Source organism: Pseudomonas tremae (genome assembly GCF_023278125.1).
Lineage (GTDB): Bacteria > Pseudomonadota > Gammaproteobacteria > Pseudomonadales > Pseudomonadaceae > Aquipseudomonas > Aquipseudomonas tremae.
On the sequence record NZ_CP066270.1, the window covers coordinates 5668901 to 5717648 of the forward strand.

The 48748-nt window shown below is 59.0% G+C and carries 48 protein-coding genes (1 of these 48 only partly in view); 17 read left to right on the forward strand and 31 right to left on the reverse strand.

All coding sequences use genetic code 11. From position 1 onward, the window contains the following. Positions 1–43, reverse strand: the start of a protein-coding gene (gene trpB / locus I9H09_RS25710; protein WP_024669997.1) for a tryptophan synthase subunit beta. 1187 nt of this gene lie to the left of the window's left edge; 43 of the gene's 1230 nt are visible here — the first part of the coding sequence; the start codon lies at positions 41–43; its stop codon lies off the left edge, out of view. Between the two features lie 127 nt (positions 44–170). Here trpB and I9H09_RS25715 point away from each other — a divergent pair, with 127 nt between their 5' ends. Further along, entirely contained in the window at positions 171–1079 is a 909-nt protein-coding gene (locus tag I9H09_RS25715) for a LysR family transcriptional regulator (RefSeq protein ID WP_024669998.1), read from the forward strand. Here I9H09_RS25715 and I9H09_RS25720 read toward each other — a convergent pair whose 3' ends face one another. Then, the gene (locus I9H09_RS25720; protein ID WP_005894735.1) at positions 1080–1406 is read right to left on the reverse strand and encodes an ElaB/YgaM/YqjD family protein; all 327 of its coding nucleotides are present in this window, start codon (positions 1404–1406) and stop codon (positions 1080–1082) included. It lies immediately after the preceding gene. Between the two features lie 165 nt (positions 1407–1571). On the opposite strand from I9H09_RS25720, the gene I9H09_RS25725 reads away from it, so the two are divergent. Further along, complete coding sequence (locus tag I9H09_RS25725; RefSeq protein ID WP_005894732.1) at positions 1572–1787, forward strand: dodecin; 216 nt, start codon at positions 1572–1574, stop codon at positions 1785–1787. 145 nt (positions 1788–1932) lie between these two features. Next, positions 1933–2160: a DUF1161 domain-containing protein gene (locus tag I9H09_RS25730; protein WP_005894730.1), complete on the forward strand. Its 228-nt coding sequence runs from the start codon at positions 1933–1935 to the stop codon at positions 2158–2160. A gap of 152 nt (positions 2161–2312) precedes the next feature. Here the strand turns inward: I9H09_RS25730 and I9H09_RS25735 are convergent, their stop codons facing one another. Further along, a complete protein-coding gene (locus tag I9H09_RS25735) occupies positions 2313–3314 on the reverse strand; it encodes an LLM class flavin-dependent oxidoreductase (protein ID WP_053479931.1) in 1002 nt (333 codons plus the stop codon). Between the two features lie 211 nt (positions 3315–3525). Between I9H09_RS25735 and I9H09_RS25740 the strand changes: the two genes are divergently transcribed. Together I9H09_RS25740 and I9H09_RS25745 are read left to right on the forward strand one after the other, a co-directional pair. Further along, on the forward strand, positions 3526–3957 hold the full coding sequence (locus I9H09_RS25740) for an OsmC family protein (protein WP_005894726.1): 432 nt from the start codon (positions 3526–3528) through the stop codon (positions 3955–3957). Between the two features lie 118 nt (positions 3958–4075). After that, positions 4076–4309: a DUF1161 domain-containing protein gene (locus I9H09_RS25745; protein ID WP_005894724.1), complete on the forward strand. Its 234-nt coding sequence runs from the start codon at positions 4076–4078 to the stop codon at positions 4307–4309. A 13-nt stretch (positions 4310–4322) separates the two neighbouring features. On the opposite strand, the gene I9H09_RS25750 is transcribed toward I9H09_RS25745, so the two are convergent. The 3 genes from I9H09_RS25750 to I9H09_RS25760 form a co-directional block, all read right to left on the reverse strand. Beyond that, complete coding sequence (locus I9H09_RS25750) at positions 4323–4751, reverse strand: PA0061/PA0062 family lipoprotein (RefSeq protein ID WP_122347426.1); 429 nt, start codon at positions 4749–4751, stop codon at positions 4323–4325. An 82-nt stretch (positions 4752–4833) separates the two neighbouring features. Beyond that, the gene (locus I9H09_RS25755) at positions 4834–6570 is read right to left on the reverse strand and encodes an OPT family oligopeptide transporter (RefSeq protein WP_122347425.1); all 1737 of its coding nucleotides are present in this window, start codon (positions 6568–6570) and stop codon (positions 4834–4836) included. Positions 6571–6588: 18 nt separating this feature from the next. Then, on the reverse strand, positions 6589–7506 hold the full coding sequence (locus I9H09_RS25760; RefSeq protein ID WP_122312372.1) for an Abi family protein: 918 nt from the start codon (positions 7504–7506) through the stop codon (positions 6589–6591). Between the two features lie 238 nt (positions 7507–7744). On the opposite strand from I9H09_RS25760, the gene I9H09_RS25765 reads away from it, so the two are divergent. Continuing rightward, positions 7745–8800, forward strand: coding sequence for an aminopeptidase (locus tag I9H09_RS25765; RefSeq protein ID WP_054997175.1), 1056 nt, complete (start codon positions 7745–7747; stop codon positions 8798–8800). Between the two features lie 131 nt (positions 8801–8931). Here I9H09_RS25765 and I9H09_RS25770 read toward each other — a convergent pair whose 3' ends face one another. After that, complete coding sequence (locus I9H09_RS25770; protein ID WP_005894708.1) at positions 8932–9477, reverse strand: gamma carbonic anhydrase family protein; 546 nt, start codon at positions 9475–9477, stop codon at positions 8932–8934. Between the two features lie 76 nt (positions 9478–9553). On the opposite strand from I9H09_RS25770, the gene prlC reads away from it, so the two are divergent. Together prlC and I9H09_RS25780 are read left to right on the forward strand one after the other, a co-directional pair. Next, the gene (gene prlC / locus I9H09_RS25775; RefSeq protein WP_162010115.1) at positions 9554–11641 is read left to right on the forward strand and encodes an oligopeptidase A; all 2088 of its coding nucleotides are present in this window, start codon (positions 9554–9556) and stop codon (positions 11639–11641) included. After that, positions 11638–11925, forward strand: coding sequence for a YheV family putative zinc ribbon protein (locus I9H09_RS25780; RefSeq protein ID WP_005894703.1), 288 nt, complete (start codon positions 11638–11640; stop codon positions 11923–11925). Before prlC ends, I9H09_RS25780 begins: the two co-directional genes overlap by 4 nt. Before the next feature lie 56 nt (positions 11926–11981). Here I9H09_RS25780 and I9H09_RS25785 read toward each other — a convergent pair whose 3' ends face one another. The 3 genes from I9H09_RS25785 to I9H09_RS25795 all read right to left on the reverse strand — a co-directional run bounded on the left by I9H09_RS25785 (position 11982) and on the right by I9H09_RS25795 (position 14711). Beyond that, the gene (locus I9H09_RS25785; RefSeq protein ID WP_005894700.1) at positions 11982–12278 is read right to left on the reverse strand and encodes a hypothetical protein; all 297 of its coding nucleotides are present in this window, start codon (positions 12276–12278) and stop codon (positions 11982–11984) included. A 94-nt stretch (positions 12279–12372) separates the two neighbouring features. Further along, entirely contained in the window at positions 12373–12600 is a 228-nt protein-coding gene (locus I9H09_RS25790; RefSeq protein WP_005894697.1) for a hypothetical protein, read from the reverse strand. A gap of 212 nt (positions 12601–12812) precedes the next feature. After that, a complete protein-coding gene (locus tag I9H09_RS25795) occupies positions 12813–14711 on the reverse strand; it encodes a cytochrome c/FTR1 family iron permease (RefSeq protein WP_122324363.1) in 1899 nt (632 codons plus the stop codon). 338 nt (positions 14712–15049) lie between these two features. On the opposite strand from I9H09_RS25795, the gene I9H09_RS25800 reads away from it, so the two are divergent. From I9H09_RS25800 to I9H09_RS25815, 4 genes are read left to right on the forward strand one after another with little or no spacing between them, the layout of a single operon-like run. Beyond that, entirely contained in the window at positions 15050–16444 is a 1395-nt protein-coding gene (locus I9H09_RS25800; protein WP_122324364.1) for a COG3014 family protein, read from the forward strand. 32 nt (positions 16445–16476) lie between these two features. After that, the gene (locus I9H09_RS25805; protein WP_413038582.1) at positions 16477–16839 is read left to right on the forward strand and encodes a YcfL family putative periplasmic lipoprotein; all 363 of its coding nucleotides are present in this window, start codon (positions 16477–16479) and stop codon (positions 16837–16839) included. 37 nt (positions 16840–16876) lie between these two features. Further along, entirely contained in the window at positions 16877–17467 is a 591-nt protein-coding gene (gene lpoB / locus I9H09_RS25810; protein ID WP_032618530.1) for a penicillin-binding protein activator LpoB, read from the forward strand. A 3-nt stretch (positions 17468–17470) separates the two neighbouring features. Next, entirely contained in the window at positions 17471–18211 is a 741-nt protein-coding gene (locus tag I9H09_RS25815) for a penicillin-binding protein activator LpoB (RefSeq protein WP_122324365.1), read from the forward strand. A 20-nt stretch (positions 18212–18231) separates the two neighbouring features. Here the strand turns inward: I9H09_RS25815 and I9H09_RS25820 are convergent, their stop codons facing one another. The 5 genes from I9H09_RS25820 to I9H09_RS25840 all read right to left on the reverse strand — a co-directional run bounded on the left by I9H09_RS25820 (position 18232) and on the right by I9H09_RS25840 (position 23349). After that, entirely contained in the window at positions 18232–19125 is an 894-nt protein-coding gene (locus I9H09_RS25820) for a LysR family transcriptional regulator (RefSeq protein ID WP_122324366.1), read from the reverse strand. A gap of 19 nt (positions 19126–19144) precedes the next feature. Beyond that, complete coding sequence (locus tag I9H09_RS25825) at positions 19145–19885, reverse strand: cysteine hydrolase family protein (RefSeq protein ID WP_122324367.1); 741 nt, start codon at positions 19883–19885, stop codon at positions 19145–19147. Between the two features lie 243 nt (positions 19886–20128). Next, positions 20129–20761 carry a LysE family transporter gene (locus tag I9H09_RS25830; protein WP_053931705.1) on the reverse strand — a complete coding sequence of 211 codons (633 nt, stop codon included), beginning with the start codon at positions 20759–20761 and terminating at the stop codon, positions 20129–20131. Positions 20762–20828: 67 nt separating this feature from the next. Then, positions 20829–21422 (reverse strand): mechanosensitive ion channel family protein, encoded by a 594-nt coding sequence (locus I9H09_RS25835; protein ID WP_005894672.1) that lies wholly within the window; start codon positions 21420–21422, stop codon positions 20829–20831. A gap of 16 nt (positions 21423–21438) precedes the next feature. Beyond that, on the reverse strand, positions 21439–23349 hold the full coding sequence (locus I9H09_RS25840) for an ATP-binding cassette domain-containing protein (RefSeq protein ID WP_122347432.1): 1911 nt from the start codon (positions 23347–23349) through the stop codon (positions 21439–21441). Positions 23350–23395: 46 nt separating this feature from the next. Between I9H09_RS25840 and I9H09_RS25845 the strand changes: the two genes are divergently transcribed. Beyond that, entirely contained in the window at positions 23396–23884 is a 489-nt protein-coding gene (locus I9H09_RS25845; protein WP_005894663.1) for a TIGR02444 family protein, read from the forward strand. Here I9H09_RS25845 and I9H09_RS25850 read toward each other — a convergent pair. Beyond that, the gene (locus I9H09_RS25850) at positions 23881–24837 is read right to left on the reverse strand and encodes an AlgP family protein (RefSeq protein WP_122347424.1); all 957 of its coding nucleotides are present in this window, start codon (positions 24835–24837) and stop codon (positions 23881–23883) included. The two genes, I9H09_RS25845 and I9H09_RS25850, sit on opposite strands and share 4 nt — an antisense overlap. A gap of 216 nt (positions 24838–25053) precedes the next feature. On the opposite strand from I9H09_RS25850, the gene I9H09_RS25855 reads away from it, so the two are divergent. Next, positions 25054–25728 (forward strand): FKBP-type peptidyl-prolyl cis-trans isomerase, encoded by a 675-nt coding sequence (locus tag I9H09_RS25855; protein ID WP_005894656.1) that lies wholly within the window; start codon positions 25054–25056, stop codon positions 25726–25728. Positions 25729–25816: 88 nt separating this feature from the next. Here the strand turns inward: I9H09_RS25855 and I9H09_RS25860 are convergent, their stop codons facing one another. The 8 genes from I9H09_RS25860 to I9H09_RS25895 all read right to left on the reverse strand — a co-directional run bounded on the left by I9H09_RS25860 (position 25817) and on the right by I9H09_RS25895 (position 33395). Next, on the reverse strand, positions 25817–26290 hold the full coding sequence (locus I9H09_RS25860; protein WP_005894653.1) for an Rsd/AlgQ family anti-sigma factor: 474 nt from the start codon (positions 26288–26290) through the stop codon (positions 25817–25819). 167 nt (positions 26291–26457) lie between these two features. Continuing rightward, the gene (locus tag I9H09_RS25865) at positions 26458–26985 is read right to left on the reverse strand and encodes a disulfide bond formation protein B (RefSeq protein WP_236502347.1); all 528 of its coding nucleotides are present in this window, start codon (positions 26983–26985) and stop codon (positions 26458–26460) included. Between the two features lie 215 nt (positions 26986–27200). After that, positions 27201–28445, reverse strand: coding sequence for a heme biosynthesis protein HemY (locus I9H09_RS25870; RefSeq protein ID WP_005894648.1), 1245 nt, complete (start codon positions 28443–28445; stop codon positions 27201–27203). Beyond that, the gene (locus I9H09_RS25875) at positions 28442–29563 is read right to left on the reverse strand and encodes a uroporphyrinogen-III C-methyltransferase (protein ID WP_005894645.1); all 1122 of its coding nucleotides are present in this window, start codon (positions 29561–29563) and stop codon (positions 28442–28444) included. The genes I9H09_RS25870 and I9H09_RS25875 overlap by 4 nt, the downstream gene beginning before the upstream one ends. A 50-nt stretch (positions 29564–29613) precedes the next feature. Continuing rightward, complete coding sequence (locus I9H09_RS25880) at positions 29614–30390, reverse strand: uroporphyrinogen-III synthase (protein ID WP_122347423.1); 777 nt, start codon at positions 30388–30390, stop codon at positions 29614–29616. Then, positions 30387–31328 carry a hydroxymethylbilane synthase gene (gene hemC / locus I9H09_RS25885; protein WP_122347422.1) on the reverse strand — a complete coding sequence of 314 codons (942 nt, stop codon included), beginning with the start codon at positions 31326–31328 and terminating at the stop codon, positions 30387–30389. The genes I9H09_RS25880 and hemC overlap by 4 nt, the downstream gene beginning before the upstream one ends. A gap of 241 nt (positions 31329–31569) precedes the next feature. Next, positions 31570–32316 (reverse strand): LytR/AlgR family response regulator transcription factor, encoded by a 747-nt coding sequence (locus I9H09_RS25890; protein ID WP_005894634.1) that lies wholly within the window; start codon positions 32314–32316, stop codon positions 31570–31572. After that, on the reverse strand, positions 32313–33395 hold the full coding sequence (locus I9H09_RS25895; protein ID WP_005894632.1) for a sensor histidine kinase: 1083 nt from the start codon (positions 33393–33395) through the stop codon (positions 32313–32315). The genes I9H09_RS25890 and I9H09_RS25895 overlap by 4 nt, the downstream gene beginning before the upstream one ends. A gap of 134 nt (positions 33396–33529) precedes the next feature. Here I9H09_RS25895 and argH point away from each other — a divergent pair, with 134 nt between their 5' ends. Further along, positions 33530–34924 carry an argininosuccinate lyase gene (argH, locus tag I9H09_RS25900; RefSeq protein ID WP_005894629.1) on the forward strand — a complete coding sequence of 465 codons (1395 nt, stop codon included), beginning with the start codon at positions 33530–33532 and terminating at the stop codon, positions 34922–34924. Between the two features lie 191 nt (positions 34925–35115). Beyond that, on the forward strand, positions 35116–36357 hold the full coding sequence (locus tag I9H09_RS25905; RefSeq protein WP_005894626.1) for a nucleoside recognition domain-containing protein: 1242 nt from the start codon (positions 35116–35118) through the stop codon (positions 36355–36357). Between the two features lie 4 nt (positions 36358–36361). Here the strand turns inward: I9H09_RS25905 and I9H09_RS25910 are convergent, their stop codons facing one another. From I9H09_RS25910 to I9H09_RS25935, 6 genes are all read right to left on the reverse strand, one after another. Beyond that, positions 36362–37573 (reverse strand): DUF5924 family protein, encoded by a 1212-nt coding sequence (locus I9H09_RS25910; protein WP_122347420.1) that lies wholly within the window; start codon positions 37571–37573, stop codon positions 36362–36364. A gap of 97 nt (positions 37574–37670) precedes the next feature. Then, positions 37671–39047, reverse strand: a complete 1377-nt coding sequence (locus tag I9H09_RS25915; protein WP_122324875.1) for a M16 family metallopeptidase — start codon at positions 39045–39047, stop codon at positions 37671–37673. A gap of 57 nt (positions 39048–39104) precedes the next feature. Next, positions 39105–40757: a Na/Pi cotransporter family protein gene (locus I9H09_RS25920; RefSeq protein WP_122324874.1), complete on the reverse strand. Its 1653-nt coding sequence runs from the start codon at positions 40755–40757 to the stop codon at positions 39105–39107. Positions 40758–41022: 265 nt separating this feature from the next. Next, positions 41023–41742, reverse strand: coding sequence for a class I SAM-dependent methyltransferase (locus I9H09_RS25925; RefSeq protein ID WP_005894610.1), 720 nt, complete (start codon positions 41740–41742; stop codon positions 41023–41025). Between the two features lie 508 nt (positions 41743–42250). Continuing rightward, positions 42251–44227, reverse strand: coding sequence for a methyl-accepting chemotaxis protein (locus I9H09_RS25930; RefSeq protein ID WP_122347419.1), 1977 nt, complete (start codon positions 44225–44227; stop codon positions 42251–42253). A gap of 181 nt (positions 44228–44408) precedes the next feature. Continuing rightward, on the reverse strand, positions 44409–45329 hold the full coding sequence (locus I9H09_RS25935) for a LysR substrate-binding domain-containing protein (RefSeq protein ID WP_024691102.1): 921 nt from the start codon (positions 45327–45329) through the stop codon (positions 44409–44411). Between the two features lie 155 nt (positions 45330–45484). On the opposite strand from I9H09_RS25935, the gene I9H09_RS25940 reads away from it, so the two are divergent. Beyond that, on the forward strand, positions 45485–46867 hold the full coding sequence (locus tag I9H09_RS25940; RefSeq protein WP_122347418.1) for a NorM family multidrug efflux MATE transporter: 1383 nt from the start codon (positions 45485–45487) through the stop codon (positions 46865–46867). Between the two features lie 12 nt (positions 46868–46879). On the opposite strand, the gene I9H09_RS25945 is transcribed toward I9H09_RS25940, so the two are convergent. Continuing rightward, positions 46880–48544 (reverse strand): putative bifunctional diguanylate cyclase/phosphodiesterase, encoded by a 1665-nt coding sequence (locus tag I9H09_RS25945; RefSeq protein WP_024671125.1) that lies wholly within the window; start codon positions 48542–48544, stop codon positions 46880–46882. Positions 48545–48748 lie beyond the last annotated feature (204 nt).

Genomic DNA, 48748 nt, shown 5'->3' on the forward strand with positions numbered 1-48748 from the left:
GGCCGTTGGCGTCAGGGCCGCTGCGGAAGTTGGTCTGGGTCATGAAATACTCCAGTTGCAGTGTTATGCGAATTGAGTGAGCCGGATCGGCAATGAGTCCACTTTAACCATCACATACCCGAAAGAAAACCGATAAGATCGCAGAAACCTGTCAGGAAAACTCACAGATCATGAGCCGTGACCTCCCTCCCCTCAACGCCCTGCGCGCCTTCGAAAGCACTGCCCGACTGGGCAGCGTCAGCCAGGCTGCTGAACAGCTAAGCGTTACGCATGGCGCTGTCAGTCGTCAGCTCAAGGTGCTTGAGGAGCATCTGGGCGTGAGCCTGTTCAGCAAGGACGGACGTGGCCTGAAACTCACAGATGCGGGTATTCGGCTGCGCGATGTCAGTGGCGAGGCGTTTGATCGGTTGCGTGGTGTCTGCGTCGAACTGAGCAAGGTAAGCGCCAATGCGCCCTTCGTACTGGGCTGCTCCGGGAGCCTGCTGGCGCGCTGGTTCATTCCGCGTCTGAGCCGTTTGAATGCTGAGTTGCCTGACCTGCGCTTGCATCTGTCGGCTGGCGAAGGCGATCTTGATCCGCGTCGTCCGGGGCTGGATGCATTGTTGGTATTTGCCGAGCCACCGTGGCCGGCTGACATGCAGGTATTCGAGCTGGCCAGCGAAAGAATAGGACCGGTATTGAGCCCCCGCTTCGCACGATTCGACAGCCTGCGTGAAGCGCCTGCCGATGTATTGCTGGAAGAGTCTTTGTTGCAAACGACTTCAAGGCCTCAGGCATGGCCGAGTTGGGCGCAACAAAACGGGATCGATCCGCAGACGCTGCGCTATGGTCAGGGGTTCGAGCATTTGTATTATTTGCTGGAGGCAGCCGTGGCTGGCTTGGGGATTGCGATTGCACCGGAGCCGCTGGTCATCGATGACCTGAAGGCCGGACGCCTGGCTGCGCCATGGGGTTTCAGCGAAACCCCGGCGCAGCTAGCGCTTTGGGTACCCAGACGTGCGGCCGATGGTCGGGCGCAACAGTTGGCTCAGTGGTTAAAAAATGAGCTAAGGCAGTCTGGAGACCCGATCAAAATCTGATCAGTTGCCGCGCTTGAACAGCATGTAGGCTGCGATCAGGCCGATAGCACCGACGGCAACACCGGCGGTAGTCCATGGGTGTTCCTGAGCGTAGTCACGGGTAGCCAGCGCGTTTTCGCGGGTCTTCTCTTTGACGTCTTCGTAGACATCGCTGAGCAGGCTGCGCGAATGGCTCAATGCGCTTTCCGCATTGGCTTTCAATGTTTTCAGGGTCTTGCGCGACTCGTCGGTAGCATCGGCTTTCAGGCCTTCGAGCGACTTCAAGAGGCTCTCGATCTCAGCTTCCATACTCTGCAACGAGGCCTTACGAAGTGAAGTAGTAGCCATGGTGTTTCTCCTGCAATGATGAGTGAGCGTGTTGTTTCGGACTGCGGGCTTTTTGGAAAGTGCGATGCGATTTGTATAAAGCGCTGAACTTTTGCGCGCGTTCCCCTGACAGAAGCAGGGAGCGCGCTTTATATCGCGCCTTTTTCAGACCCCAGGAGAACTGCCATGACCGATCACCACACGTACAAAAAAGTCGAAATCGTCGGCTCTTCCACCACCACCATCGAAGATGCAATCCATAACGCCCTGGCCGAAGCCAGCAAAAGCCTTGAGCTTATGGAATGGTTTGAAGTGACCGAAACACGTGGTCATATCCAGGATGGCAAAGTGGCGCATTTTCAGGTCACCCTGAAAGTCGGCTTCCGTATCACTCACAGCTAAGCACCGCTGAACCTTTTGGCTGGCCGATTGCCATAATCTGCGCTACATACCCTGTTACCCGTCACGGGAGGGGTATGAGCGTGGGATGTTGAGTGGGCGCCTGTTCCGATGGCGTCTGTATATGGCCGGACGAGAGGGATTACCCATGAAGAAGTTTTTGTTGGCTGTAGGCTTGTTGAGCATCGCAGGCACTGCCCTCGCGGCAGGTAAACCCTGTGAAGAACTGAAAAGTGAAATCGACGCCAGACTGCAAGCGAAGGGCGTAACGTCCTACACGCTGGAAGTCGTCGAGAAAGGCAGTGCTTCGTCCGACAAGCAAGTCGTCGGCACCTGTGAAGGCGGCGCCAAGGAAATTGTCTACCAGCGCGGTTGATTACCGGTCGAGCCTGACGTTCGAATCTGATTCAGGTCGGGCCGTCGGTTAATCCCGTTTGCGGGGTAGATGAACAGAATCGCCCCGGACCGAGTGTTCTCTGTCCGGGGCGATTGTGTTTGCGGTCGATTATTTCCGATTCGGAAAGTCGCCTAGCCGTGTGCAACCTGCGCCAGAATCTCGTATGAGCGCAGTCGATCCTGATGCTCATACATGTCGCAGGTGAAGAGCAGTTCATCGGCATCGGTCTGCTCGAGCAGCACATCCAGCTTGGCGCGGATCTTGTCCGGACCGCCGACCATTGCCAGCCCCAGAAAACTCGCTACTGCTTCACGCTCATGTGGCAGCCACAGGCCGTCCATCGATTCGACCGGTGGCCGCTGCATCAGGCTGTGCCCGCGCATCAACGCCAGAATGCGCTGGTAGACCGAGGTCGCCAGGTACTCGGCCTGTTCGTCGGTGTCTGCCGCAGAAAGCGGAACGCCGAGCATCACGTACGGCTTGTCGAGCACTGCGGATGGCTGGAAATGATTGCGATAAACACGAATCGCCTCGTGCATGTAGCGCGGCGCGAAGTGCGAAGCGAAGGCATACGGCAGCCCGCGCATGCCGGCCAGTTGAGCGCTGAACAGGCTCGACCCCAGCAACCAGATCGGTACATTGGTGCCCGAGCCTGGTACAGCGATCACTTTTTGATCAGCCGTGCGCGGCCCCAGATATTCCATCAGCTCGGTGACATCATCCGGGAAGTCCTCGGCGCTGCCGGAGCGCTCGCGACGAAGCGCACGTGCGGTCATTTGATCGGAACCTGGTGCGCGGCCCAGGCCCAGGTCGATCCGGTCGGGATAAAGGCTTGCCAGGGTGCCGAACTGCTCGGCCACCACCAGCGGCGCGTGGTTGGGCAGCATGATCCCGCCAGCGCCCACGCGAATGGTCGACGTACCACCGGCCAGGTACGCCAGCAGCACAGAGGTCGCTGAACTGGCGATACCGTCCATGTTGTGGTGTTCCGCCACCCAGAAGCGGTTGTAGCCCAGTTTTTCAACGTGTTGAGCCAGGTTCAGAGAGTTGCGCAAGGACTCCGCTGGCCCCCTGTCATGACGCACAGGGACCAGATCAAGAGTCGAAATTTTTACATCTGCCAGACGTTTCATAGGCCGGGAAAGCTCCTCGAATTGAGATGGGCTGGCTGCTGGAGCTGCCCATGATGAAACAGCAGTGCGGGCGCAAGTCTTGCTTTTCAATGGCACGCGGGCAAAAACCTACTTAAACGGTAGGTCTTTCCGACGGTTGAACTTTCCAGAGTCGTCTATCCTCAGAACCTTGTAACAGCAATGATCCAAATTCATTCCAAAAGGAGCCACCATGAGCATCGTCAAGAAAGCATCCGCCCACTGGGAAGGTGATCTGAAAAGCGGTATCGGCAGCATCTCCACGGAAACCGGCGTGTTGCGTGAAGCACCTTATGGCTTCAAGGCACGTTTTGAAGGCGGCAAAGGCACCAACCCGGAAGAGCTGATCGGTGCAGCCCATGCAGGCTGTTTCTCGATGGCCCTGTCCATGATTCTGGGCAACGCCGGCCTGACCGCCGACAGCATCGACACGCAAGCTGACGTAACGCTGGACCAGGTTGAAGGCGGTTTCGCCATCAGCGCTGTGCATTTGACCCTCAAAGCCAAAGTGCCGGGTGCAACACAAGAGAAGTTCGACGAATTGACCAAGCAGGCCAAAGAAGGCTGCCCGGTTTCAAAAGTGTTGAACGCCAAGATCACCCTGGACGCCACATTAGTGAGCTGATCCACGGAGAGCCTTGCGGGAGCGCCTTGTGCGCTCCTGTATCTACTGTATAAAGCTGGCTTGCTTCATCAGTCGCGCGTCTATCGGCGTGTGGTTTGATTTTGATCAGGAGTCGAGCATGAAACGTTTTATTCTGGCTGTGACCTGTACCGTGCTGGCCACCAGCGCCTTGGCAGCGCCTAAATCCTGTGAAGAACTCAAGGATGAAATCGAAGCCAAGATCCAGGCCAATAACGTGACGTCCTACACCCTGGAAATCGTTGCCAACGAAGAGGCTACCGATCCCAATATGGTCGTAGGCACCTGCGATAACGGCACTAAAAAGATTATCTATCAGCGTAACGATCGCTGACTGGACCGGCTGTTCAGATGCAATGAACGCCGCCCTCTTGTTCCTCCTCGGCCACCACCTTGCGCTCTGCATCGTATAGCCAGGCGTCTACACTGTTAGCCAGTGAGCGCACCTCCAGCACATAGCGCTGCCCTGCGACGAAGTGGTCGTACCGAACGCTGACGTAGCAGGTAATCTCTGTGTACTCGTCACCAATCATCCCCATCCCGCCCGACCGGTACTCGTAGTCATAACGCACTTGCAGCTTGTGGCTGCCCGGCGTCACCTGAAAATAGCGCCCGTCGTAAGTGTTTTCGCCATCCAGCTTGTCGGCCATGATCAACTGACCGGTGATAGTGCGCATGTCGACCCACGCCATGTTCGGGTCGACGGCTGGCAACGGACCGGCGCAGCCAGCGAGAGTCGCGAGGGTGAAGGCGGTTATCAGGGGGAACAGGCGCATTTTGGTAGTTCCAGGCTACGTGGATTGAGGTGTTGCTTGACGCATACCCTGCCATAAGTATTCGAAGGTTTTACCTTCCTGGTTACCCGTTACCAAACATTTGCCACAACGACGCCCCCACCCCGGTGATGCTCTCCCCCGCAATCAGCCCTGCTGCTGCAGTAATCGCGAAGCGCTCGGTGAGGCTCGCCCAGCGGCAGCTCACCACCCACGTGAGCACCGCGCCGAGAGCCATCATCAACGACACTGACGCCGGAAGCACAAACGCAAGACCCAGGGCGGCAGCGCTTGGCAAGTATCGGGCGCGACGGGTTGGCAACGTGCTGTCGAGGACACCCAGCAATACACCTACCAGGCCCGCAATGAAAATAGCCCAGCGGATGCTCTCCGACAACGAGTCCAGCCCGTGGGTCAGGGTTTGCGCCACAGCCTTCCAGGTAGCAACGGCCGGAGCTGGCCATTCTTCGGTGAGCAGCATGGTCTGCGGGTCCGGGATCAGCGCCATATAGGCCAGCACCCCGACGATACTGCCGACGAAAATCCCCAGCGTTTGTGCGACCAGTTGCTTGCGTGGCGTTGCACCAATCGCCTTGCCCACCTTGAAGTCGTTCATCAGGTCCGTGCATTGTCCTGCCGCCCCGCCCGCCGTGTTGGCGCTCATTAAATTGATCGTGACCTGACCTGGCGCGACGATGCCAAAGCTCAACTGCGACAACTGCCCGATCGCACCGATAGGCGGAATGCCGGTTGCACCGACAACCCGCGCAGCCACTGCCGCAAGGCAGACCGCCAGAGGAATGGTCAATAACGCCATCCACAGATTGATCCCGAACAACAGCGCCTGCAGGCTCACCACCAGAATGATCGACAGCATCAGACCAAGCGCAGGTCCCGATTTGGGCACTGCCCAAATCGTGCCGCTGCCTGCCTTTGTGGACTTGTGCAATGCCCACAACCGAATCGTCAGCGACGCCAGCGTCGAGCAGACCATCAAACTCACACCTGGCCACAGAAGCCACTCCACTAGCGCCGCGAACTGCGGGCCACTGTTGTCAGCCGGCAATGTCACCAGACCTTGCGTCAACAGCCAAGGCGCCAGCCCGCCCCACGCCAGCAAGGCACCCAGCAAGAGCGTCATACCGACACGAATGCCGATGATTGCACCGAACCCCACCAACAGCAGCGAAGGGTCTGCGGTGAACGTCAAACGCTCCAGCTGCGCACTCGGCGACCAGCGCGGAAACGCCCACACAAACGTATCCACCCACTTCGCCAGCGCAGACAGCAACGCCGCGCTGAGCAACACCTTCAACCGCGTCGTCGCTTCCCGTCCGTGGTTGTAAATATGCAACAGGGTCTCCAGCGTCGCCATGCCCTCGGGAAACTTCAGCGAGGTGTCATTGAGCAACGAAGGCCGCAAATACCACGCAATCCAGATCCCCAGAAAACTCACCGAAAACACCCACGCCATCATCGGAATCGCATCCAGCTGCTGCCCCGTCAACAAGGTATAAGCCGGAATCGGAGCCACCAATCCACCGGAAATGATCGACGCCGCCGCCGACGCTACCGTTTGATTGATATTGCTCTCGTGCAACGTCCACGGCAGCTGATCGGACGAGCGTTTGGCCAGGCCCTGCCAGATGGCGTAACCGATCAGCAGCGCAATGATCGACATGTTGAACGACCAACCGATCTTCAGGCCTGCGTAGACGTTGGAGGGGGTAAGCAGGATGCCGAGGATGACGCCGGTAACGACGGCACGCAGGCTGAGTTCGCGCTGGACGGGGGGAATTTGCGGGGTTGGGGCTGTAGACATGCGGAATCCTTTCGCTGATCAATTCCAAAAAGGGCGAGTCTCCCAACCAGTAGGTAAACCTAAGACAGCTGAGGTCAATCCAGCTTTTCCTAGTGTGACGTTGGGAAGAGTTGCAATTAACGCTTTGAATCGATGTTTCCAGTCTGCTGTAGGGTCAATCACCTGCAGCAACGCCTGCACTGCCACCGCCCTTGCAAATAAACGTCCTCGATCTGCTTCTGTCGGAAACTCGTTCTTTATTGACTTGGCGAACTGAGGGGTATCGGATGTGATTGATGTGTTCCATAACCGACTGTGGTGAGCACTGATATTGCGTAACAGCGTCAGGCTTTTCAGCCAGCTGCCCAGTACGCCCTCGTTATAACCAAAGCAGGTTGCAATTTTTTTCTTGTGATCAAGATGTAAGCCCGCCAGTAGTCGCGACAGCTGTCCAATAGTCATCTGTTCGAGCACGACCCAAATGGGCGGAAAGGCTGGAGTGTTGTAGTGATCGTAATAATGCTGAATCGCAAGATTCTGGCCCCTAAGCCCCATCACTTGCTTCAGGAAAGCGCGATGCTCATCCATATTCCGGAAATGAACGGCATTTAAGTAAAAATGGGGGCCGCAGGCGCGATGATTAGCCAATGTATTAGCGATTACTGAACGAAACGCCACTTCGATACGGTCGATGCCGTCCAGACAAAGCAGGCGCAGTCTTCGATCAAAATCGTAGAGCGCCAGAATGTCATCAAACTGCACAGCAGGAAAAAACTGCTTGGCTGAATCTTGCAGGGGGCGTATGTAAATCAGCAATCGGTAATGCCCGATAAATTGTAAAGCGCGAAGTGCTTTTTCAGTCTGACCTCGTGTATCCAGTCCTTTTTTGCGCAGGTGGCGCAGGAGTGCATGAGGGGTTTTTGCAGGCTTATCGAAAAGGACGGGGACGTGTGACAAGCCTTAGCTTCCTGCTGGCAAGGTATAGAAAAAACTAACCCCCTGGTGCGCAGTACGGGACAAGTCCCGCCCGAGGCGTGGGGGTTATTCTTGGGCACAAGGCTATTGGTGCGCTGGCAAGCTGTCAATCAAATTTGACCAATGGGGCTGGTCTCGGCTGTGAAGTGCAGCACTTGCACCTCCCCCCACCCGTCCGGCATAACATCACCCCATCACAACTACCAAAGCCCTGCCCTCCATGCCCACGCCTGCCGCTTCACGCCTTAGCAACCTTTTAGCACTCATGGCCCTTACGCTGCTCGCCGGTTGCTCCAGCGTTTCCTACTATGGACAGTTGGCGCAGGGGCAGTGGCAGTTGCTGCAGGCGCGTGAGCCGGTGGACAAGATTATCGCTGACCCGGCGCGGGACGCCGGTTTACGCGACCATCTGGCCCGGTCGCAACTGGCGCGGACGTTTGCCAGCGAGCATTTGCACCTGCCGGATAACAAGAGCTATCGCCTGTATGCGGATTTGGGGCGGCCTTATGTGGTGTGGAATGTGTTTGCGACGGATGAGTTTTCGCTGGAGCCTGTCACGCACTGTTTTCCGATCGCCGGGTGTGTGGCGTATCGCGGTTATTACAGCCCTGGCGGAGCGCGTGGCGAGGCGGCGTTGCAGCGGCAGGCGGGCAAGGATGTGTATCTGAGTGGCGTCGAGGCGTATTCGACGTTGGGCTGGTTTGATGATCCGATCCTCAGCTCGATGCTGGGCTGGGGCGACGAGCGTTTGGCGACGCTGATCTTTCATGAGCTGGCGCATCAGCGTTTTTATGTGAAGGACGACACTGAGTTCAATGAGTCCTACGCCAGTTTCGTCGAGCAGGAAGGTACGCGGCAGTGGCGCGCTGCGCGCGGTTTGCCGCCCGAGAATGTTTCGCAGTCGGCGCGGCGTGATCAGTTTATTCAGCTGGTGCTGGATACCCGCGAGCGGCTCAAGGCGCTTTATCGTCAGCCGCTGTCGGCTGAGGTGATGCGCATGCGCAAGGCTGAGGAGTTCGAGCGGCTGCGACGGGATTATCGGAAGGTACGTGACGAGCAATGGGCGGGCGACAAGCGTTTTGATGGCTGGATCAAAGGCCCGATGAACAACGCCAAACTGCTGCCATTCGGGCTTTATGATCAATGGGTGCCAGCGTTTGCGGCGTTGTTCAGGCAGGAGAACGGGGATTGGCAGGCGTTTTATCGGGCTGTGGATAAGTTGGGCGGGATGCCGGTCGAGGCGCGCAAGGCGGCGCTACGAGCATTGATGCCTTGAGCACCCGATTATCGTTACGACGCTCCGCGTGGTAATGCCTTTCTGGACGCTCTGCGTCCGACCCTGAGGACGTGGCGCGGCGCAGAATTCGTCACGGGAGATATTCCTACGCTGGAGCGTAGGAACGATAGTTACGGCTTATCAAACCCCTCCGTCAGATGCTGGTCCTTGAGCTTCACGTAGTTCGTAGCGCTGTAAGGGAAAAAGGCGATTTCCTTTTCGGTGAGTGCGCGCACTTGTTTGACTGGACGGCCAACGTACAAAAAGCCGCTTTCCAGCACTTTGCCCGGTGGCACCAGGCTGCCTGCGCCGATGATCACTTCGTCTTCGACAACAGCGCCGTCCATGATGGTGGTGCCCATGCCGACCAGGATGCGGTTACCCAATGTGCAGCCGTGCAGCATGGCCTTGTGGCCGATGGTTACTTCGTCGCCGATCAGCAGCGGGAAGCCGTCCGGGTTGAAAGGGCCGGCGTGGGTGATGTGCAGCACGCTGCCATCCTGCACGCTGGTGCGTGCGCCGATGCGGATGCGGTGCATGTCGCCGCGTACGACCGTCAGCGGCCAGACTGAACTGTCGGCGCCAATTTCGACATCGCCGATGACGATCGCCGAATGATCGACAAAGGCCCGTTCGCCGAGGGCTGGGGTGTGCTCCTGAAACGTGCGGATAGCCACGATAGGCTCCTTCTTTGACAGTGATAGGCGTGCAGAACAGGTTTGGTTGCTGCGGTCGGCGTCGATTGTAATTAAGATGGCTGAGTGTTTCTTCAAGGCAAGGTGCAAAACCGTGAGCGCGAACAACCCTCTTCTGCAATCGTACGACCTGCCACCCTTTTCGGCGATTCGTGCCGAACATGTCAAACCTGCTATTGAACAGATCCTGGCCGACAACCGTGCCGCGATTGCTGACATCCTCGCCAAACAGGGTTCTACACCGACCTGGGCCGGGCTAGTGCTGACCATGGACGAATTGAATGACCGCCTGGGCGCGGCATGGAGTCCGGTCAGCCACTTGAATGCCGTGTGCAACAGCGCGCAACTGCGTGAAGCCTACGAATCGTGCCTGCCGGCGTTGAGTGCTTACTCCACCGAGATGGGTCAGAACCGCGCGTTGTTCCAGGCGTATGAAGCGCTGGCCAACGGCCCGGAAGCGGCCGGTTTCGATGTGGGTCAGAAGACCATCCTGGAACAGGCGCTGCGCGACTTCCGTCTGTCCGGTATCGATCTGCCGCCCGAGCAGCAGAAGCGTTACGCCGAAGTACAGAGCAAGCTGTCGGAGCTGGGCAGTCAGTTTTCCAATCAGTTGCTCGATGCCACTCAGGCCTGGACCAAGCTGGTCGCTGACGAGTCCGCCCTCGCTGGTCTGACCGATTCTGCCAAACAGCAGATGGCTGCCGCCGCCAAGGCCAAGGATCTCGAAGGCTATCTGATCACCCTGGAATTCCCGAGCTACTACGCGGTGATGACCTACGCCGAAGACCGCGCGCTGCGCGAAGAAGTCTACGCGGCCTACTGCACTCGCGCCTCGGATCAAGGCCCGAACGCTGGCAAGAACGACAATACTCCGGTCATGGAGCAGATTCTCGATCTGCGTCAGGAGCTGGCGCAGTTGCTGGGTTATGCGAATTTCGCCGAGCTGAGCCTGGCGACCAAGATGGCCGAGTCCAGCGATCAGGTGCTGAGTTTCCTGCGCGATCTGGCCAAGCGCAGCAAGCCCTTCGCCGCTCAGGACCTGGAGCAGCTCAAGGCTTACGCCGCCGAACAGGGCTGTCCGGATCTGCAAAGCTGGGACAGCGGTTTCTACGGCGAGAAGCTGCGTGAGCAGCGTTACAGCGTTTCTCAGGAAATCCTGCGCGCCTACTTCCCCATCGACAAAGTGCTCGGCGGCCTGTTCGCTATCGTCCAGCGTCTTTACGGCATCGAGATCGCCGAGCAGAAAGGCTTCGATACCTGGCACCCGGACGTTCGTCTGTTCGAGATCAAGGAAAACGGCCAGCACGTCGGGCGTTTCTTTTTCGATCTGTATGCCCGCGCCAACAAGCGTGGCGGTGCCTGGATGGACGGCGCTCGTGACCGTCGCCGCACGGCTGAAGGCACGCTGCAAAGCCCGGTGGCCAATCTGGTGTGCAACTTCACACCGGCCGTTGCCGGCAAGCCTGCACTGCTGACCCACGATGAAGTCACCACCCTGTTCCACGAGTTCGGTCACGGCCTGCACCACTTGTTGACTCGTGTCGAGCATGCCGGTGTGTCCGGTATCAATGGCGTGGCCTGGGACGCGGTCGAGTTGCCGAGCCAGTTCATGGAAAACTGGTGCTGGGAGCCTGAAGGTCTGGCACTGATTTCCGGTCATTACGAAACCGGCGAACCACTGCCGCAGGACTTGCTGGAGAAGATGCTCGCAGCCAAGAACTTCCAGTCCGGTCTGATGATGGTGCGTCAGCTGGAATTCTCGATGTTCGACTTCGAGCTGCACGCTACTCACGGTGATGGCCGCAGCGTGCTTGAAGTTCTGGAGGGCGTTCGTGACGAAGTCTCTGTGATGCGTCCGCCCGCCTACAACCGCTTCCCGAACAGCTTCGCGCACATCTTCGCAGGCGGCTATGCAGCCGGTTATTACAGCTACAAGTGGGCCGAAGTGCTGTCTGCCGACGCGTTCTCGAAGTTCGAGGAAGATGGCGTGCTCAATGCCGAAACCGGTCGCGCCTTCCGCGAAGCGATTCTGGCGCGTGGTGGCTCACAGGCGCCGATGGTGCTGTTCGTCGACTTCCGCGGACGCGAGCCGTCGATTGACGCATTGTTGCGTCACAGTGGCTTGAGTGAGGATGCGGCAGCATGACCGATACACCGGTAATCGTTACCAAGAAACGCTTCATCGCCGGGGCTGTCTGCCCGGCGTGCAGCGAGCCTGACAAGCTGATGATGTGGAGCGAAGACGACGTGCCGCACCGCGAGTGCGTGGGGTGTGGCTACAGCGACACGCTTAATGCCCAAGGGATTTCGATCCCTAAGGAGTTGGGCACGCGCGTCAACAAGGCTGCGGTAAAACCGGCTGACCCAAAGGTTCAGGGCGTGCAGTTTTTCCCGAATCCGAAGTTGAAGAAGCCGGTTGATCCGAGCTGACTTCAGTGACGATCCATGTGTTCAGGGGCGCTAATGCGCCCCTTTTTATGTAACGATCAATTCGGTTTCTTTACTTTTTTCTTTTTTATCAACGTGTCTATCCCCACAAACGCGTTGGCCAATGCGATCAATAACGTGTTGTCTCGAGCATCCAGAATGCCATCGCCATCAGCATCTGCCTGGCTTCGTACAGTGTCATAACCCTTGCCTTGACCGGAGGAAGTAACGAAGCTTATAAATTCGACATCTCCCTTTCCAGCATTGAGCTTGGTGTTCCAGAATTCCACCATGACTTCAGGACTGCTGTCGCCCATCAGTTCATCGGTCGATAACTTTATTTCATAATTAGCCATCTTCTCAATCCTCTTTTATTGATTGAGATGCCAGTACTGCCCGCTTCTCCGGCACCTGTGTAAGTCAGGTGTTATTACAAGCGCTAACCAGGCTTTACCAATCTGCCAATTCAGAAACCTTTTTCCTGAAGGCCAGTGCCAGAACAGTCAGCACTTCCTCATCCCTTCCCAGTTCACCGCGAATATGGTGTGTGCCGTGGGGATGCAACCTCACCCAGGCCTGTTCTTGCAGGTCGTCGTCCTCGAAAAACTGGATGGCTATTTCAGGATGGTCGTGTTGCTCGATATCTTCAGCCCACAACCGTATCTCGTACTTGGCCATCACCCACCTCGTTCTCAGGTAAATGCGCCAGTACCCGATAGCCGAGTTGGCGTCCCGCTACACTAGGCCTGAAGAAAAAGTGCGTCTACTGACAGAACTGACAGGTGGTTCTTTGTACAGTGTGCATAACATCTGACGCGGGGCGTTGATCGCAAGTATGAATACTGTCCGGACAAGCGGCGGACGCCGCTTGCCCTTGAGCATGTGTAAGTTCAGTCTGCTGCCCGATGCCTGCGTTTGTCGGCCAAGCGGCTTCGTCCGTACAGAATAGCGATGGCTGTCAGGGCGACGGCCTGTGCGCCAAGCGAGTACAGGTCGGCGTGAATGCCCAGCCAGTCGAATTCGAAGAACGGCACCGGACGTGTGCCGAATATGCCCGCTTCCTGCAACGCCTTCACGCCATGCCCGGCGAAGACCACCGACAGTGCGCAGAGCAAGGCGGCGTTGATGCCGAAGAACATCGACAGGGGCAGTTTTGCCGAGCCGCGCAAGATGATCCACGCCAGACCCACCAGCAGCACCAGCGCTGTGGCACCACCCGCCAATACTGCATCGTGACCGGCCGGACCTGCCTGCAACCAAAGGGTTTCGTAGAACAGGATGACTTCGAACAGCTCCCGGTATACCGAGAAGAAGGCCAGCACCGCGAACCCGAAACGGCCGCCGCCGCCGACCAGGCTGCTTTTGATGTAATCCTGCCAGGCGTCAGCGTGACGACGGTCGTGCATCCACACGCCTAGCCAGAGCACCATCACGCTGGCAAACAGCGCCGTGGCGCCCTCCAGCAACTCGCGCTGTGCACCACTGACATCAATGACATAAGCCGCCAGCGCCCAGGTACCCAGGCCGGCCAGCAACGCCAGGCCCCAGCCCACATTGACGCTGCGCACCGCAGACTGTTGCCCGGTGTTGCGCAGAAACGCCAGAATCGCTGCCAGCACCAGAATCGCTTCCAGCCCTTCACGCAGCAGGATCAACAGGCCCGAAATATAGCTCAGCGACAGGCTCAGGCCATCGCTGCCCAACAGCCCCGCCGATTGCTTGAGTCTGGCTTTGGCGACCTCCAGTTTTTGTACGACCTGCGGGAGCGGCAAGCTGTCCTGCAGCGACTGTCGGTAAGCCATCAGGCTCTTTTCAGTGTCCTTGCGAACGTTGGCGTCCACGTTGTCCAGCGAGCTTTCGACCAGCTCGAAGCCTTCCAGATAAGCCGCTACTGACAAGTCGTAGGCCTGCTCGCGGTCACCTGCCTGATAAGCTGCCAGGCTTTTGTCCAGCGTTACGCTGGTGTAGTCGAGCAATTGCGCCGGACCGCGCTGCACTTGTGGTGGCTGTGCGCGTTGAGCACGAAAGGTCGCTGCAGCATCGGAGCCTTCGGCTGCCAGGACTTCTGCCGGGGTCTGACGCGCCAGGTCGGCAATGTTGAAGGTTTTTGTGGCGTTGGCCACCGGTTGCGCGCTGAAACTGGCGATATAGGTGGCAATGTCCCAGCGCTGACGATCGTCCAGCTGATCAGCGAACGCAGGCATGTCGGTGCCAGCGATGCCCAGCCCGAGCGAGCTGTAGAGGTCGTACAGGCTCAGGCGGTCCAGGCGCGCCGTATCACGCAGGTTAGAAGGTGCCGGCTCCAGGCCGATGCCTGCAGGGCCATCACCGGCCCCTGTATCGCCGTGACAGACCGAACAATGTTGGGCATACAAGGGCGCGCCACGCGCAGGGTCCGGCGTGATGGCCGGTGCCTGGCTGACTTCATAGGCCGCCGCCAGTTTCGCGGCCAGTTGCCGGGCCTGACGGGCGACGCGAGCGCCGTCCTGCCGATCACTGACTGCACGTGTCAGCTCAGCGATGCCTTGCTCCAGTTCCGCACGCTCGGCACGCTTTGGCAGCGTCAGGATCAGCGCCTGAAGCGTGGTCAGGGCATCGGTCTGCCGTTGATAGCCGGTTTCGGCCACAACCTTGCCATCTGCCACCGCTGAAGGGTAATCGGCGCTGAGATAGTCCAGCAGATGCAATGCCTGAGCTGCGCCCTCGACGGGGTCGGCCAGCACGCCGAGGCTGCACAGCGTCAGTAACGGCACTAACAGCCAGGCAAGGAAACGAGAACGGAGGGGCATTGCAGAATCTCAGTAAGAATGCGATGCGTTGCATTGTTAACTCAGCCAGAGCGCTACTCAAGAGTGATGACAGGTTTTTGTTACTGAATTTTTCAGGAAACGCTGGAAAACCCAGTCACGTTGCCGACAACAGGTGGGTTGGAAGTGGGAAAAGTCTGAAAGACATGTGAGATATCAAAATGCCATTGCTTTAAACGTTTCGCAGTTTATACTCCCGCGCTTTCGCCACCACCTTGATTCGGTTGTGTAAACGACACTCAGACAGCACTGCTGTTTGACCATGGACTGCATGGCAGGCGCCTCTCGCCTCTGCAATCACTAAGGGAATAGAAAGCACCATGTCTTCTCCTCGTGCCTTGACCGCGCTCGTATTGATCATTGCGACGCAATTGGCAGGCTGCTCTGCTTTTCGTAGCTACGACGCAGAACTGAAGGAAACCAGCCAGCAGCTGGCCAGCGGCAATGTTGACGCTGCACTGGGTTCGCTGGAGAAAAACAACACGGGCGAAGATAAAGACCTTCTCTACTACTTTGAGAAAGGCGAGCTGCTACGCGCCAAAGGCGATTTCAGCGGCAGCCAGATCGCATGGCGCACGGCTGATCGGACGGTGTTCAAGTGGGAGGAGTCAGTCAAGCTCGATACCGACAAGTATCTGGCCAGCTTCGGCAGCTTTCTGGTGAACGACAAGGTGCGTCGCTACGAAGGCTACGACTACGAAAAAGTCATGTTGACCACCCAGATGGCGCTCAACCTGCTGGCTTGCAACGACTTCGAAGGTGCCCGGACCGAGATAAAGAAAACTCACGAACGCGAAGCGGTCATTGCCGAACTGCGTGACAAGGAGTACCTGAAAAGCGAGCACGAAGCCGAGAATCAAGGCGTTAAAACCCAATTCAAGGAGCTGCGTGGCTATCCGGTGGCCTTGCTTGACGCCCCGGAAGTCATCAGCCTGAAAAACAGCTACCAGAGCGCGTTCAGTCATTATCTGGCGGGCTTTGTCTATGAAGCGCTGGGCGAAAAGGGCCTCGCTGCGCCGGGCTATCGCAAAGCGGCCGAACTACGGCCCAACACACCATTGCTGGAACAGGCCATCAAGGATCTCGACGCCGCTGTCAGCAAGGACGGTAACAGTGAGGTGCTGATCATTGTGCAGAGTGGCTTTGCCCCTGCCCGTGGTTCGGTGAGCATTCCATTGCCGCTGCCGATCAGCGGAAATCTGGTCATCACGCCGTTGTCTTTCCCGGTCATAACGGCGGATACCACCACGCCGACGTTCAACCAGATCGTGCTGGACGGCCAGCCACTCAATCTCACTCTGCTCAACAGCACCACAACCATGTCACGCCGTGCGCTGCGTGACGACATGCCGGGCATCATCCTGCGGACCACGGTGCGCGCCATCACCCGTGGTGTTGCGCAAAAGCAACTCAACGACGTCAACCCGCTGGCAGGTCTTGCGGTGGGAATTGCTTCGGCCGTTACCGAAGGTGCCGACACACGTACCTGGCGCACGTTGCCGGACAATACGCTCGTCGCTCGTTTGCGTCTGACGCATGGCGAGCATCAGATCATCCTGCCCAACTCACTGGGCGGTTCCCACGTGCGGGTCAAGGTCGATCAACGCTACCAGGTGGTTTCCTTGCGTGCCTTGGGCAGTCAGGTGTTTGCGGGCAGTCTCGCGGCGCAGGTCAATCCGTCGAACGTGCCGCAGGCCATAGCCACCGCCAAATAACCCTGAACGGAGACTTTCCATGTGCATGAAGTATTTCGGCGTGCTGGCCCTCGCCCTGCTGGCTGGCTGGCTGCGCTACCCCGCCGCCGCCCGCTCCGGGCAGTGCTGCCAGCAAGGTAGTAGTGATGGGCAAGATGAAAAATATTGAAGTCGGGGCCATGCGCGTTGCACGCGAAAATGGCTTCCTGACGGTCAAGGCACAACTGACCAACACCAGCAGCCGTAACAAGATGATGTATTACCGCTTCGCCTGGCTGGGCAACGATGGCTTCCCTGTTGCCGATGAAGAAAGCTGGAAAAGCATGACGCTGTATGGCTCGCAAAGCGCCGTGCTGCCAGCCATTGCGCCGGTCCCGCGCGCTACCGATTTCCGCATCGAAATCAATACGCCTTGAGCTCATAGCCCATTTTTCGGTTCTGGAGAATCAAACAATGCTGTTCAAACGTTTTTGCTTCATCGCTGCCGCTGCACTGCTGATTAACGGCTGTGCCAATACCTCACCGGGTCTGGGCAGCAAGAACATCAGTTACGGCGACACCAAGGCTGTCGAGACAATCACCAATGAGTTCGGCTCTACCGATCTGCAAATGATCGCGGAAAGCATGACTCGCTCTCTGGCCCAGTCAGGCATCCTGCAAGGGCGCCCGGTTGTCCAGGTCTACGATGTGAAGAACAAGACCAGCGAGTATATCGACACCCGTGAAATCACCACGTCGATCAAGACCCAGTTGATGAAAAGCGGCACAGCCCGTTTTGCCAGTGATGACAACCAGATGCAGAACCAGGTCGATCAGCTCAAGCTGCAAAACCAGAGCGGTCTGTATAAGAAAACCACTGTTGCCAAGACCGGCAACATGATCGCCGCCAAATATCGCCTGGAAGGCTCGATCAGTTCCATCGTCAAGCGCAGCGCCGACTACAAGGACGTCTTCTACAAGTTCAGCCTGCAATTGGTTGACGTCGAAAGCGGTCTTGCAGAGTGGATGGATGAAAAAGAAATTCGTAAAACCACGGAGCGTTAATCAATGCGCGCATGGATCGGAATTATCAGCTTGGTCTGCGCCATAGGGGCGCAGGCGGCCCCGAAGGTGGCAGTGACGGATATGGCATTTCAGGAGCGTGTGGAGCAATACATCCATAACGTTTCTGCACGCTCCACCCTGAGCGCGGATTACTACAGTACCCGAGCGTCGTCCAGTTATGACGAATACGAGTCGCGGACCAGCTATATCGAGCAAAGTGAGCTGCGCAAATTCAGTGGTGACATCAAGGGCGAGATTCTAAAGTCCGGGATGTTCCAGTTGGTGCAGGGTACGCCTTACACCACTGGCTCCAAGGAAGATGTCTACGACGTTATCAAGCGTATCAAGGACGGCCACTTCAAAGGCGCAGACTATGTGTTGTTCGGGACTGTCTCGGACATCGACTTTCGCGAGGACGTCGGCGAAATAGCCAACACCAATAGTCATTCGGCGATTCTTGGACTAACCCTTGTTGCCGATTTCAGCCTGATCAACACACGTACTTTCGAGGTCACCTCGGCCTTCACCGCTATGGGTGAGGGGCAGGACACAAAGCTGGTGAACGGGCGTGACATCAAGGTCTCGCACAATCGCGGTCTGGTTGTTCGGGAAGTCTCAAGGTCCATCGGTGAAGACGTCACTCGTCAGTTACGTGAGCAGTTGCGTGGCGAGATCGGGTTCACCGAACGACGCGAGCCACAAAATAGCCTGCCGAGAGATGAAGCACCGCGAATCTTGCGCTAGCAGTGCAAGAGCAACCCAGGTCAGCCAGACGCGCCTCGGTAATGCTCAACCATGAAGTCGATGAAAGCGCGTACCCATGGAGATACGTAGCGGGTTTGCGGGTAAAGCGCATGATAGCGACGCTGCCCAAGGCTCCAGTCGGGCAGAATTGTCACGAGCTGCCCTTGCGCCAATGGTTGTCTGACAGTGATGTCAGTGAAGGCAGCAATGCCCGAACCTGCCAGTGCAGCAGCGTGCAAGGCTGCAATCGAATCGCTGCGTAGCATGCCTGCTGGCCTTATGCGCTCAGGCTGACCCGTGGCCGAGGTCAGTAGCCATTCTGCATGGCCACCAGAGAACCCCAACAACTGATGATGCTGCAAGTCGTTTGCTGTGCGTGGCAGACCATGGCGAGCGATATAGCCAGGTGACGCCACCAGACGAACCTCCGATACGGCGAGAAGCCTTGCTGCAAGGGTGGTATCTGTCAAAGACTCTGCGATACGCAAAGCCAGATCAAACCCTCCCGCGACCAGATCGACAAACCGGTCGCTACAACTCAACTCGAGACGTATCTCCGGGTAGCGCTTCTGAAAAGCAGGCAACCAACCGGCCAGCTCCAGAGTGCCGATGACCATCGGTACACTGATTCGCAGGGAGCCGCCAAGCTTTTGGCTGGCACACGAGACTGACAGCGCTGCCTGATCCAGACGGTCGAGTATGTCGATACAGGCCAGATAATAGTGTTCTCCGGCACTGGTCACACTCAGATGGCGAGTGGTCCTGTTTACCAGTTGCGCACCCAAGGCGTGTTCCAGTTGCTGCAAGTGCCTGGAGATCGTCGAATGTGTGGTGTTCAGACGCTCTGCTGCCAAGGAAAAACTCCCGGCCTCGACGAGGCTGCGAAAAGCCTTGATGGCGTGCAACTGGTTCAAGAACCTTCCCCCGATGTGCCTAGCGCAGAGACAACTCTGTGATGCGGTCTGTCGACAGCACATCCCCGAAGGTGTCTTCAATTTCAGTCAGGGCTGCCTGATGCAGTTGCTGGCTGGTCACGGAGTTGCCATCAAACCGGGTTATCGCCCGAGTGGCCGATGCATCTGCGGCTACCACTACAGTGTAGCCCAGCGGGGTTGCATCCCTGGCGGCTCCGGCGACGCACGCATGAGTCATGAGGCCTGCCAGAATAACGGTCTTGATTCCGCGGGCTTTCAGCTGACTGTCCAGATCAGTACTGGCGAACACGCTTACGGTGCTCTTCTGTACATGTTGGTCTTGAGCACGGGGTTGCATCAAGGGATGGAATTGCGCTTCGTGACTCCCTTCGGCAAACAGCGGTGAGTCTTTCGGCGCTACGTGCTGGACATGAAACACCGGGATGCCCGACTGATCGGCAAAGTTGATCAGGCGTCGGGCGTTGTCGAGCGCCTGTATGCCATCCGGGATTGGTAACTTGCCGGTGAAGTACTCGTTCTGGAAGTCGATAACCACCAACGCTGTGGTCGCTGCCTGCAAATGATCGACAGGCGAGACGCCCGACAAGGCGCGCAAGGTGGGGTGTGTATTGCCTTCACTGGATGCAGCAACGGAAAGGCTGGCACCGAGCAGTCCGAGACCTGCCATAAACAGTTTGAGAGGCTTGCCAAACCAGCGAGTGGCGGGCTGAGTAAAGGCGATCAGGGTATTTGAAAACATGTTGGCGAATCCTGTGGGTGAGGTGAGAGGCCACTTTAGAAGCGCACGTTTTACGTAGCCAGCCATCAACCCGAACAGATCTTGTTCCTGATTTGCACAGACAAAAAGAGAACATGTCCCTTTTTCTTGTAGGAAACGCCTTAAAAAATTGAATGTTATGGAATGTTCATTTGCCCACCGCACGCTTCTCCCCTGAGGGCGCAAGCGCGCAACAATGAGCTTTCATGAGCGCAGAATGAGTGGCTACGCCGTGCCGCGATGCAAAGTCGCCAGGAAGCCCGCCGCGCCCACGAACAGGCTTGCAAAGGTGCGGTTCAGGCGGCGTTGCTGGCGAGGTGTCTTGAGCAGGCGCAACACTTTCGACGCCAGCCCGGTGTAGCCCGCCATGACGATCAGGTCGACCACGACCATGGTTGCGGCGATGATCACGTACTGGATCAGCAATGGCGCAGCCGGATCAATGAATTGCGGCAGAATCGCCAATATGAAAACCATTGCTTTGGGGTTGCTGATATTGACCAGAAAGCCGCGCATTACCAGTGTCATCGGTTTGCCAACGGGGCGCACGGCAGATTCGTCGCCAAGGTCGGTGGGCAGCGCACGCCACTGCTTGATGCCCAGATAGACCAGGTACGCCACGCCAAACCACTTGATCAGTGTGAACGCCATCTCGGAGGCTGCCAATATCGCGCCAAGCCCTGCCGCGACAATCGCTATTTGGGCCACCAGTGCGATCTGCAGGCCCAAGGCATTCCAGTAGCCACGCCAGAAGCCGTATTGCAGGCCGCAGGACATCGAGGCGATAGCGCCTGCGCCGGGAGAAAGACTGATGATCCAGCAGGCCGCGAAAAAGCCCAGCCACGTTTCAAGCGCCATGACGCACCTCAAGCAAAGTCGAATGCCCGATAAATTAGTGGTTAATGCTTGGGAAGGCTAACTGTTTTCAATCCTGCTCATCCGGCTGCTTTGCGACCACCATCTGCGGAAACAGGTCGCTGCCGCGCCAGCGACGCACCGACTTCTGGAAGAACTGGCTATTGGGCACCTGAACCAGCGCGCCGCCGGCTTCTGGCGTCTCGATAAGCGTGGTGAACATCAGGTTGATGGCGACGACTCGGCCTTTCACGCCGGGCTTGTCCAGTGTGTCGACCAGCTCAACCATGTCGCCGATGCGGAACGGCCCGATGGTGAAGATCAGAATGGCGCAGAGCAGGTTCGACAGGACGCTCCACATTGCGAAGAACGCAACCGCCGCCACGGCCACGAAGCCGGACAGCGCCGTCCACAGTACTGTGGCTGAAACCCCTAGCCTGCCCAGCACGAACACAAATGCGCTGCCCATGATCAGCCAGCGCAGCCCTCCGCGAACCGGCACCAGCAGCTCTGGCGGCAATGGATAACGCTCTCCCAGGCCGGTGAGAAAACCACCCACGACCCGCTGCAAAACATAACCGGCCAGCAGGATCAGCAGAATTTGCACGCCGATCAGCACAGGCTCAATCCAGTAGGCGGATATCTGCAACCCCAAGACTTCCATCAATCCCTTGCCTCGCTCACGACAGTGCTTCCAGTTCTGCCTGCATGGACTCAAGCAGTTCCAGCGCCTGCATCCACGCGTCCTCCAGTTCGGACTCGCGCACTTTCAGCTTCGCTTGCTCGGCCAGCAGATCGCGTAGTTTGTCCTTGTTGGCAGCGTCGTAGTTGGCGCTGTCGGCCAGTGCCTCTTCGACTTTGGCGAGCTTTTCGTTCACCAACCCCAAGTCGCGTTCCAGCTTGTCGGCTTCACGCTTGTGCGGGGCCAGTTGCTGACGCAACGCCGCAGCTTGCTGGCGCTGGGCTTTCTTGTCGGTCTTGTCGGCGTTGACCGGCGTGGTGCTGACCGGCGCGTTACGCAAACGGTAATCCGCCAGCCAGCGCGTGTAGTCGTCCAGATCGCCATCGAACTCCTGCACGCGGCCGTCGGCCACCAGCAGAAAGTCATCGGTGGTGCTTTTCAGCAAGTGTCGATCGTGAGACACCACCAGTACCGCGCCCCCAAACTCCTGCAGGGCCATGGTCAGCGCCAGGCGCATTTCCAGGTCCAGGTGGTTGGTCGGTTCGTCGAGCAGCAACAGGTTGGGTTTTTCCCAGGCAATCAGTGCCAGCGCCAGTCGGGCTTTTTCGCCACCGGAAAAATTCAGCACCGGTTCGTCCAGACGCGCGCCCCGAAAGTCGAAGCCGCCGAGGAAGTCGCGCAGTGTCTGCTCGCGTTCAGTGGGCGCCAGACGCTGCAAGTGCAGCAATGGCGTGGCCTTGGCGTCCAGTGAGTCGAGTTGATGCTGGGCAAAGTAACCGACGGTGAGGTTTTCGCCGCGGACCAGTCGCCCACTCTGCGGCTCAAGCTCGCCTGCGAGGTTCTTGATCAGCGTCGACTTGCCCGCTCCGTTGGGACCGAGCAGGCCGATGCGCGCGCCAGGCGTCAGTTGCAGTTTGACCTTCTCCAGTACGGTCTTGTCGCCGTAACCCAGACGCGCGTCGGACAGGTCCAGCAAGGGGCTGGAGATCTTGTCGGACTCACGGAAGACGAAGTTGAACGGCGAATCGACGTGCGCGGCGGATAACTCCTCCATGCGCTCTAGCGCCTTTATGCGGCTCTGGGCCTGACGGGCCTTGGTGGCCTGGGCCTTGAAGCGCGCAATGTACTTCTCCATGTGCGCACGTTGCACCTGCTGCTTCTCGTACGCTTGCTGCTGCTGAGCGAGACGTTCGGCGCGGGCCCGTTCAAAGGCGCTGTAGCCACCACGATACAGAGTGATCTTGCGCTGCTCGACGTGGGCTATGTGATCGACCACGGCATCGAGAAAGTCCCGGTCGTGGGAAATCAGCAGCAAGGTTCCGGGATAACTCTTGAGCCAGTCCTCAAGCCACAGAATGGCGTCGAGGTCCAGGTGGTTGGTCGGTTCGTCGAGCAGCAGCAGGTCCGAAGGGCACATCAGTGCCTGCGCCAGGTTCAGGCGCATCCGCCAGCCGCCGGAGAAACTGCCGACTTGTCGTTCCATCTGTTCGTTGGTGAACCCCAGACCGGCCAGCAGCTTGCGCGCGCGCGCATCAGCGGTGTAGCCGTCGGCGCTGTCGAGCTCCGAATGCAGACGCGCCTGAGCCGCCCCGTCCTGAGCCGCCTCGGCTTCGGCCAGCGAACCCTGCACTTCGCGCAGACGCTCATCGCCATCAAGCACGTAGTCCACCGCCATGCGCTCAAGGGTATCGACCTCCTGGCGCATGTGAGCGATGCGCCAGTCGGCGGGCAACAGGCAATCGCCGGCGTCGGGCGTCAGCTCGCCGCGCAGCAAGGCAAACAGGCTGGATTTACCGGCGCCATTGGCACCGATCAGACCGGCTTTATGGCCGGCGTGCATGGTCAGCTCGGCGTCTTCTAGCAGACGTTGCGGACCACGCTGTAAGGTAAGGCTTTGAAGTCGAATCATAATGGCGGCGGAGTCTACCAGCTTCGTCCTGAACAGGTGGATCACTATGCCTTCAGCGCTCTGGAGTTTCACCCTCGATTTCTACACCCGGCCGGGTGTGGAGCAGGCTTGTCTGACGCTGCAAGCCAACGGGGGCAACGTGTGCATGGTGCTTTGCGGGGTCTGGCTTGGCACGCGTGAAGTAGCCTGCAACGCGCAAAGATTGCTGCAAATAAGACAACTGGCGACGCCTTGGCACGATGATGTGGTGCGTCCGCTGCGGGATTTGCGCAATGAATGGCGAAATGCGGCGCTTGAGGACGCTGCGCTTGGCGGGCTGCGGGCGAAGGTCAAGGCACTGGAACTTGAAGCCGAGCAGAGTCTGATGCTGAAGCTCGAGGGGCTGACGGGGGACTGGCCAGCTGGCGAAGCAAGGGATGCGGAGGAGTGGCTGATCGGGCTTGTCGACAGTGATGCAACCGGGCCAACAGAAGAAAACCGCAATGCGCTGCATGTGCTGCGCATTGCGGTGGGTCGAACCGACGACCAGGCTTAGGAAGCGCTGGTTGGCGTCACGCTGTCGGCAGGTTTTGCCGGTGCAGCGGCTGGAGCCGCCGGCGCAGATGCTGGCTTGGCAGCGGCAGGTGCAGCCGGTTTTGCCGCAGCAGGCTTGGCTGCTGCTTTCGCAGGTGCTTTTACCGGCGCTTTGGCAGCCGGCTTGGCGGCGGCTGGTTTGGCTGCAGTGCTGGCAGTAGTTTTGGTCGCGGGCGCTTTGCTTGCGGCGCTTCTGGCTGCGGGTTTGGCAGCGGCAGGCTTGGCGGCAGCAACTGGTTTGGCGGCAGTTGCTTTAGCGACAGCGGGCTTGGCTGCTGCGGCAGTCCGGGTAGCAGGCTTGGCCGCCGCTTTCACTGGCGCCTTGACTGCTGCTGGTTTGGTTACTGGTTTTGCAGCCGGTTTCGCAACTGCTGAAGGCTTGGCAGCTGCTTTGGCGACGGGCTTGGCAGCGGCAGTTTTAGCCGGTGCCTTTACAGCTGCCTTGGCTGGTGCTTTTGCCGGCGCTTTTGCGGCCGGTGCCTTGGCAACGACTTTGGGCGTGACAGGCTTGGCGCTGCGAGTGGTCAGGATTTTACTGACGGCTTCTTTCACACGACCAATACCCTGTGCCAGCTTGAGGCTTTCTTGAGCGTCGCGCTTGAGGTGCAGAATGTAGGTGCGTGTTTCAGTCTGGCGCTCTTTGAGTGCATCGAGCAGTTCTTCAAGTTCAGACACGGCGTCTTTCGCCTTGGTCTGTGCCTTGGATTTTCCGGCGGAGGCAGCATCCTGCAGCTTGATGCGGGAATTGTGCAGTTTCTCCTGCGCCTTGCCGCGTTGTTTCTCAAGCTTGGCGAGCAGTTTTTCAGCATCAGCCAAAGCTTGGGAACAGGCGTCTTCCAGATGTTCAAGCAAGCTGCCCGATAATTGTTGGAGCAAATGCAACGGAGTATTTACTGGCTTCTTTTTGGCCGACATGACTTACCTCCTGGGTGACGAAATTGCGGCTCATACTAGGCTTCTGCGCGCATCGCCGCTAGGGCATCTTGACACCACTAACGATGCGCTGTTGCATACTGCAAAAAATGATTGCTCGATACGATGCGCAGGCATTGTGAAATTCACTTCGCAACACTCGTCACTACACGCCCTGGCGCTGGCATAATCGCTGACTTCCCAGGCCGGAGAGCATTAATGTCGCGCTACCTGTTAACGTCGTTGTTCCTCTTGCTACCCTTGGCCCAGGCCGCCGAAGCACCATCGGCCAATGACAGCCATGATCTTGCATACAGTCTGGGAGCCAGTCTTGGCGAGCGTCTGCACCAGGAAGTCCCCGATCTTGATCTCAAGGCGCTGGTCGAAGGCCTGAAGCAGGCCTATCAGGGCAAACCGCTGGCGCTCAAGCAAGAGCGCATCGACCAGATTCTGCGCGAGCACGACGCAGCGGTTGCGCAAGCCGAGACTGCAGGTACGGATGCGCCGACTGAAGCGGCATTGGGCGCGGAGCGGCGTTTCATGGAAAGCGAGAAGGCCAAACCGGGCGTAAAGGTACTGGCCGATGGCATTCTCATGACTGAGCTGACCCCAGGCACAGGCCCCAAGCCGGATGTGAACGGCCGGGTTGAAGTGCGTTATGTGGGTCGCCTGCCGGACGGCACGATTTTCGATCAGAGCACTCAACCTCAATGGTTCAGGCTCGACAGCGTGATCAGCGGCTGGACCAGCGCCCTGCAGAATATGCCGACTGGTGCGAAGTGGCGGCTGGTAATACCGTCGGACCAAGCCTATGGCGCCGAGGGCGCAGGTGACCTGATTGATCCGTTCACGCCGCTGGTGTTCGAAATAGAACTGGTCGCGGTTTCACAGTAATTAGCCAGCTGGCGTTCAAAAATGCAAAAAGGGTGCGAACGCACCCTTTGGCAACGGTATTTCTCTGGAGTGTCGGCGCAGTGATCGTTCAGACCTGAGCGGCGATGTCTTCTTTGTGAGACGTGTGCAGCACTTCGATCAGGCAGTCTTCGAGTTCGAAGCGTTCGTGCAGCAGGCGCCCCAGTTGGTTGAACTCCTTGGCCACCACAGCAGCGTCCGAGCAATCGCCCTTGTCGCAACGGTCATTGAACGTCAATGCAAACTTGGTGATCACGTCCAGGCGGGGGTAGATCGTATCCGCCAGTTCAAGCCCGCGCTCATCATTGAACGCCCGGGCCTCGTCACCCAGTTGCTCATACACTTCAAAGTGCCCGGCCGAGACGTAGTCTACCAGGATGCCGCAAAAATTCTGCAGACCTTCACGATCGGCTGCCAATGCTTCGGGTGTGTCACCCAGTGCGTCGTAGGCTTCGATCAGTTCGAGGCGGCTTTGTAGCCAGCGATCAATCAGCTTATTGACCCCGCCCCAGCGTTCCTGCGCATTCTGACAACTTTCCAGCATGGTCTTCTCTCTTCCCTTTAGGGCGTGCGGTCCTGTACCAGCCTGTTGATCAGGCTTTCGCCTGACGGGGCGTCAGGACAGCCTGTTTCCAGTGACGCGTGCGGCCCAGATTATGCCCGCTCGACTAGCCCATCAAGGTACGCAGGAGATAAAGTTCATACAAGCGTTTAATGCGCGCCCTGCCCCTGGTCTTTCAGCCAGTGACTGAATTCGCTGAAAAGAGGGTACAGAGGCAGCAGAACCAGGCCTGTGAACGCCAGCAGGCTCCACTCGGGCAGGCTGATACCGAACAGTGACCAGGTAACCTCTGCGCAGAGCATTGCGTCATTTCGCAGGCGGTCAACGCACGTGTCCAGGGAAAGCAGGCCCAGTACGTATTCCAGCCTGGCAATGAACGGGATCAGTTGATCGGCTGAAGCCGTTTGCAGCCAGACCTGAGCACCTGCCGTGCCTGCCCCCGCGAGGGCGATCAGCAACAGCCAGAAGCTGTAGCGGCGCCAGCCTTTGCAGCCTGGCGCGTGGCAGGCGGCTGCCAGTGCCAGAAGACCACAGGCGACAAACAAGGCCCGCTGTACGACGCACAGCACACAATGCTCAAGACCAAAGGCTTGCTGGAGAAAAACAGCGGTTCCGATGATCAATGCACATGCCAGGCATGCCAGAAAAAACAGAAAGCGTGAACGAGCCAGATACATGGCAAATCCGTAACAAAGGACGAGGCGATTACGGTAGAGGAAAGGCCTCGGCGCTTTCAAGGTGGCTGCGTACGGATGCGTCGCTGTTTACCGAGGAAAACAATCACGCTGCAATGCGGTTATTTTACTCATCGACGTAGGAAGGTTCCTGCGTGCCAGTGCGCAAGGTTGCAGGGCAGGTAAAAAGAGCCCTTGAACAGGGCCCTCTGGCATCTTTATGCCTTGGTCAGCGTGGGCAACGTCCGTGACAGAAGACGTTCGTCGAGCAGACCCAAACCTTCCTGAAACAGTTTATTGCTTCGGTCCGTTTCACCCAGTTGCGCCAGCAGGCGAGCCAGCTCCGCGCAGGTTTCCGGGTTTCGTTCGAGACGCAGGCTGCTTTCCAGATAATCCCTTGCCTTGCCCCACAGTCGGCCTTGCAGGCAGATGCGCCCCAGGCTCAACAGCAGGCTCGGATCGGCAGGGTGATGTTTGAGCCAGCCTTCCGCGACCTGCAACTGCTTCAACGGATCGCCGCCGCGTACCAGCCCGTATAGTCGTGCAAGGGGGCTGTGATATTCACGTTTGAGCGCAACGCGCAGCACTTCTTCAGCCTGAGCTTCGGCGCCCAGACGACGCAACTGATCGGCATAGGCTTGCACCAGTTGCGGTTCCTGACGCTGCGCTGCGCTAAGGCCTTGCCAGGCTTTTTCCAGCGAAGGCAGGCCCGTCAGGGCGCCATCGGTGTCGTCGCGGTAAGCGGCGAGCGTGAGGTTTTCGCCCCAGGCGCGGCGCTCCAGTTCCGCCAGCTCCTTGGGCGGCAGGACCTTGTCCTTGCGCAGCTCGGGCATCAGGCGAATCAGATCGGACCACTCGCCGCGCTGCTGATACAGGCGCTGTAACTGGCGAAGAACCTGAGGGTTATGCGGATGACGCTGGTGCATCGCCTGCAGCGTAGTGAGTGCGCCATCGGTATCGCCACGGTCCTGCTGCAACTGGGCGTGGTTCAGGGCGATGGCCAGCTCTGCCTGCGGCTGACGCTCCAGGGCGCGCTCCAGCAGAGCGTCGCAGTCCTCGTAGCGACCCTGTTCGTTGGCTGCGCGAGCAGCACCGATGTAGTAGAGCAGAGGGTGAGCATCAGCTTCAGCCGCACGTTGCAGATGACGCTGTGCGCTGGACCAGCGGCCTTCAGCCAGGTCCATCTGACCTTGTTCGATCGCCAGCTGCACTCGACGGCTGCGGTTACGGCGCGACCACGGGTTGACCACGCCTCCCGATGTCGTCAGCAGCGTTATCACCAACCTGATGGCGGCTATCACCAGCAGAACGGCGACCAGCAGCGCCAGCGTCGCCCACAGGCTCGATTCGTAGCGGAAGTTCTGATAGGCGATCAGCACGTAGCCGGAATGTTCAGCGACTGCAACACCGATCAGCGCCGCAGCGACGATAGCGATAAACAACAGCACATAGAAGCGCTTCATCGGCTGGCCCCTTGCTGCGCCTCGGCTGGTTTGCCGGCGGCGTGGCGGCGTTCAAGGTAAGCCTGAACCGCACTCAGGCTTGGTGCCAGATCAGGAGTCTTGACCGATACCGGCTGGCTGGCCAGTGCATCAAGGCCCTGAACGAGTGCCTTGCCCTGCGGGTCGTCCTGATCGAAGTTGGCTTTCAGGACACTCTGCGCCTCTGTGATGGCTTTGCTATACACCTCAGGCTCGCCGTTAAGCGCTGCCCATTGTGCCTGCTCCAGCGCCAGGCTCAGGGCCAGACGAACCTGCGCCAGGCTCTGCCCTGCCAATATCGGACGAATGTCTTTGTCGGCGTTGAAGTCGACACGGAAATAACGGGAAATCTGATCCCACCATTGCGACCAGCGGCTTTGCTCGGTCTTGTCCGAGGTCAGGCCCAGAAGCGACTCGCCCTTGTCTTCATACTCGGGGGCCAGCTTGTTGAGCTGCGTGACCTGATCGCGCAAGGCAGCCAGTTGCAGGAACAGCCCTGTACGGTCTGGCTGCTCGATGCTGTGCAGTGCAGCAAGGCTTTTGGCCAATTGCTCGCGGGCAGCAAAAGAGCCCGGATCGTCTTGTTCGCGCAGAATTTCATCGGCGCCCTGAACCAGCGCCTTGGCACTGTTTATATCCTGAAGCGCCGAGAGGCGCAGGCTGGCCAGACGCAGCAAATGCTCGGCTTCGGCCAGACGCCAGTCCTTGCGGCTTGCCCCGAGAACGGTTTCGAGACGCTGGCTGAGACGCTGCTGATCACCCTGCAATTGCGCGACCAGGCGACGGCTGTCTTCCAGTTGATCGGCAGGAGGAAGCTGCGCAAGACGCGCACTCAGTTGCTGGTCATTCTGAGCCAGCACCAGTGTCTGTTCGGCGATGTCTTCGACCTGGCCGCGCTGCTGCTGGTGTCCGGCCTGGAGCATGCGCAATTGCCAGACGCCCCAACCCGCCACGGCGATACCGGCGATGCCCAGCAATAATGCGAGGAAGACCAGCCCGCTGCTGCGGGCTCCGGTCCGCTCGACGCGCACCGGATCAGGCGTGGAGGCAGGCGTTTTCAACACCGATTCTTCGTCTTTAGGCAAGGCTGTTTCGCTCACGTATCCCATCCTTTGCATTTTGGCGTAATAGCGTAAACGACAGGTGTCGATCAATACGCCTTGACGGCAGGCTCGGGTTGATCCCGTAACGCTGCCAGCAATGCCGCGGCGCTGGCGCCACGGCAATCAATAACTGTCCGGGCACCCGCTGCACGGGCGATGCCGGCAACTCTGGGGCTCGGAACAAACAACGGTAAACCGGCCAGGTCCGGCCATGAATCACCGGCCAGTTGAAGCAAATGTTCAAAACCCTGCCCACTGCTGACCACCAGCCCGTTCAAGCGTTCCACCCTCACACGTTGCGCCAGCGCTTCAGGCGCGTACTGCGGCAGGTAACGGCGATACAGCGGCAGGTAGTCAACCCCCACCCCTTGCTCACGCAGTTGTTCGGCCAGCAGCTCGCGACCTTCGTCACCGCGCATTATCAGCACGCGACTTCCCGGTACGGCAATCGCCTGCTTCAGGCGCGGCAGCCCGAGCAAGGCTTCGCTGTCGTCGCCCTGTGCTGGCCAACTCGCATCAAGGCCGTAGTCGATCAGTATCTGTCCTGTCGCTGAACCCACGCTGAACCATGGTTGCATGGGCGGCTGCGGCCACACTTCATCAATCAGTTCGATGGCCAGCCGCGCTGCGGGTTTGCTGACCACGATCACCGCACAATAATTGAGCAGGTCGAAAATGATCGAACGCTGCGCGGGCGTCAAGGGTAAAGGCTCGGTTTCAAGCAAGGGCAGACTGCTGCTGAAAATGCCGACCTCGGCCAGCACGGTTGCCAGTGCAGCCGATTCCTCGGCGGGACGGGTCAGCAGCAGGCGCCAGGTGCTCATTCGTTGTTGGCCTCGCCGTAGACAGCCTTGAGGATCTTGGCGGCGCCTTGGGCCAGCAGGGCTTCGGCGACTTCTACACCCAGCGCCTGCGCTGATGTTTGCGGGGCGCGGGCCTCGGCATGCAGCAGCACACTGCCGGAAGGGTCGCCGACAAGCCCGCGTAACCAGACATCGTCGCCTTCCAGAATGGCGTAACAGGCGATCGGCACCTGGCAGCCGCCATTGAGGTGCTTGTTCAGCGAGCGCTCGGCAATCACCCGCACAGCAGTGTCTTCGTGATGCAGGGGCGCCAGCAGGGCGTGGATTTCGGCATCGACGCTGCGGCATTCGATGCCTACTGCGCCCTGCCCCCCTGCGGGCAGGCTGTCTTCAACACTGATCGCCGAAGTGATCCGGTCTTCGAAGCCGAGGCGGATAAGGCCAGCAGCGGCGAGGATGATTGCATCGTATTCACCGGCATCCAGCTTGGCCAGACGGGTATTGACGTTGCCACGCAGGAAGCGGATCTGCAGGTCGGGCCTACGTGCCAGCAATTGGGCCTGGCGACGCAGGCTTGAGGTGCCGACGACGCTTCCGGCTGGCAGCGCCTGCAGGCTGTCGAAGGTATTGGACACAAACGCATCGCGCGGGTCTTCACGCTCGCAGATGCAAAACAGGCCCAGCCCCTGATGGAAGTCCATCGGCACGTCTTTCATGGAGTGAACGGCGATGTCGGCCCGATCTTCCAGCAGCGCTGTTTCCAGCTCTTTGACGAACAGACCCTTGCCGCCGATCTTCGACAGAGGCGAATCAAGCAGCTTGTCGCCGCGGCTGACCATAGGCACCAGCGTGACGAGCAGGCCGGGGTGCGCCTGTTCAAGGCGGCTCTTGACGTATTCGGCCTGCCAGAGCGCCAGCGCGCTCTGGCGGGTAGCGATGCGGATTTCGCGAGTGGACATTGAACAATCCGTACTGAGTAGATGCCACGGATAATAACAGCTCAGCCGGTACAGCTTCAGCGTTGACTGAAAACGCGCGGCAGCGCACTGATTCCGATTGGCGAATCGGCCAGTGGCTGGAAGGGCTGACAAGGAGGGTTGAGGACCGAGTGGCCGGAAAACACACAGACCTGACATGTCGATCAGTTTTGTGACTCGGTCTCGGCGTTCCGGGCTCTCGGGCGGCTTCCCTGTCGGGGCCCTAGAGCTGCTGCATCATTTTGCGAACGCCCGCTACATGCCGACGGCTGACGATCAAGGCATCGCCATTGAGACCCTTGAGGAACAATTGAAAGTGCCCCAGCGGGGTACGTTGCAAGCGTTCGATTCGCTCGCGCGCCACCAATGCATTGCGATGGATACGCACGAATCGGTCGCCGAACTCGTCTTCCAGCGCCTTCAGCGGCTCGTCCAGCAGCACCTCTCCACCTTCATGGCGCAGCGTGACGTACTTGTGGTCGGCGATGAAGTAGATAACCTGGTCCAGCGGAATCAGTTCGATGCCTTTACGGGTGCGAGCACTGATATGGCTGCGCGGCCCTGAACCTGTTTCGGCGGCTGGCCGGGTCAAGGCTGCCAGCTGTACACGGTTTGGACGTTCAGCTTTTTTCAGTGCTTCAAGCAGGTGCTCGGGGCGCACAGGCTTGACCAGATAGCCGACCGCACTGACCTGAAAGGCTTCCAGGGCGAATTCGTCATGGGCAGTGCAGAACACCACCGCGGGCGGTGCTTCCCGCTCGCACAGTTTGGCAGCGACCTGCAGGCCGTCGAGGCCCGGCATACGGATATCAAGCAGTACGACATCGGGTTTATGGCTTTCGATCAGCGCCAGGGCTTCTTCACCATTGGCGGCGCTGGGTTCCAGTACTCGATAACCCTCTATTTCATTGACCATGCGGCTCAGTCGCTCGCGGGCCAAGGGTTCGTCATCAACGATCAGGACATTCATATAGCTCTGGCTTCCTGCGTGAGTCTCGCACAAGGATAGCGTAGACAGGTGTAGTGACGACCGTCACGGCGCTCCACGCTCAGACTGGCGTGCGGACCAAAAAGTGCCGCAATACGTGCGCCGATGTTTGTCAGGGCCTGCTGAGTACCGTTGGAAGTCTGCCGGTTGGCAACTTCTTCATAGGGATTGCTGACGATCAACATGAACTCCCCCCGTTCATAGTGCGCTTCGACTGTTACAACGCCCCCGTCGACACGCGGAGCAATGCCATAAATCAAAGCGTTTTCCAATAATGGCTGCAAGGTTAGCTGGGGAATCGGCAAGTCATCAGGAATTGCACTCACCCTCCAGTCCAACTGTAGACGCTCGCCAAGACGATATTGCTCAATCGATAAATATCGTTTTGCCAATGCGAGCTCTTCGCTCCACGTAATCAGGCTGCCCGGCTTGGCCAGACTGGCACGAAAAAGGTCTGAAAGGTCCAGTACCGCCTGCTCGGCCTTGACCGGGTTACTGGCAACCAGGCTCGCGATACTGTTGAGGGTGTTGAACAGAAAGTGCGGGCGGATGCGCGCCTGCAGCGATTCGATCCTCGCCCGCAGCTCGCCCTGCTGCTGTTTGCGCCACTGACTCTGCAGGTAGAAGTAGCGCAGCATCAGTGCCGACATGATCAGCGCAATGGTCGAATAACGCAGGTAGCGTTCAACCATCCCACTGACCGAGATCCTGCCAGTAAGCTGACACACATCTGTCACGGCGGTGCATAAAAGAGTGAGACCGACCACCAGCAGGCAACTGAGCATGCCCGCCAGCCCCGGCGTAAGGCGCGCCAGCCAGGGTCGCAGACCACAAAGCAACGCAGCCGACAGCAGCACGATCCATTGCACGAACAGCGACATCAGTGCCAGGCGTACCCAGTCGAAGCCTGCACGCATTGGCTCGACCAGGACCAGCACCACCACCAGCAGCTCGGACAGAACGACGAGCACCAGCAATGCCTGGGGCAGGCACAGTTCGGGGAGGAAAAAGTCTTTGCCGGGGGTGGGGCCAGCGTCGTGCTTCACAGGTTGGGTTCGCATGGCTCCAGTCTCGGCCTTGGCCTCGTCAGCGGCAAGCGCTCCGGGGATAAAAAAGCATTAACCCTGTTATCATCGCTACCGCCCTTGTGCCAGGTATCGGGCATGCCATTTTCTGTTGAGCAACGAGTGAATCCATGAGCACCGACAAGACCAACCAGTCCTGGGGCGGCCGCTTCAGTGAACCCGTCGACGCGTTTGTAGCGCGTTTCACTGCCTCCGTCACCTTCGATCAACGTTTGTATCGCCACGACATCATGGGCTCCATCGCCCACGCCACCATGCTGGCCAAGGTGGGCGTTCTGACCGACGCCGAGCGCGATACCATCGTTGAGGGCCTGAACACCATCCAGGCCGAGATCGAGGCTGGCAGCTTCGAATGGCGCGTCGATCTGGAAGACGTGCACATGAATATCGAAGCACGCCTGACCGATCGCATTGGCATCACCGGCAAGAAGCTGCATACCGGGCGCAGTCGCAACGATCAGGTGGCCACTGACATCCGTCTGTGGTTGCGTGACGAAATCGACCTGATCCTGAGCGAAATAACACGCCTGCAGAAAGGCCTGCTGGGCCAGGCGGAACGCGAAGCCGAAACCATCATGCCCGGTTTCACGCATTTGCAGACGGCGCAGCCGGTTACCTTCGGCCACCATATGCTGGCCTGGTTCGAAATGCTCAGCCGCGACTACGAGCGTCTGGTGGACTGCCGCAAGCGTCTGAACCGCATGCCACTGGGCAGCGCTGCGCTGGCAGGCACTACCTACCCGATCGATCGTGAACTGACCTGCAAACTGCTGGGTTTCGACGTGGTGGGTGGCAACTCGCTGGACGGCGTATCGGATCGCGATTTCGCCATCGAATTCTGCTCGGCAGCGTCCATCGCCATGATGCACCTGTCGCGCTTTTCCGAAGAACTGGTGCTCTGGACCAGTGCGCAATTCCAGTTCATTGACCTGCCGGATCGCTTCTGCACGGGCAGTTCGATCATGCCGCAGAAGAAAAACCCTGACGTGCCTGAACTGGTGCGTGGCAAAAGCGGCCGCGTATTCGGTGCGCTGATGGGCTTGTTGACCCTGATGAAAGGCCAGCCTCTGGCTTACAACAAGGACAATCAGGAAGACAAGGAGCCGCTGTTCGACGCAGCCGACACCCTGCGCGATTCGCTGCGTGCGTTTGCCGACATGATCCCTGCGATCAAACCGAAGCACGCGATCATGCGCGAAGCGGCTCTGCGCGGGTTCTCGACCGCGACTGACCTGGCCGACTATCTGGTACGCCGTGGCCTGCCGTTCCGTGATTGCCATGAAATCGTCGGTCATGCCGTGAAATATGGCGTGGAAACCGGCAAGGATCTGGCGGAAATGAGCCTCGAAGAGCTGCGTCAATTCAGCAACCAGATCGAGCAGGACGTGTTTGCCGTACTGACCCTGGAAGGCTCGGTCAACGCCCGCAACCACATCGGCGGCACCGCACCTGAACAGGTCCGCGCCGCCGTGGTTCGTGGCCAGGAGCTACTGGCCGGGCGCTGAATACAGCCAAAGAGAGCGTGAGGAACGATAACCCCAACTATTGTGCCCACAACTATCGTGCCGATGCTCCGCGTCGGCATGCCTTTCTGGACGCTCTGCGTCCAATCCTGAATGCGTGGCGCAGCAGCACTCGATTTCCCTCCAGCGCACCCCGCCGTTATCATCCCCGCATCTTGTGAGGGACTTATCCGATGCTCAATGGCCTGTGGCTTGGTTTTTTTGTCGTGGCGACGATTTCCGCACTGGTGCAATGGCTGGTGGGCGGCAATGCGGGGATTTTTGCGGCGATGGTCGAAAGCATCTTTGCCATGGCAAAGCTCTCGGTCGAGGTCATGGTGCTGTTGTTCGGTACGCTGACCTTGTGGCTTGGTTTTCTGCGTATCGCCGAGAAGGCCGGTATTGTCGATTGGTTGGCCAAAGTCCTCGGGCCACTGTTTTTGCGCCTGATGCCGGAAGTCCCGCCAGGCCACCCGGCGCTGGGTCTGATAACCCTCAACTTTGCCGCCAATGCACTTGGGTTAGACAACGCGGCTACGCCTATCGGCCTGAAGGCCATGCGTTCTTTGCAGGAACTCAACCCGAGCAAGACTGCCGCCAGTAACGCGCAGATCCTGTTTCTGGTGCTCAATGCGTCGTCCCTGACGCTGTTGCCGGTGACGATCTTCATGTACCGCGCCCAGCAGGGTGCGCCCGATCCGACCCTGGTATTTCTGCCGATCCTGCTCGCCACCAGCGTCTCGACGATCGTCGGCCTGCTATCGGTCGCGTTCATGCAGCGCCTGCGTCTCTGGGACCCGGTGGTGCTTGCCTACCTGATTCCCGGTGCGCTGCTGCTGGGCACGTTCATGGCATTCCTTGGCACACTGTCTGCGGCAGCACTGGCGGGCTTGTCGTCCATTCTGGGCAACCTCACGCTGTTCGGCCTGATCATGATGTTTCTGCTCATCGGCACGCTACGCAAGGTGCTGGTTTACGAGGCTTTCGTGGAAGGGGCCAAGGAAGGCTTCGATGTTGCCAAGAGCCTGCTGCCTTATCTGGTCGCCATGCTCTGCGCGGTGGGCGTGTTGCGGGCATCCGGCGCGCTGGATTTCGGCCTTGAAGGTATTCGGCATCTGGTGGAGTGGCTGGGGCTGGACACGCGCTTTGTCGATGCGCTGCCAACTGCAATGGTCAAACCCTTTTCCGGCAGTGCCGCGCGCGCCTTGCTGATCGAAACCATGCAGACCCAAGGCGTGGACAGCTTCGCCGCTTTGGCGGCAGCGACCATTCAGGGCAGTACCGAAACCACGTTCTATGTACTGGCGGTGTACTTTGGCGCCGTGGGCATTCAGCGCGCCCGCCATGCGGTAGGTTGCGCGCTGCTGGCCGAATTTTCCGGCGTGGTGGCGGCCATCTTCGTCTGCTATTGGTTCTTCGGCGCCACCGCCAGCTAAGACGTCAAGGCGCCGGCTCGGCGGGCGTCGATTCAGCCGGCGCGTGCTCGGTTGGCGTCGAACCGGCAGCCGGGTCATCCGCCTTAGGCTCGCTGGCCTGAGGCTTTTCGGGGGCAGCCTCAGGCGTTGCCTCTTCCGCCGAGTCGCCTCCTGGCTTGAGCTTGATGATTCGACCGGTCGGGCGCTTTTCTGTCGGTTGATCGTTGTCCGTCACCACGAAGCGCAGCACACCTATCATCTGTCCGTCCTCGGTCAGCACCCTCACCTGCCAGCGGCCGGTAACGTCCTCGGGGAAGTTCTGCTTGCGCGTCCAGGCGCGGTAGCCTTCCTTGCGCCCGCCGTGGATGTCCAGGGCGATGCGGTCCATCTCTTTACCTTCGTGCCACCACACATGGTAGATACGCTCATCCAGGCCACGCGGTGCGTTGATGGCGGTGTACGCGTACAAGCCGCCGTTGCGCAACTGTTTGGCGCTGATCAGCGAGATGCTGTCGCCTGGTGTACGGTTTTTGTTGTCGAAATCCGGGCTGACCGCCACTTCGGTCAGCCACAGCGTGGCAGGTGGCACCCACGAGCGCAGCAGCCATCCCGCAGCGCCGATGGCGAGGATCATCGCGAACACGGTCAGCGCGCTACGCCAGGTGTTCAGCGCAAAGCTCGACATCAGGCTGGGAGCCGATAACAGCATGGCGACGCCGAGCGCCAGTTTGTAGCTCTCGGCAGTGGTCAGATGCAGGATGATCGGCAGCGCCGTGAGCAAGGCAGCAAAAAGGGTCAGCGTATGCAGCGTCATGAACAGCCAGCGTTTCGGGGCCAGCCATTTGTAATACAGCGGATCGATGATCGAGATCAGCCCGGCGGCGCCCAAGGCTGCGGTAAACACAGCCTGACCGCTGTTCCAGGTGGTGGTGATGAAAAAGAACGGCAACACGAAGAACAGGCTTTCCTGGTGGATCATCTGCGTGCCATAGCGCAGCAGGCCTTGTGGAATCTCGCGGCCCAGTGCCTTGTTGAGCAGCCCGACCATGGTGTTTTCGACCATCAGCCACAGCCAGCTGATCAGCATCACCACGGCAATCCAGGTCGCCAGACCCGCCTGGCGATCAACCAGAATGAAACTGGCGATGCCGGAGACGAAACCAAATGCCGCAATGAGCCCCGGATAGCGCTGCATCAAGTTGAGCACGGGTGTCACATAGCGGTTCACGTCAAGCATGTCGATTGTTCACTCGGTTCTGTTCATACAAAAAAACGCGCAGCGTAACAAACGCTGCGCGATGACTGCACCCCACGTGCAGTTCGGCGTCGCAATGCTATTTGTGTCGTGTTCGCCAGCGCCAGATGCCCAAGGCAACGATCAGGCTCAGCACCCCGGCAATCAAGCCATACAGGCTTTCATAGCTGAGCAGCGGTTTTTCAATTCGCATATAACCCGGCTGAGCAAGCAACTGCCGCATGGCTCGATTGGCTGTTTCCAGACTGACGGCCTTGATGCGTTTGGCCGGATCTTCAAAGCGGCCTTTCTCGTAATCGTTGAGCGCACTCCAATAGTAGTCGGCCAACGCACTGTTGCCTTGTGTGGCCCACGATTGGCGGTCAATGGCGAGCTGCTGCAAGCGCGCAAACATGGCGGGCTGCATGCCGTCTTTCTGCAGGGTCTCGACCAGCGCCCGAATATCCTGCTCGGCTTCTGTGACATCGTCGCGCTCTACATCGGCGTTCAGGCTCAAAAATCCGCTGTCACCGAACACTTCTCGCTCCGCCGAAGGGCCATAGGACAGATTGCGCTTCAGGCGCAGCTCGGTATAGAGCGCCCAGTCCAGATAGCCCTTGACCAGGTCCCAGGTTTCGTCGTGCTGGTCGTCCAGTTGTGGCTCGGGGTAGATCAGGTGCAGCTTTGCGCTGTCACCCAGTCCGCCGCGTTGCAGCTCACGGCGCGGCTCGGCGGAACCGTTGCTTTGCGCCAGCGGGGGATGATCGATCGGGTCGGTAGGCGCCAGTTTGCCGTAAGTGCGTTCCAGATACGCCGGCAGCAGCTTGTCCAGGTCGCCGACCACAATCAAGGTCATGTTGTTGGGGGCGTACCAATTGGCGAATACCTCTTCGATGTGCTCAAGCTTGATGCCACCCACTTCTGGCCGCTCGGCGCATTTCAGACCCAGTTCTACTGCCAGTTGGCTGCTGGCGCTGCGGCCCGAATCGCGCCGGTCCAGCAGGCGCTGCAAGTGTGAAGAGTGCCCGCCGTCTTCGCGCTCGACGACACGTTTGACGCCATCCAGATGCGCCTGGCTGAGTTCTGTGCGGGTCATGATTTCCAGCAGCAGGTCCAGCACCTTGCGCTGATTGCGTGCGGGCGCCTCGATCACAAATGTGGTGTCGGCATTGCTGGTGAAGGCGTTCCACTCGCCGCCGAGTGCCTGCATGCGCTCCTCAAGCCCGCCTTCGCCACTGTCATCAACCCCGCTGAACAGCAGGTGTTCAAGCAAGTGCGGCAGCTCTTTGTCCTGGCACGGGAAGTCATCGAAACCGATGCCGACGACCAGCCGAATCGCGACATGGCCTTTTTCGTATCCGGGTTTGAGAAGGACTTGCAAACCGTTGGGCAGCAGATAGCCCTCGACCTGAAGACGGTCAAGGGCAAACGAAGGGAATGAGCCGAGGAGCAGACAAGCGAACAGCAGGCAACGCATAAAACAGCTTTCCTGGCGGGCCGGTATGTGTAACAGACTTCACCCCGGCCCTTACGTTCACAGTGATCGCTCTGGCTCGTCCTCGCTGGACAGGGCGCCAGTGTCAGCGGTTTCGAGCACTGCGTAGGCGCTGCTGCAGAACAGCGAGTTCAAGCGCTTCATATCGGCGATCAGTTCCAGGTGCAGCGAGCTGGTCTCGATACTTTGCACGACCTTCTGCCGCAGGCGGCTGACATGGGCATGTGCCAAGCGTCGCTCCTGCGCGCGAAAACGGCGTTTCTCGCGCAACAACTGCCGTGCGCTTTCCGGGTCGCCGCTGAGGAATACCGAAAGCCCCAGACGCAGGTTTGACTGCAACTGGATCTGCAGGTCGGCCAGCTCTTCCAGGCCGACCTCAGAGAACGAACGACGATGCGCGGTCTTCTGCTGCTGAATCTTGCGCAGCATGCGTTCGATCAGGCCGCTGGCCAGTTCGAGGTTGATGGTCAGCTCGATAATCTCGGCCCAGCGACGATTATCGTGCTCGCCGAGGTCTTCACGCGGCATCTGCGCCAGGTACAGCTTGATCGCGCTGTAGAGCGCTTCGACATCATCATTCAGGCGGCGTACTTCCTGTGTGACTGCCGTTTGCGTACCGCGCAGCACCGCCAACATTGAGCCGAGCATGCTCTCGATCAGATCGCCCATACGCAGCGTTTCGCGTACGGCGTTGGCCAGAGCAAGGCTGGGCGTCGCCAGCGCGGCCAGGTCCAGATGACGAGGTTTGGCCAGGCCGCCGACCTCGTTCTGCTGCGGCAGCAAGGCTGCACACAGGTGCGCCATTGGTCCCACCGTGGGCAGCATGATCAGGCAACGCGTGGTGTTGTAGATCAAGTGAAAGCCGATGACCAGCTCCTGCGGCCGGAAGCCCAGCGTGTCGATCCATTCAACCAGCGGGTCAAGCACCGGGATGATCAGCAGCAGGCCGAGCAGTTTGTACAGCAGGCTGCCCAACGCAACCTGCCGGCCCGGGACGTTCTGCATGCTGGTGCTGAGAAAAGCCAACAGACCGCTGCCGATATTGGCGCCGATCACCAGGCCGATCGCGACCGGCAAGCCAATGACTTCGGTGCCTGCCAGCGTGGCAGTGAGCAGCACCGCTGCCAGGCTGGAATAGGAAATCAATGCGAACATAGCGCCCACCAGCGCATCCAGCAGCAGGTCGCCGGTCAGCGAGGCAAACAGCACTTTGACCCCCGCCGCCTGAGTGATGGGCGCAGCGGCTGCAACGATCAATTGCAGAGCCAGCACGATCAGGCCCAGACCGATACCGACCCGACCCAACTGCCCGGCACGGGTCTGCTTGCGCGACAGAAAAAACACCACGCCAAGGAAAATCAGCAGCGGTGACAGCCATGAAAGGTCGAACGTCAGCACGCGCGACATCAGCGCCGTACCTACATCGGCCCCGAGCATGATCACCAGCGCTGGCGTCAGCGTCATCAGGCCTTGGCCCACGAAAGACGTCACCAGCATGGCCGTGGCGTTGCTGCTCTGTACCAGGGCTGTGACCAGAATGCCGGCAATGAAGGCCAGTGGTCGTCTGGACATGTTCTGGCTGAGCAGACGGCGCAGTTGCGTTCCGTAAACACGAAGTATGCCAGTGCGCACGATATGCGTGCCCCAGATAAGCAGGGCAACGGCAGACAACAAATCGAGCAGGGTCAGCATGCAGAAAGCCCCCTGAGTTTTGCCCATTCAGGCGATAAAATTAAAGATGCAGCGTGTAGCGAGCGGGGATGGGTTTGTAGCGCTCCACTAAGCTTTAGTCGGCCTTTGGCCTTGGCGCCAGCATCGCACAGGGCGGGTTTCATTGAAATAAAAGTGTCATAAATCAGTATTTTGATGTCGCTTACTTGCACCTGACGTAGATACGCCACGAATTGTTCATGCCAATGCGCGCCTGCCGCCCAAGGGAGGCAAGCCGATTGCCGGGTCAATCCATTGTGAACGCGACGTTGGGGTCGAATTTCATCCCGACAGCCTTGGCGACGGTCATGCCCTTCTCATACGAAAAGGATTTATCCGCAGTGGGCTGAAAAAACTCGATGAAATCCAGGCTGCGGCGGCTGAAGACGAAACCGCCAATCAGCGGCTGATTGACCGCATAAAGGTGCGGACACAGCGCCATCATCGACGAAGCCGGTACGCCGATCAGATGTTCCTCAAGATCGCCGTCCTGCTGAGCATCTTGCGGGTAGAACCACAAAGGGGTGCTGATAAACAGGTAGGAATCAGGCCCCAGACTGGACAGCAGCGTCCGCACCAGCCACCGGGCAGTGTCAGCCGTCAGGTGCTCGACCACGTCCAGCAGGCAGATTATCCGGTACTGGGCCAGTCGCTCGGATGACAATTCCTGAGCCAGGCCATGCCAGATATTGCGGTAGGTGGCGTTTTCATACAGCTGCGAATTCTGGCAATTGGCTTCCCAGCCATCGATGCCGTCCACCGACCAGTGTGCAGTGTCCGGGTTTGATTTGATCAAAGCCCCCAGCGTACCGGAGCCAAACCCTATATCCAGCACTTCAACCTCGGCGCCCGGGTCTTTCAGGATATGGAAAATCATCGCCTTTGGAGAGACCGAATCACCTTCCACGTAGCCCGTTGCAGGGGGAAAGCCTTCGGTGGGCTGATAGTTTTCAACATATTGCTTCATGGTCGGAATCCTTGACGAGGTAATTGCGGTGGGCTGGATGAGGTATTCCGGGGATTCTGCTGAAACATCCGCGTCGGGTTCAGGCATCAGTCAATAAAGTGTAGGGGCTTTCAAAGAGTCGGCGTCTGGTGATGCGGGGTTATCGGAAATATCCGCTGATACAGCGGGTTATCGGCTGACTATTCAATTTCGTGAAAGCGCTAACCTGAGCTCAACTCGAACTCACTTGGCGAAATAAGGGCTGATGACGCGAGGCGTTGCTTGTGTCTCATTTGAGATACATGGTGACAAATCACTTATCAGCAGAGACGACTATGGCAACTCAGACACCCATGCTGCCTGCCGCTCGGCAATGGCCGCCCTGTTAACACCGACCATTGATATCCAGGCGAGCGGGCGCTCATGTCGGCGACCGCAATACGGCCGCCCATTGCACCCTGAACCCGGTTTACTCCGTACCGGCCGCACGACAGTGCTGAGCATTGGCAGGCTGATCAGATATGAGCACTCAACGAAACCGGTCAACCTCATTGCGCAACTCAGTCGCCAGGCCGTTCAGTTCCTGAGCGGTGATCGCGAGGTTGGACATCACCTGGCGTTGTTCGCTGTTGGCCATGGCGATGCTTTGCAAGTTGCTGCTGAGCATGGTCGCTGTGCTGCTTTGCTCCTGGGTCGCGGTGGTGATGGCTGCGAACTGATGGCCTGCCGAGCGGCTCTGTTCGTCGATCTGCGCCAGCGCAGAGGCCACTTTGGAGTTAAGCGCCAGGCCTTCCTGCATCAGGGTGTTGCCCTGTTGCATGGTGCTGATCGCGTTGCCGGTTTCCTGCTGGATGCTGGCGATCATGCCGGAGATTTCGTCAGTGGCTTCGCGCGTTCGTGACGCCAGGCTGCGAACTTCATCCGCCACCACGGCAAAGCCGCGGCCTTGTTCACCGGCACGTGCAGCCTCGATGGCGGCGTTGAGGGCGAGCAGGTTGGTCTGGTCGGCAATCGAGGTAATCACCCCGACGATACTGCCGATTTCCTGTGAACGCTGACCCAGTGTGTCGATGACCTTGGCCGTGCTGCCGAGAGAGGTCGCGATCTGTTGCAGCGATGAAGACGCTTCGTCCATCGAGGTCCGACCGATTCGGGTCTGTTGCGCATTTTCCTGCGCCAGACGCTCGGTATTGCCCATGTTGTCGGCAATGTTCATCGACGTGGCACTGAACTCCTCGACGGCACCAGCCATGCTGGTGATCTCGCCGGACTGTTGCTCCATACCCTCGAAAGCGCCACCGGACAGACCGGACAGTGCGTTGGCACGGCTGCTGACTTCCTGCGCGGCGATGCGGATGTGCGACACCATCGACGACAGTGCTTCACTCATCTTGTTGAAACTGCCGGACAACTGCCCGATTTCATCATTGCTGGTGACGTTGAGGCGAACGCTCAGGTCGCCGGCGCCCAGGGCATCTGCCTGACGGACCAGTTCCGACAGCGGCCGCAGCTTGCTGCGCAGCAGCCAGATGGCGCTGATGACTGCGATCAGCATGGCCAGCAGACTGCCTATAGCCAACTGGGTGCCCACGCTCCAGGTCACTTCGCTGATTTCATTGCGTGGCATGCTGGCAATGACTGTCCAGGGGCCACCGGCAAACGGTTGGCCTACGCTGTAATAGTCATCGCCACCTTCATCCCAGAACTGCGCCTTGCCTGGTTTGCTGGCCAGGTCCGCAACGGCTTTTGCGGCGCCTTCCGGAGATTTGACGCCCGCAGGCGGAACCAGCCAGGTGCCCTTGTCGTCCAGCAGGGCCAGCGAACCGGTGGAGCCGATACGGAAACTCTTCAGGTTGTCGAACTGGGTTTTCTGCGCATCGGTGTAATCGAAACCCACGAACAGTGCCGCAATGATTTTGCCGCTGCTGTCGCGAACCGGGCTGTACTGGGTCATGTAATAGCGATCGAACAGGACCGCTTTGCCGACGTAGCTCTGGCCGGCCATCAAGCGCTCATACGCTGCACCCTTGCGATCAAGCACGGTGCCGATGGCGCGAGTGCCATCCTGCTTGCTCAGGGAGGTGCTGATGCGGATGAAGTCGTCGCCGCTGCGCACGAAGATCGTGGCCACGCCTGCGGTCATCGAGCGAAATTCGTCGACTTCGGCAAAGTCATTGTTCAGCGCGGTATCGCCGGAATACAGGCTGGGGGTCTGCGTGCCCGCTACGTTAACCGGCTTGTCAGCCTGCAAACTCAGGCCTCCGGCGAAGCGCTTCTCGAACAATCCGCTCAAGCGCTGGGTACTGTCGCGCAGCGTGCTGTGGAACGTGTTGAGCTGATCGGCCAGCAGTCTGGCTTCGCTCGACATGTGTTCTTCGCGAATGACCAGATTGGATGCGTCCAGAGACCTCAAGGCAAATAGCGTACTGCCGCTGATGACAACTGCCAGGATCACTGCCAGAGCAATACCGAGTTGCGAGGCAATTCGGGTACGGGGCTTGGACATAGAGACTCCACGCCAAATGATTGGAGTCGCCGGGTCCGTGGCTTACCATTCAGCTGAATTAAGTTAAGGTTTTAAGCCGCCGCAGGGGCAGTCGTCAGGAAATGCTTCGGCTAGCAAGATCGTTACTTGAGCGCGAGGCGAGACATTAACAAATGATGGCAGTTCAATACTAAACAAATTTTCATTTCAGTATTTCAACTAACGGCAACTCCATGGCTTTCACTTCCGACTGAAGAAAATCACTGAGGCGCCGCAACCTCTCTGCACCGGGCCTTGTGCGCGGCCACACCAGATAATAGTTTTCGCCACTAAACACAGCTGTGCGCCAAGGAATACTCAAGCGCGATTGCGCCACGTCTTCGGCGACCATCAGCAGATCACCCATCGACACGCCATAGCCGCGTGCTGCGGCAATCATTCCCAGCTCGAGGGTGTCGAACACTTGCCCGCCCTTGAGCGACACCTGGTCTGCCAGGCCCATGCGGTTCAGCCAGGTGCGCCAGTCACGTCGGTCGGGCGTGGGGTGCAGCAACTCCGCCTTGGCCAGACGCTCGACGTCCCATGGCGGATCTTGCAGCAACGTCGGCGCACCCACGGGGATCAACAGCTCCGGGAACAGCAGGGTAGCTTCCCAATCCGATGGGAAGTGCCCATGACTGAGCAGGATCGCGCAGTCGAACGGCTCTTGGGCGAAGTCCACGGCATCGATGTCCATCCAGGCGCTGGTCAATTGCACCTCGTTGCCCACCTGCAGATGACGAAAGCGACTCAGACGGGCCAGCAGCCAGCGCATGGTCAGCGTAGAGGGCGCTTTCATGCGCAGAATGCCCTCTTCGGTCTGCAGGGTGCTGCAGGCCCGCTCCAGCGCCAGAAAGCCATCGCGTACACCGGGCAACAAGGCACGTGCCGACTCGGTAAGTTGCAAGTTGCGGCCATTACGCTGAAAAAGACGGCAGGCGAAATGCTCTTCCAAGGTGCGTATATGACGGCTTACTGCACTTTGGGTAATTGATAGTTCTTCAGCCGCGCGCGTGAACGAGGTATGTCGTGCGGCAGCTTCAAATGCCCTTAGTGCGTAAAGAGGAGGAAGATTACGGGACATGCATAGCGTCCTGCCGGCGATGGGCAGTCACTGTAACGCAAATCATCTCGCATGAGTTTTAGTCATGCTGAGCATCGCATTTATCGTTTTGTGCTTGCGCGCGTATCCACCCAGAATAGGCGTCCATCTGAACTCCGCCGTAGAGCATTGCCACCATGCAGCATCCCGCCCTCAAAGAACTCTGGATCATCCTGCGCCTGGCCGGGCCGCTGATCGCATCGCAAATGGCGCACATGCTGATGGTGTTCACCGACACGGTGATGATGGGCAAGATCGGACCGGAAGCGCTGGCGGGCGGCGGGCTGGGCGCTGCCACATACAGCTTCGTGTCGTTTTTCTGCGTCGGCGTGATGGCTGCGGTCGGTACGCTGGTTTCGATTCGGCATGGTGCCGGCGATGCAGAAGGCGCGACCCGCCTGACCCAGGCCGGATTGTGGCTGGCCTGGGGCATGGCGCTGATCGCTGCGTTGTTGCTGTGGAACCTTGAGCCGATCCTTTTGCAATTCGGGCAGGCCGAAGCCAATGTGCATATGGCAGCTCAATTTTTGATCACCCTGCCCCTCGCCCTGCCCGGCTTGCTCAGCTTCATGGCCTTGCGTGGTTTCACCAGCGCTCTGGGGCGTGCAGGGCCGGTCATGGCCATCAGCCTGGCTGGCGCGGCAGCAAACTTCGTTCTCAATTACGCGATGATCCATCAATGGCTCGGCCTGCCCAATCTGGGGCTGATGGGGATCGGGCTGGTCACAGCCATCGTGACCAACTGCATGGCGCTGGCCCTGGCCCTGCATATCAAAAGGCATCCGGCCTACGCGGCTTACCCGATCAGCAAAGGGCTCTCGAAACTGTCGCGCAGTCACCTGAAAGAGCTGTGGCGCTTGGGCCTGCCGATTGGCGGGACATACGCGGTGGAAGTCGGCCTGTTCACATTTGCAGCGTTCTGCATGGGCGCAATGGGCAGCACGCAGATGGCAGCGCACCAGATCGCCCTGCAAACGGTGTCTATGGCGTTCATGGTTCCAGTGGGAATGTCTTACGCGGTGACCATGCGTATCGGCCAGCATTACGGTGCAGGCAACCTGGAGATGGTGCGCATGGCTGGCCGTCTGGGCATCGGTTTTGGCGGTGCCGTGATGCTGATGTTCGGGATGCTGTTCTGGCTGGCACCGCATCTGGTCATCGGCCTGTTTCTGGATATCGACGACCCGGCGTTCGCTGAGATTGTCGTGCTGGCCGCCAAACTGCTGGCCATTGCAGCGTTGTTCGAGTTCTTCGACGGCACCCAGACGATTGCCATGGGCGCGATTCGCGGGCTCAAGGATGCACGCACGACCTTTCTGATCGGTCTGGGCTGTTACTGGCTGATCGCCGCGCCTGCCGCCTGGGTACTCGGCTTCTCTACCGACGCTGGCGCATCAGGCGTCTGGTGGGGGCTGGCGCTGGGCCTGTTCTGTTCGGCAGTGGCGCTGACGTATGCGTTTGAATGGAAGACCGCCCGCCTGTTGCGGCGGCAGGCCGCAGGGCTGCTTGTGTCGGGCTGACCTGGCGCCTGCTCAGGCGGAGGTCAAAGCTTCTGTGTGTGAGGCTTCCGAGTACAGATAGGTCATCAGTTCATCCAGCGGCAGTGGCCTGCTCAGCAAATAGCCCTGCACCTGATCGCAACCGAAACTGCGCAGCAACTCCAGTTGCCCGACGGTTTCGACGCCTTCGGCAACCACTTCCAGGTTCAGGTTGTGCGCCAGATTGATCATCGCGTTGACCAGCTTGCGGTTTTCTTCGCGTGTTTCCATCTGGCTGACAAAACCCATGTCGATCTTGAGCAGCGCGATGGGCAGGCTGTTGAGGTGCATGAACGATGAATAGCCAGTGCCGAAGTCGTCCAGCGAGAACCGCACGCCCAGCCGTCGCAATGCTTCCATGGTCTGTCTGACCTGGTCACTGCGCCGCATGATTGCGGTTTCGGTCAGCTCGAATTCCAGCCAGCGCGCGTCAACACTGTGTTGCTCTATGAGGCGGCTCAATGTCGGCAATAACTGGCTGTCCTGAAACTGCCTGAACGACAGGTTGATCGCCATGTGCAGCGGCGCAAAGCCCTGCTCGCGCAACGTCTGCATGTCGCGCAGGGCGCGCAAGATAACCCAGTAACCGAGCGGCACGATCAGGCCGCTCTGCTCGGCCAGCGGCACGAACTCGCTGGGCGCCAGTAGCCCGCGCTCCTGGTGACGCCAGCGCACCAGCGCTTCCAGGCCGACCACGCGGCCGCTGCTCAGGCACAGTCGCGGTTGGTAATGCAGCTCCATCTCGTCACGGCGCAAGGCACGACGTAGCTCGCCTTCCAGGTCGGCGAGGCTGCGAGCATTGCGGTTGATGCGCTCGTCGAACAGGTGGAACGTGCAGCCCTGGATGCTCTTGGCCTGACGCATCGCAATATGTGCGTGCCACATCAGCGGGTCGGCTTCGAGACGGCTCTGCGAGTGGGCAATGCCCAGGCTGCAACCCAGCAGCAGGCTTTCGCCATCGATCCAGTAAGGCTCTGCCAGAACGTCGGTAATGCGTTCGGCCAGTTGCAGGGCGCGTGCGGGTGTGGCTTGGGTATCGATCAGCAGAGCGAATTCGTCGCCGCCGAGTCGGGCGATCTGATCACCGGCGTCCAGCTGGTTTTTCAGGCGCGCCACCACTTGCAGAATCAGCCGGTCACCGGCCTGATGCCCCAGCGAGTCGTTGGCGCGGCGGAAGTTGTCCAGGTCCAGATGCCCCATCGCCAGGTTGCCACCCTCGGCCAGACGGGTGGCCAGCTGGGCCTGAAAACCCTGGCGGTTGGCGATGCCGGTCAAGGGGTCCTGACCTGCCAGGCGACGCAAGGTGTCTTCCAGGCTGCTGCGCTCATGCACATAACGCAGGCAACGGCGCAGTACATCGCCGGTCAGCGTGTCGCGCACCAGCCAGTCGCAGACACCGCTCGGCGCGACCAGCGGTTCCTCTTCCAGCAGCACTACGGTGGGTAGCAGGCAAGCGCCGGTTCTGGGCTGCAGGTCGGGTGTGGTCAGCAGGACGGTATTGCGTTCATCACCGTACCGGGCACTGAAAACGTCCCAGTTCGCGCCATGCAGCAGTGTGATGTTACCGCTCGGTGCGGCGACGCAACCGTTCAGGAGCGCCTGCCAGAAAGGCTCGTGTGCCAATAAAAGCAATCGCAGGGGTTCGACAGGTGTAGGCAATCTAACTTCCTAAGCACAAAGGAAAAACCGGTGGCCACGCTCTCGCGGGAGCCCAACAGATACACGTATCGTCGCGTCGCGGCGCAAATGTAACAAAACCAGAAAAATTAGATAGCGGTCACTGCCCGTCGCGATGATCGCTGCACAAACCTGTGGGCCTGTTAAAATGCCCGACCTTTTTCGCAGACGACCCCTCTTACCGCC

Bases quoted from the DNA above. Each gene is read 5' to 3' on its own strand.
- I9H09_RS25780 (WP_005894703.1), top strand. From the start codon at position 11,638: ATGACCGATACACCGGTAATCGTTACCAAGAAACGCTTCATCGCCGGG.
- I9H09_RS25840 (WP_122347432.1), bottom strand. From the start codon at position 23,349: ATGATTCGACTTCAAAGCCTTACCTTACAGCGTGGTCCGCAACGTCTG.
- I9H09_RS25865 (WP_236502347.1), bottom strand. From the start codon at position 26,985: ATGTATCTGGCTCGTTCACGCTTTCTGTTTTTTCTGGCATGCCTGGCA.
- I9H09_RS25915 (WP_122324875.1), bottom strand. From the start codon at position 39,047: ATGCGTTGCCTGCTGTTCGCTTGTCTGCTCCTCGGCTCATTCCCTTCG.
- I9H09_RS25850 (WP_122347424.1), bottom strand. From the start codon at position 24,837: ATGTCGGCCAAAAAGAAGCCAGTAAATACTCCGTTGCATTTGCTCCAA.
- I9H09_RS25925 (WP_005894610.1), bottom strand. From the start codon at position 41,742: ATGAAGCAATATGTTGAAAACTATCAGCCCACCGAAGGCTTTCCCCCT.
- I9H09_RS25930 (WP_122347419.1), bottom strand. From the start codon at position 44,227: ATGTCCAAGCCCCGTACCCGAATTGCCTCGCAACTCGGTATTGCTCTG.
- I9H09_RS25890 (WP_005894634.1), bottom strand. From the start codon at position 32,316: ATGAATGTCCTGATCGTTGATGACGAACCCTTGGCCCGCGAGCGACTG.
- I9H09_RS25830 (WP_053931705.1), bottom strand. From the start codon at position 20,761: ATGGCGCTTGAAACGTGGCTGGGCTTTTTCGCGGCCTGCTGGATCATC.
- I9H09_RS25785 (WP_005894700.1), bottom strand. From the start codon at position 12,278: ATGGCTAATTATGAAATAAAGTTATCGACCGATGAACTGATGGGCGAC.
- I9H09_RS25715 (WP_024669998.1), top strand. From the start codon at position 171: ATGAGCCGTGACCTCCCTCCCCTCAACGCCCTGCGCGCCTTCGAAAGC.
- I9H09_RS25855 (WP_005894656.1), top strand. From the start codon at position 25,054: ATGTCGCGCTACCTGTTAACGTCGTTGTTCCTCTTGCTACCCTTGGCC.
- I9H09_RS25725 (WP_005894732.1), top strand. From the start codon at position 1,572: ATGACCGATCACCACACGTACAAAAAAGTCGAAATCGTCGGCTCTTCC.
- I9H09_RS25735 (WP_053479931.1), bottom strand. From the start codon at position 3,314: ATGAAACGTCTGGCAGATGTAAAAATTTCGACTCTTGATCTGGTCCCT.
- I9H09_RS25795 (WP_122324363.1), bottom strand. From the start codon at position 14,711: ATGCCCCTCCGTTCTCGTTTCCTTGCCTGGCTGTTAGTGCCGTTACTG.
- I9H09_RS25745 (WP_005894724.1), top strand. From the start codon at position 4,076: ATGAAACGTTTTATTCTGGCTGTGACCTGTACCGTGCTGGCCACCAGC.
- I9H09_RS25835 (WP_005894672.1), bottom strand. From the start codon at position 21,422: ATGGAAGTCTTGGGGTTGCAGATATCCGCCTACTGGATTGAGCCTGTG.
- I9H09_RS25815 (WP_122324365.1), top strand. From the start codon at position 17,471: ATGCGCGCATGGATCGGAATTATCAGCTTGGTCTGCGCCATAGGGGCG.
- lpoB (WP_032618530.1), top strand. From the start codon at position 16,877: ATGCTGTTCAAACGTTTTTGCTTCATCGCTGCCGCTGCACTGCTGATT.
- I9H09_RS25765 (WP_054997175.1), top strand. From the start codon at position 7,745: ATGCCCACGCCTGCCGCTTCACGCCTTAGCAACCTTTTAGCACTCATG.
- I9H09_RS25750 (WP_122347426.1), bottom strand. From the start codon at position 4,751: ATGCGCCTGTTCCCCCTGATAACCGCCTTCACCCTCGCGACTCTCGCT.
- I9H09_RS25935 (WP_024691102.1), bottom strand. From the start codon at position 45,329: ATGTCCCGTAATCTTCCTCCTCTTTACGCACTAAGGGCATTTGAAGCT.
- I9H09_RS25720 (WP_005894735.1), bottom strand. From the start codon at position 1,406: ATGGCTACTACTTCACTTCGTAAGGCCTCGTTGCAGAGTATGGAAGCT.
- I9H09_RS25800 (WP_122324364.1), top strand. From the start codon at position 15,050: ATGTCTTCTCCTCGTGCCTTGACCGCGCTCGTATTGATCATTGCGACG.
- I9H09_RS25920 (WP_122324874.1), bottom strand. From the start codon at position 40,757: ATGCTGACCCTGCTCGATTTGTTGTCTGCCGTTGCCCTGCTTATCTGG.
- prlC (WP_162010115.1), top strand. From the start codon at position 9,554: ATGGCTGAGTGTTTCTTCAAGGCAAGGTGCAAAACCGTGAGCGCGAAC.
- I9H09_RS25845 (WP_005894663.1), top strand. From the start codon at position 23,396: ATGCCTTCAGCGCTCTGGAGTTTCACCCTCGATTTCTACACCCGGCCG.
- I9H09_RS25880 (WP_122347423.1), bottom strand. From the start codon at position 30,390: ATGAGCACCTGGCGCCTGCTGCTGACCCGTCCCGCCGAGGAATCGGCT.
- I9H09_RS25825 (WP_122324367.1), bottom strand. From the start codon at position 19,885: ATGTTTTCAAATACCCTGATCGCCTTTACTCAGCCCGCCACTCGCTGG.
- I9H09_RS25895 (WP_005894632.1), bottom strand. From the start codon at position 33,395: ATGCGAACCCAACCTGTGAAGCACGACGCTGGCCCCACCCCCGGCAAA.
- I9H09_RS25905 (WP_005894626.1), top strand. From the start codon at position 35,116: ATGCTCAATGGCCTGTGGCTTGGTTTTTTTGTCGTGGCGACGATTTCC.
- hemC (WP_122347422.1), bottom strand. From the start codon at position 31,328: ATGTCCACTCGCGAAATCCGCATCGCTACCCGCCAGAGCGCGCTGGCG.
- I9H09_RS25940 (WP_122347418.1), top strand. From the start codon at position 45,485: ATGCAGCATCCCGCCCTCAAAGAACTCTGGATCATCCTGCGCCTGGCC.
- I9H09_RS25730 (WP_005894730.1), top strand. From the start codon at position 1,933: ATGAAGAAGTTTTTGTTGGCTGTAGGCTTGTTGAGCATCGCAGGCACT.
- I9H09_RS25790 (WP_005894697.1), bottom strand. From the start codon at position 12,600: ATGGCCAAGTACGAGATACGGTTGTGGGCTGAAGATATCGAGCAACAC.
- I9H09_RS25755 (WP_122347425.1), bottom strand. From the start codon at position 6,570: ATGTCTACAGCCCCAACCCCGCAAATTCCCCCCGTCCAGCGCGAACTC.
- I9H09_RS25910 (WP_122347420.1), bottom strand. From the start codon at position 37,573: ATGCTTGACGTGAACCGCTATGTGACACCCGTGCTCAACTTGATGCAG.
- I9H09_RS25860 (WP_005894653.1), bottom strand. From the start codon at position 26,290: ATGCTGGAAAGTTGTCAGAATGCGCAGGAACGCTGGGGCGGGGTCAAT.
- I9H09_RS25740 (WP_005894726.1), top strand. From the start codon at position 3,526: ATGAGCATCGTCAAGAAAGCATCCGCCCACTGGGAAGGTGATCTGAAA.
- argH (WP_005894629.1), top strand. From the start codon at position 33,530: ATGAGCACCGACAAGACCAACCAGTCCTGGGGCGGCCGCTTCAGTGAA.
- I9H09_RS25870 (WP_005894648.1), bottom strand. From the start codon at position 28,445: ATGAAGCGCTTCTATGTGCTGTTGTTTATCGCTATCGTCGCTGCGGCG.